At 60.6% G+C, this 56693-nt stretch carries 53 protein-coding genes, 1 tRNA gene and 2 pseudogenes (1 of these 56 running past the window's edge); 18 read left to right on the forward strand and 38 right to left on the reverse strand.

Annotation, left to right across the window (positions count from 1 at the left end):
- Nucleotides 1-162: 162 nt before the first annotated feature.
- Complete coding sequence (gene queD / locus ABQX22_RS24715; protein WP_441005325.1) at nucleotides 163-519, reverse strand: 6-carboxytetrahydropterin synthase QueD; 357 nt, start codon at nucleotides 517-519, stop codon at nucleotides 163-165.
- 220 nt (nucleotides 520-739) lie between these two features.
- Between queD and ABQX22_RS24720 the strand changes: the two genes are divergently transcribed.
- From ABQX22_RS24720 to ABQX22_RS24740, 5 genes are all read left to right on the forward strand, one after another.
- Nucleotides 740-1048, forward strand: coding sequence for a PepSY domain-containing protein (locus ABQX22_RS24720; protein ID WP_349802512.1), 309 nt, complete (start codon nucleotides 740-742; stop codon nucleotides 1046-1048).
- Nucleotides 1048-1362 carry a PepSY domain-containing protein gene (locus ABQX22_RS24725; protein WP_349802513.1) on the forward strand — a complete coding sequence of 105 codons (315 nt, stop codon included), beginning with the start codon at nucleotides 1048-1050 and terminating at the stop codon, nucleotides 1360-1362. Before ABQX22_RS24720 ends, ABQX22_RS24725 begins: the two co-directional genes overlap by 1 nt.
- Nucleotides 1362-2030, forward strand: a complete 669-nt coding sequence (locus ABQX22_RS24730) for a response regulator transcription factor (RefSeq protein ID WP_349802514.1) — start codon at nucleotides 1362-1364, stop codon at nucleotides 2028-2030. Before ABQX22_RS24725 ends, ABQX22_RS24730 begins: the two co-directional genes overlap by 1 nt.
- A complete protein-coding gene (locus ABQX22_RS24735; protein ID WP_349802515.1) occupies nucleotides 2027-3355 on the forward strand; it encodes a sensor histidine kinase in 1329 nt (442 codons plus the stop codon). Before ABQX22_RS24730 ends, ABQX22_RS24735 begins: the two co-directional genes overlap by 4 nt.
- Before the next feature lie 121 nt (nucleotides 3356-3476).
- Nucleotides 3477-4541, forward strand: coding sequence for an AI-2E family transporter (locus ABQX22_RS24740; protein WP_349802516.1), 1065 nt, complete (start codon nucleotides 3477-3479; stop codon nucleotides 4539-4541).
- A 72-nt stretch (nucleotides 4542-4613) separates the two neighbouring features.
- Here the strand turns inward: ABQX22_RS24740 and nuoN are convergent, their stop codons facing one another.
- From nuoN to cspD, 23 genes are all read right to left on the reverse strand, one after another.
- Nucleotides 4614-6071: an NADH-quinone oxidoreductase subunit NuoN gene (gene nuoN, locus ABQX22_RS24745; RefSeq protein ID WP_349802517.1), complete on the reverse strand. Its 1458-nt coding sequence runs from the start codon at nucleotides 6069-6071 to the stop codon at nucleotides 4614-4616.
- 7 nt (nucleotides 6072-6078) lie between these two features.
- Entirely contained in the window at nucleotides 6079-7611 is a 1533-nt protein-coding gene (nuoM, locus tag ABQX22_RS24750) for an NADH-quinone oxidoreductase subunit M (RefSeq protein WP_349802518.1), read from the reverse strand.
- 51 nt (nucleotides 7612-7662) lie between these two features.
- Nucleotides 7663-9510, reverse strand: coding sequence for an NADH-quinone oxidoreductase subunit L (gene nuoL / locus ABQX22_RS24755; protein ID WP_349802519.1), 1848 nt, complete (start codon nucleotides 9508-9510; stop codon nucleotides 7663-7665).
- A complete protein-coding gene (nuoK, locus tag ABQX22_RS24760; RefSeq protein WP_268796994.1) occupies nucleotides 9507-9815 on the reverse strand; it encodes an NADH-quinone oxidoreductase subunit NuoK in 309 nt (102 codons plus the stop codon). The genes nuoL and nuoK overlap by 4 nt, the downstream gene beginning before the upstream one ends.
- A 3-nt stretch (nucleotides 9816-9818) precedes the next feature.
- A complete protein-coding gene (gene nuoJ / locus ABQX22_RS24765) occupies nucleotides 9819-10316 on the reverse strand; it encodes an NADH-quinone oxidoreductase subunit J (protein WP_349802520.1) in 498 nt (165 codons plus the stop codon).
- A gap of 9 nt (nucleotides 10317-10325) precedes the next feature.
- A complete protein-coding gene (gene nuoI, locus ABQX22_RS24770; protein WP_349802521.1) occupies nucleotides 10326-10874 on the reverse strand; it encodes an NADH-quinone oxidoreductase subunit NuoI in 549 nt (182 codons plus the stop codon).
- Nucleotides 10875-10885: 11 nt separating this feature from the next.
- The gene (gene nuoH / locus ABQX22_RS24775; RefSeq protein WP_349802522.1) at nucleotides 10886-11893 is read right to left on the reverse strand and encodes an NADH-quinone oxidoreductase subunit NuoH; all 1008 of its coding nucleotides are present in this window, start codon (nucleotides 11891-11893) and stop codon (nucleotides 10886-10888) included.
- Nucleotides 11890-14607 (reverse strand): NADH-quinone oxidoreductase subunit NuoG, encoded by a 2718-nt coding sequence (gene nuoG, locus ABQX22_RS24780; protein WP_349802523.1) that lies wholly within the window; start codon nucleotides 14605-14607, stop codon nucleotides 11890-11892. The genes nuoH and nuoG overlap by 4 nt, the downstream gene beginning before the upstream one ends.
- Before the next feature lie 138 nt (nucleotides 14608-14745).
- Entirely contained in the window at nucleotides 14746-16104 is a 1359-nt protein-coding gene (gene nuoF, locus ABQX22_RS24785; protein ID WP_349802524.1) for an NADH-quinone oxidoreductase subunit NuoF, read from the reverse strand.
- Nucleotides 16101-16601, reverse strand: coding sequence for an NADH-quinone oxidoreductase subunit NuoE (gene nuoE / locus ABQX22_RS24790; RefSeq protein ID WP_441005326.1), 501 nt, complete (start codon nucleotides 16599-16601; stop codon nucleotides 16101-16103). The genes nuoF and nuoE overlap by 4 nt, the downstream gene beginning before the upstream one ends.
- A gap of 2 nt (nucleotides 16602-16603) precedes the next feature.
- Nucleotides 16604-18385: an NADH-quinone oxidoreductase subunit C/D gene (gene nuoC / locus ABQX22_RS24795; protein ID WP_349802525.1), complete on the reverse strand. Its 1782-nt coding sequence runs from the start codon at nucleotides 18383-18385 to the stop codon at nucleotides 16604-16606.
- Between the two features lie 73 nt (nucleotides 18386-18458).
- On the reverse strand, nucleotides 18459-19133 hold the full coding sequence (locus tag ABQX22_RS24800; protein ID WP_003174719.1) for a NuoB/complex I 20 kDa subunit family protein: 675 nt from the start codon (nucleotides 19131-19133) through the stop codon (nucleotides 18459-18461).
- A 10-nt stretch (nucleotides 19134-19143) separates the two neighbouring features.
- Entirely contained in the window at nucleotides 19144-19557 is a 414-nt protein-coding gene (locus ABQX22_RS24805) for an NADH-quinone oxidoreductase subunit A (protein WP_349802526.1), read from the reverse strand.
- A 550-nt stretch (nucleotides 19558-20107) separates the two neighbouring features.
- Complete coding sequence (aceA, locus tag ABQX22_RS24810; protein WP_349802527.1) at nucleotides 20108-21433, reverse strand: isocitrate lyase; 1326 nt, start codon at nucleotides 21431-21433, stop codon at nucleotides 20108-20110.
- Nucleotides 21434-21977: 544 nt separating this feature from the next.
- Nucleotides 21978-22766: a secretin N-terminal domain-containing protein gene (locus ABQX22_RS24815; protein ID WP_349802528.1), complete on the reverse strand. Its 789-nt coding sequence runs from the start codon at nucleotides 22764-22766 to the stop codon at nucleotides 21978-21980.
- Nucleotides 22767-22925: 159 nt separating this feature from the next.
- Entirely contained in the window at nucleotides 22926-23351 is a 426-nt protein-coding gene (locus tag ABQX22_RS24820; protein WP_349802529.1) for a GNAT family N-acetyltransferase, read from the reverse strand.
- Entirely contained in the window at nucleotides 23344-24510 is a 1167-nt protein-coding gene (locus tag ABQX22_RS24825) for a ribosomal protein uL16 3-hydroxylase (protein WP_349802530.1), read from the reverse strand. Before ABQX22_RS24825 ends, ABQX22_RS24820 begins: the two co-directional genes overlap by 8 nt.
- An 84-nt stretch (nucleotides 24511-24594) precedes the next feature.
- On the reverse strand, nucleotides 24595-25965 hold the full coding sequence (gene purB / locus ABQX22_RS24830; RefSeq protein ID WP_349802531.1) for an adenylosuccinate lyase: 1371 nt from the start codon (nucleotides 25963-25965) through the stop codon (nucleotides 24595-24597).
- Between the two features lie 131 nt (nucleotides 25966-26096).
- Entirely contained in the window at nucleotides 26097-26717 is a 621-nt protein-coding gene (gene hflD / locus ABQX22_RS24835; protein ID WP_349802532.1) for a high frequency lysogenization protein HflD, read from the reverse strand.
- Nucleotides 26717-27847 (reverse strand): tRNA 2-thiouridine(34) synthase MnmA, encoded by a 1131-nt coding sequence (gene mnmA, locus ABQX22_RS24840; RefSeq protein WP_349802533.1) that lies wholly within the window; start codon nucleotides 27845-27847, stop codon nucleotides 26717-26719. Before mnmA ends, hflD begins: the two co-directional genes overlap by 1 nt.
- 71 nt (nucleotides 27848-27918) lie before the next feature.
- On the reverse strand, nucleotides 27919-28359 hold the full coding sequence (locus tag ABQX22_RS24845; RefSeq protein ID WP_349802534.1) for an NUDIX hydrolase: 441 nt from the start codon (nucleotides 28357-28359) through the stop codon (nucleotides 27919-27921).
- A gap of 174 nt (nucleotides 28360-28533) precedes the next feature.
- Nucleotides 28534-30759 (reverse strand): NADP-dependent isocitrate dehydrogenase, encoded by a 2226-nt coding sequence (locus ABQX22_RS24850; RefSeq protein WP_349802535.1) that lies wholly within the window; start codon nucleotides 30757-30759, stop codon nucleotides 28534-28536.
- A gap of 546 nt (nucleotides 30760-31305) precedes the next feature.
- Nucleotides 31306-31578, reverse strand: coding sequence for a cold shock domain-containing protein CspD (cspD, locus tag ABQX22_RS24855; RefSeq protein ID WP_441005327.1), 273 nt, complete (start codon nucleotides 31576-31578; stop codon nucleotides 31306-31308).
- Between the two features lie 219 nt (nucleotides 31579-31797).
- Here cspD and clpS point away from each other — a divergent pair, with 219 nt between their 5' ends.
- Both clpS and clpA read left to right on the forward strand, forming a co-directional pair.
- On the forward strand, nucleotides 31798-32160 hold the full coding sequence (gene clpS / locus ABQX22_RS24860) for an ATP-dependent Clp protease adapter ClpS (protein ID WP_349802536.1): 363 nt from the start codon (nucleotides 31798-31800) through the stop codon (nucleotides 32158-32160).
- A 29-nt stretch (nucleotides 32161-32189) separates the two neighbouring features.
- Nucleotides 32190-34460 carry an ATP-dependent Clp protease ATP-binding subunit ClpA gene (gene clpA / locus ABQX22_RS24865; protein WP_349802537.1) on the forward strand — a complete coding sequence of 757 codons (2271 nt, stop codon included), beginning with the start codon at nucleotides 32190-32192 and terminating at the stop codon, nucleotides 34458-34460.
- Nucleotides 34461-34722: 262 nt separating this feature from the next.
- On the opposite strand, the gene infA is transcribed toward clpA, so the two are convergent.
- The 3 genes from infA to aat all read right to left on the reverse strand — a co-directional run bounded on the left by infA (nucleotide 34723) and on the right by aat (nucleotide 36486).
- The gene (gene infA, locus ABQX22_RS24870; RefSeq protein WP_002553999.1) at nucleotides 34723-34941 is read right to left on the reverse strand and encodes a translation initiation factor IF-1; all 219 of its coding nucleotides are present in this window, start codon (nucleotides 34939-34941) and stop codon (nucleotides 34723-34725) included.
- A gap of 101 nt (nucleotides 34942-35042) precedes the next feature.
- Nucleotides 35043-35750: an arginyltransferase gene (locus ABQX22_RS24875; protein ID WP_349802538.1), complete on the reverse strand. Its 708-nt coding sequence runs from the start codon at nucleotides 35748-35750 to the stop codon at nucleotides 35043-35045.
- A 46-nt stretch (nucleotides 35751-35796) separates the two neighbouring features.
- On the reverse strand, nucleotides 35797-36486 hold the full coding sequence (gene aat, locus ABQX22_RS24880) for a leucyl/phenylalanyl-tRNA--protein transferase (RefSeq protein ID WP_349802539.1): 690 nt from the start codon (nucleotides 36484-36486) through the stop codon (nucleotides 35797-35799).
- Nucleotides 36487-36996: 510 nt separating this feature from the next.
- Here aat and ABQX22_RS27005 point away from each other — a divergent pair.
- From ABQX22_RS27005 to cysG, 7 genes and pseudogenes are all read left to right on the forward strand, one after another.
- Nucleotides 36997-37512: pseudogene (locus tag ABQX22_RS27005) on the forward strand (DNA translocase FtsK 4TM domain-containing protein); the annotation flags it as partial.
- A 192-nt stretch (nucleotides 37513-37704) separates the two neighbouring features.
- Nucleotides 37705-39351: pseudogene (locus ABQX22_RS24885) on the forward strand (DNA translocase FtsK); the annotation flags it as partial.
- A 76-nt stretch (nucleotides 39352-39427) separates the two neighbouring features.
- Complete coding sequence (gene lolA, locus ABQX22_RS24890) at nucleotides 39428-40051, forward strand: outer membrane lipoprotein chaperone LolA (RefSeq protein ID WP_349802542.1); 624 nt, start codon at nucleotides 39428-39430, stop codon at nucleotides 40049-40051.
- Nucleotides 40052-40069: 18 nt separating this feature from the next.
- Nucleotides 40070-41392 carry a replication-associated recombination protein A gene (locus ABQX22_RS24895; protein WP_349802543.1) on the forward strand — a complete coding sequence of 441 codons (1323 nt, stop codon included), beginning with the start codon at nucleotides 40070-40072 and terminating at the stop codon, nucleotides 41390-41392.
- Nucleotides 41392-41769 (forward strand): fluoride efflux transporter CrcB, encoded by a 378-nt coding sequence (gene crcB, locus ABQX22_RS24900; RefSeq protein WP_349802544.1) that lies wholly within the window; start codon nucleotides 41392-41394, stop codon nucleotides 41767-41769. The genes ABQX22_RS24895 and crcB overlap by 1 nt, the downstream gene beginning before the upstream one ends.
- Nucleotides 41770-41783: 14 nt before the next feature.
- A complete protein-coding gene (serS, locus tag ABQX22_RS24905; RefSeq protein ID WP_349802545.1) occupies nucleotides 41784-43064 on the forward strand; it encodes a serine--tRNA ligase in 1281 nt (426 codons plus the stop codon).
- The gene (cysG, locus tag ABQX22_RS24910; RefSeq protein WP_349802546.1) at nucleotides 43065-44459 is read left to right on the forward strand and encodes a siroheme synthase CysG; all 1395 of its coding nucleotides are present in this window, start codon (nucleotides 43065-43067) and stop codon (nucleotides 44457-44459) included.
- 142 nt (nucleotides 44460-44601) lie between these two features.
- Here the strand turns inward: cysG and ABQX22_RS24915 are convergent, their stop codons facing one another.
- From ABQX22_RS24915 to ABQX22_RS24945, 7 genes are all read right to left on the reverse strand, one after another.
- Nucleotides 44602-45606: a glutathione S-transferase family protein gene (locus ABQX22_RS24915; RefSeq protein WP_349802547.1), complete on the reverse strand. Its 1005-nt coding sequence runs from the start codon at nucleotides 45604-45606 to the stop codon at nucleotides 44602-44604.
- Between the two features lie 96 nt (nucleotides 45607-45702).
- Entirely contained in the window at nucleotides 45703-46704 is a 1002-nt protein-coding gene (locus ABQX22_RS24920; RefSeq protein WP_349802548.1) for a glycosyl transferase family protein, read from the reverse strand.
- Nucleotides 46701-47036: a TusE/DsrC/DsvC family sulfur relay protein gene (locus ABQX22_RS24925; RefSeq protein WP_349802549.1), complete on the reverse strand. Its 336-nt coding sequence runs from the start codon at nucleotides 47034-47036 to the stop codon at nucleotides 46701-46703. The genes ABQX22_RS24920 and ABQX22_RS24925 overlap by 4 nt, the downstream gene beginning before the upstream one ends.
- A complete protein-coding gene (tusB, locus tag ABQX22_RS24930; RefSeq protein WP_349802550.1) occupies nucleotides 47033-47332 on the reverse strand; it encodes a sulfurtransferase complex subunit TusB in 300 nt (99 codons plus the stop codon). The genes ABQX22_RS24925 and tusB overlap by 4 nt, the downstream gene beginning before the upstream one ends.
- Nucleotides 47332-47694 (reverse strand): sulfurtransferase complex subunit TusC, encoded by a 363-nt coding sequence (tusC, locus tag ABQX22_RS24935; protein WP_349802551.1) that lies wholly within the window; start codon nucleotides 47692-47694, stop codon nucleotides 47332-47334. The genes tusB and tusC overlap by 1 nt, the downstream gene beginning before the upstream one ends.
- Nucleotide 47695: 1 nt before the next feature.
- Complete coding sequence (gene tusD, locus ABQX22_RS24940; RefSeq protein WP_349802552.1) at nucleotides 47696-48088, reverse strand: sulfurtransferase complex subunit TusD; 393 nt, start codon at nucleotides 48086-48088, stop codon at nucleotides 47696-47698.
- 115 nt (nucleotides 48089-48203) lie between these two features.
- Nucleotides 48204-48875, reverse strand: coding sequence for a Bax inhibitor-1/YccA family protein (locus tag ABQX22_RS24945; RefSeq protein ID WP_349802553.1), 672 nt, complete (start codon nucleotides 48873-48875; stop codon nucleotides 48204-48206).
- A 163-nt stretch (nucleotides 48876-49038) separates the two neighbouring features.
- Between ABQX22_RS24945 and ABQX22_RS24950 the strand changes: the two genes are divergently transcribed.
- A tRNA-Ser gene (locus ABQX22_RS24950) sits at nucleotides 49039-49129 on the forward strand.
- A gap of 86 nt (nucleotides 49130-49215) precedes the next feature.
- On the opposite strand, the gene ABQX22_RS24955 is transcribed toward ABQX22_RS24950, so the two are convergent.
- The 4 genes from ABQX22_RS24955 to ABQX22_RS24970 form a co-directional block, all read right to left on the reverse strand.
- Complete coding sequence (locus ABQX22_RS24955) at nucleotides 49216-50697, reverse strand: MmgE/PrpD family protein (protein WP_349802554.1); 1482 nt, start codon at nucleotides 50695-50697, stop codon at nucleotides 49216-49218.
- Between the two features lie 55 nt (nucleotides 50698-50752).
- Nucleotides 50753-51613 (reverse strand): amidohydrolase family protein, encoded by an 861-nt coding sequence (locus tag ABQX22_RS24960; RefSeq protein ID WP_349802555.1) that lies wholly within the window; start codon nucleotides 51611-51613, stop codon nucleotides 50753-50755.
- Between the two features lie 15 nt (nucleotides 51614-51628).
- Entirely contained in the window at nucleotides 51629-52975 is a 1347-nt protein-coding gene (locus ABQX22_RS24965) for a 2-hydroxycarboxylate transporter family protein (protein WP_349802556.1), read from the reverse strand.
- Between the two features lie 81 nt (nucleotides 52976-53056).
- Complete coding sequence (locus tag ABQX22_RS24970; protein WP_349802557.1) at nucleotides 53057-53917, reverse strand: HpcH/HpaI aldolase/citrate lyase family protein; 861 nt, start codon at nucleotides 53915-53917, stop codon at nucleotides 53057-53059.
- 123 nt (nucleotides 53918-54040) lie between these two features.
- On the opposite strand from ABQX22_RS24970, the gene ABQX22_RS24975 reads away from it, so the two are divergent.
- The 3 genes from ABQX22_RS24975 to ABQX22_RS24985 form a co-directional block, all read left to right on the forward strand.
- Nucleotides 54041-54919, forward strand: coding sequence for a LysR family transcriptional regulator (locus ABQX22_RS24975; protein ID WP_349802558.1), 879 nt, complete (start codon nucleotides 54041-54043; stop codon nucleotides 54917-54919).
- 164 nt (nucleotides 54920-55083) lie between these two features.
- Nucleotides 55084-56298 carry a CaiB/BaiF CoA transferase family protein gene (locus ABQX22_RS24980; protein WP_349802559.1) on the forward strand — a complete coding sequence of 405 codons (1215 nt, stop codon included), beginning with the start codon at nucleotides 55084-55086 and terminating at the stop codon, nucleotides 56296-56298.
- 136 nt (nucleotides 56299-56434) lie between these two features.
- Nucleotides 56435-56693: the 5' portion of a short-chain fatty acid transporter gene (locus ABQX22_RS24985; protein ID WP_349802560.1), read on the forward strand. 1106 nt of this gene lie beyond the right edge of the window; only the first 259 of its 1365 coding nucleotides appear in the window; it begins with the start codon at nucleotides 56435-56437; the stop codon falls past the right edge of the window.

The raw sequence follows: 56693 nt of genomic DNA on the forward strand, positions 1-56693 counted from the left end.
TGAGAGTAGGTCATCGTCAAGATTAAATTCCGAAACCCCTCATCGCTTGCGCGGTGAGGGGTTTTGTTTTGGGCGATTGAAAAAACCGCCTACCTATCGGTCATCGAAAATCGGTCGCCAATAAAAAACCACCCGAAGGTGGTTTATAAACTGAAACCCGCCTCAGTCCCCGCGGTAGACGCAACCACTGGTGCACGTTTCATGAATGCGTATAGCGGAGAGCTCAGGCAACAGCGGCTTCAGCTCGCCCCAGATCCACTTCACCAGCACTTCGCTGGTGGGGTTTTCCAAACCGGGGATGTCGTTGAGGTAGTTGTGGTCAAGACGTTCATAAAGCGGTTTGAAGATGGTCTTGATTTCAGAGAAGTCGCGAATCCAGCCAGTATGTGGATCAGGCTCGCCTTCAAGATATATAGCGATGCGAAACGAATGTCCGTGTAGCCGGCCGCACTTGTGACCCTCGGGTACATGAGGGAGGCGGTGGGCGGATTCAAACGTAAACTCTTTGAAAATTTCCAAGGGAATTCTGGGTCCTGAAATTTGTTTATCGCCAGGCGACTGATGTATGACGCGAGTCTACCAGCATTGGTTTGCTCATTGGGCACTCAGCGCCTGCAGACAACGCCACGCGTTCTTCACCAAGCGTGATGATGGCATGTAGCCAGAGAATTCAGGTTAAATTAAGTTGAGATCGTTATCGTGGCTCCCGTACACACCAATACCAAAACGGAGATCCACCATGAAAACTTTGACTGCTCTGCTTACTGCTTCTGCCATCGCTCTTTCCGCCGGGATGGCTCAAGCCAAAGATTTAGGGCCTGATGAAGCCCTCAGATTGCGCGATGCAGGTACTATCCAGTCTTTCGAAAAACTCAATGCCGCTGCGCTGGCAAAACATGCGAATGCAACGATCACCGACACCGAACTCGAAGAGCAATATGGCAAGCACATCTACCAAGTGGAACTGCGTGACGCCAAAGGTGTTGAGTGGGACGTCGAAGTTGACGCGGCTACCGGCCAGGTACTCAAGGACCATCAGGACACGTAATGACGGCAACTAAGCGCCCCTTTGCCAGCCTCGGACTGAGCGTGTTGCTGTTGTCTGCAGTGAGTCACGCGAAAGATCTGAACCAGGACGAGGTGCTTGCATTGCGACAGCAGGGCATCATCTTGCCGCTTGAGCAATTCATCGAACAGGCGTTGGGACGCTACCCGGGATCAAAGCTGCTTGAAGCCGAGCTTGAAAAAAAACACGGCGTGCTGATCTATGAGATCGAATTGCTGACAGCCGACGGTGTGGTCAGGGAACTCAAGTTCGATGCCCGGGACACACGCCTGCTCGACGACAAGGAAGATGACTGATGCGCCTTTTGCTGGTTGAAGACCATGTGCCCCTCGCGGACGAATTGCTCAATGCGCTAGGGCGTCAAGGCTACGCCGTGGACTGGCTGGCCGACGGACGCGATGCGGTGTATCAGGGCGCGACTGAGCCCTATGACCTGATCATCCTCGACCTGGGCCTGCCAGGAATGCCTGGGCTCGAGGTGCTGCAACAATGGCGTAAGGGGGGCATGTCCACCCCCGTGCTCATCCTCACCGCCCGGGGGTCCTGGGCAGAGCGCATCGAAGGCCTGAAAGTTGGCGCCGACGATTACCTCACCAAGCCGTTCCACCCGGAAGAGCTGCAATTGAGGATTCAGGCCCTTCTGCGTCGCTCCCACGGCCTGGCTAACCAACCTACGCTCCAAGCCGCAGGCCTGCACCTGGACGAAGGTCGCCAGACTGTCAGCCGCGACGGCGTGGAGATACAGCTGACGTCCGCTGAGTTTCGTTTGCTGCGGTACTTCATGCTGCACCCGGAACAGATCCTCTCGAAAAGCCACCTCGGCGAACATTTATACGACGGCGAAAATGAACGTGACTCGAATGTGATCGAGGTGCACGTCAATCATTTGCGTCGCAAGCTGGGCAAGACTGTCATCGAAACCCGCCGCGGCCAGGGCTACCGTTTTGGTGGGCGACTGGAGTGAAGTCCATTCAGGGGCGACTCAGTCTGGGCCTGATCAGCGTGTTGCTGATCGTCGGCCTGGTATTGGCTCAGACCAGTCTGTGGCTGTTCGAGGTCGGTCTTCAACGCTATCTCGAATCCGGGCTGCGCAATGACAGCGAATTGCTGCTGGTCGCGCTGGTAAAAGGGCCAGACGGGCTGCAACTCGACGAGCATCGTTTGTCGCCCGGCTATCAGCGTCCCTATTCAGGTCATTATTTCCGGATTGATTTTGACGGCGGCCACTGGCGTTCTCGGTCGCTGTGGGACCTTGAACTGCCGAAGCCTGATCAAGCCGGGCTCCACGCCGACGTCAAACTTGAAAAAAGTGATCAGTCGCTGCTGCTTGTCCATCAGGAATACCGCAAGTACGGCCAGCAGATTTCCATCACCGTCGCGCGGGACTACAGTCCGGTCAAAGCCAGTTTTCAGCGCGTCCAGCAAATCGGTCTTGCGCTGGGACTGGCTGCACTCGTCCTGATTCTGGTCCTGCAACGGGTGACAGTGCGGCGCGCTTTGCGTCCGCTGGACAAGACCCGCGAACAAATCCTGCAACTGCAACAGGGGCAGCGCTCGCAGCTGGATGATCAAGTCCCGCTCGAGCTTGAACCGCTCGTAGCGCAGATCAACCATCTGCTGGCCCACACCGAAGACAGCCTCAAGCGATCGCGCAATGCGCTGGGCAATCTCGGCCATGCGTTGAAGACGCCACTGGCCGTGTTGATCAGCATCGCAGAGGGCAAACGCTACGATGTACCTGCGCCCGTGCGGGAAACCCTGCGTGATCAGTTGCAGCAGATTCAGCACCGGCTGGAGCGTGAACTGAACCGAGCGCGATTATCAGGTGACGCCTTGCCCGGTAGCCATTTCAATTGTGATAGCGAGTTGCCCGGGCTGTTTTCAACGCTGGGCATGATCCACGGTGATCACCTGGCGCTGACGAATGAGGTCGCGCCCGGGCTCACGCTGCCATGGGATCGGGAGGACATGCTCGAACTGCTCGGCAACCTGCTCGACAACGCCTGTAAGTGGGCCGACAGCACGGTCAGTCTCGACATTCAGCACCAGGGTCACAGCTATGTGCTGCTGATCAATGATGACGGCCCCGGCATTCCCGAGGTGCGCCGTGCCGAGGTGCTGGGCCGTGGCAACCGGCTCGATGAGCAGGTCGATGGCCACGGCCTCGGCCTTGGCATTGTGAAAGACATCGTCGAATCCTGGGGCGGCGCCTTGGCACTGTCGGACAGCCCGTCAGGCGGTCTGCAGATCCGCATCGAGCTCCCGGACCGCAACACCCCCGTCCACTGATCAAGCCACCGCCAACCGGTTCGCGTTTAGCCATCAACACCTGCAGTGGCACTCCTGTTGCGTTTGGCGGACTAACCATCAGGACGCGCGCAAAGTGCGGCTCGATGGACACGGACGAAACATGAACGAAACCACGCTTCAATACAAAACCCTGATGGTGCTCCTGGTGCTGGTCACCCTTGCCTTCATCTGGATCATGCTGCCGTTTTACGGCGCAGTCTTCTGGGCAGTGATCCTGGGCATCATCTTCGCACCGCTGCAACGCCGACTGCTGGCAAAGTTCGGCTGGAAACGAAACGTCACGTCGCTGTGTACCCTGACGATCTGTCTGATCATCGCGATTTTGCCAGTTATCATTATTGGCGCCTTGATGGTGCAAGAGGGTGCGGCTCTTTATAAAAGCGTTGAAAGCGGCCAATTAGACGTCGCCAAATATCTAGCCGAGTTCAAAGTCCTGCTGCCGGCCCCGATCCAGCATTTGCTCGACCGAATGGGAATGGGCGACTTCGAAGGCTTGCGGGACAAGATTTCCAAAGGCGCCATGCAGGGCAGTCAGTACCTGGCGACCCAGGCCTTCAGTTTCGGGCAGGGCACCTTTGACTTCGTCGTGAGCTTTTTCATCATGCTGTATCTGTTGTTCTTCTTTCTGCGCGACGGTCAGGACCTTGTGCGCAAGATTCGAATCGCCTTCCCGCTGGCTGAACCGCAAAAACGTCGGCTCCAATTGAAATTCACCCGCGTTGTGCGCGCGACGGTCAAAGGCAACGTGGTTGTCGCGATCACGCAAGGCGCGCTGGGCGGTTTCATCTTCTGGGTATTGGACATTCCAAGTTCGTTGCTTTGGGCGGTAATGATGGCCTTTCTGTCGCTGTTGCCGGCGGTCGGGGCCGGGATCGTCTGGGCACCAGTGGCCGCGTATTTCCTGCTGAGCGGCATGGTGTGGCAGGGCGTTGTCCTCGGCTTGTTCGGCGTCTTCGTCATCGGTCTGGTGGACAACGTGTTGCGGCCGATTCTGGTGGGTAAAGACACCCGCATGCCGGATTATCTGATCCTGATTTCGACCCTCGGCGGGATGGCTGTCTTCGGTTTGAACGGCTTTGTGATTGGTCCGATGATTGCTGCCTTGTTCATGTCGACGTGGGGCTTGTTCACCAGCGCCAAGAAGACCGTGCGGCTGCCAGGGTAGTGCGAACCCAATAACCGCCCATAAAAAAACCCTGCTCATCGGCAGGGTTTTTTTTGGCGCTTCAGACGAGTATCAAAGCCCCGCGTGCTGCACCAATGTCAGCAACGGTTGCGGATAGATACCGAGGAAGAACGCCAGCAGCGAAATCCCCAGCAGCATCACGCCCCCTGCACGGTAGCCCCAGTTGAACGGAGCATCGTGGCGCTGGATCTTCGAGTCCTGCAAGTACAGCGTCACCATCACGCGCAGGTAGTAAAAGACGCCGATGGCGCTACCCACGACCAGTGAACCGGTCAGCCACCACAGGTGCGACTCAACGCCCGTGGCAATGATGTAGAACTTGCCGATGAAGCCGGCCGTCAGCGGAATACCTGCCAGCGACAGCATCATCACGGTCAGTACGGCGGTCAGGTACGGACGACGCCAGAACAGACCGCGGTATTCGAACATCGCGTCGGCATCGCGGCCGCTGTATGGCGAGGACATGAGTGTGATCACGCCGAATGCGCCAAGGCTGGTCAGCACGTAGGTCACCAGGTACACGTTGATGGCTTCCACGGCCATGCCTTTGCTGGCGACCATGGCAATCATCAGGTAACCGAAGTGGGCAATGGACGAGTAACCCAACAGACGCTTGAGGTTGGTCTGGGTCAGCGCCAACAGGTTACCCACCAGGATCGACGCGACCGCGATCACCGACATCACGTCCGTCAGCACGCCACTGCTGGCAGCAGGCGAGATCTGGAACAGGCGCACCATCACCGCAAACACCGCCACTTTACTGGCCGTTGCGAGGAACGCGGCGACAGGCGCAGGGGCGCCTTCGTACACGTCCGGTGTCCACAAGTGGAACGGCACCAGCGACAACTTGAAGCCCAGGCCCACCAGCATCATCCCCAGGCCCAGCGAGGCCAGGGTGCTCGGCATGCCGGTGGCTTCAATGGCCTTACCGATACCGGTGAAGCTCAGGGTGCCTGCATCGGCGTACAGCAACGCCATGCCGAACAGCAGGAAGGCCGAACCGGCGGCCGACAGCACCATGTACTTGATGCCGCCTTCCAGCGAACGCTTGTTGAAGAACGCATACGCCACCAGCCCATAGACCGGCACCGACAGCAGCTCCAGACCGATGAACAGCCCGGCCAGGTGTTGCGCCGCGACCAGCACCAGCCCGCCGGCGGCGGCCATGAGGATCAGCAGGTAAAGTTCTTCGCGGTTACCCGGGTAGCCGGCTTTGCCTTCACCCAGATAGGCGTGAGCCAGGGTGACGCAGGCCAGCGTCGAAACCAGGATGATCGCCATGTACAGACAGGCGAACGCGTCGATCTGCAGCAAGGGCGTGACCACCAGCGGCGCGACCTTGAGGGCCGGGTAAATCGACAGCAGCGCGAGGTTGAGTCCTGCCACGGTCAGCAGGAACGATTGCGAGTGATTGCGACGCCATGCGATCCCGAGCATCACCACAACAATGGTGATGCTGGTGATCAGCAGCGGCGCCAGCGCAATAAAGTGTTGAATCGTCAGGTCCATAGCGCTCTTACCGGGCCGAAGCGAGTTGAGTGAAGGCGGTGCTGAGCCATTGCTGCACACCGTGCATGGTCGCGGCGGACGTGTCGAGGACCGGCTGCGGGTAAATCCCCAGCAGCACCAGCAACACGGCCAGGCCGAGCACCATCGTCAGTTCCCGTCCATCCATGCCCTTGAGCACTTCGTCCGTGCTGGACGGGCCGAAGTAGGCGCGGTGAATCATGATCAGCGAGTAGACCGAACCGAAGACCAGGCCCGTAGTGGCAATGGAGGAGATCCATGGCGTCGCGACGAACGAACCCATCAGAATCAGGAATTCGCCGACGAAGTTACCGGTACCCGGTATCCCCAGCGAGGCCGCGGCGAAGAACAGACTGATGGCGGGCAGGTAAGCGATCTTGCTCCACAGGCCGCCCATCTGACGCATGTCCCGGGTGTGCAGGCGCTCGTACAACTGACCGCTGAGGATAAACAGCGCAGCCGCCGACAGACCGTGGGCCAGCATCTGAATCACCACGCCTTGCAGTGCCTGTTGGCTGCCGGAGTAGATACCGATCAGCACGAAGCCCATGTGCGAAACGCTGGAAAACGCGATCAGGCGCTTGATGTCGGTCTGCGCGAACGCCAGGAAGGCGCCGTAGAAGATACCGATCAGGCCGAGGGTCATCGCGATCGGCGCGAACTCGGCCGAGGCGTTGGGGAACAGCGGCAGGGCAAAGCGCAGCAGACCATAGGCCGCCGTTTTCAGCAGGATACCGGCCAGGTCCACGGAGCCTGCGGTAGGTGCCTGGGCGTGAGCGTCCGGCAGCCAGGAGTGCAGCGGCACGATGGGCAGCTTCACCGCGAATGCGATGAAGAAGCCCAGCATCAGGATGTACTCGGTGCTGGTCGACAGCTTGGCTTTCAGCAGCTCGGCGTAGCTGAAGGTGATCACACCGGTCTGGTTGAAGTTGACCAGCACCAGACCCAGGATCGCCACCAGCATGATCAGGCCGCTGGCCTGAGTGAAGATGAAGAACTTGGTCGCCGCGTAGATCCGGGTTTTCTTGCCGTCCGCCGAGCTGTGACCCCAGAGCGCGATGAGGAAGTACATCGGCACCAGCATCATTTCCCAGAAGAAGAAGAACATGAACAGGTCGATGGCCAGGAACACGCCGACGACACCGCCCAGGATCCACATCAGGTTGAGGTGGAAGAAGCCGACGTTACGCTGGATCTCTTTCCACGAGCACAACACCGACAGCACGCCGAGCAGGCCGGTCAGCAGGATCATCAGCAGCGACAGGCCATCGAGCGCCAAGTGAACGCTGATGCCGAAGCGCTCGATCCACATATGCTTGAATTCAAGGGCCCAGGTCGGATCGGCACCGGGCATGGGAGCGTAGCTGAACGTGCCAGTGCTCCACACCCAGAGGCCCAACGCCGTTTCGAGGGACATGGTCAACAGCGCAATCCAGCGCGGCAGGGTAGGGCCGAAGCGCTCACCTTGCCAGCACAGCAGGCCGCCGATAAAGGGGATCAGGATTAGCCAAGGCAGAATCATGACGGGCTCAATTCCTTTCGCAAATTCGCAAGGTTCATGTCAGATAACTCATCAGACCAGCACAATCGCGCCGAGTACCAGAACGGCACCTGCGGCGATCGAAGCGGCGTACCAACGCAGTTGTCCAGTCTCGGTGCGGCTCATCAGGACGTGTCCGCCTTTGACCAGCCGCGGGATCACACCGATGGTGTGGTCGAGCGGATCGCTGCGCAGGATATGGCTGAGCGCCAGGTAAGGCTTGACGAACAGCTTGTCGTAGAGCCAGTCGAAACCCCATGCCGCGAACCACCAGGCGGACAGGAATCGACCCGGACCACTGTTGGCGATGGCCGTGGCCAGACGCCGTTTACCGAGGAACAGCAAGGCCGCCAGCAGAATCCCGGCCAGGGCGATGGCGCCCGAGGCAATTTCCAGACTGTGCTTGTCGTCGCCGCCAGCGTGGCCTGCGCTCTGTGGCAACACGCCCGCCAGCGGTGGATGAATCCAGGCGCCGATGAACGTCGACAGCACGATCAGCACACCCAACGGCAACCAGTGAGCTACGCCATGGCCCGCATGGGCTTCGGTTTTCGCTTCGCCATGGAAGGCGATGAAGATCAGGCGGAAGGTATAAAGCGACGTCATGAACGCACCCAGCAGACCGGCGTAGAGCAAGTACTGATGGCCGCTGGCGAAGGCTTCCCAGAGAATTTCGTCCTTGGAGTAGAAACCTGCGGTCAGCAGCGGCAGGGCAGACAGCGCTGCGCCACCAACGATGAAGCTGGCGTAGGCCAAAGGCAGTTTCTTCCACAGCCCGCCCATCTTGAAGATGTTCTGCTCGTGGTGGCAGGCGACGATGACCGCGCCGGACGCCAGGAACAACAGCGCCTTGAAGAACGCGTGGGTCATCAGGTGGAAAATCGCGCCTTCCCAGGCACCAACGCCCAGTGCCAGGAACATGTAGCCGATCTGGCTCATGGTCGAGTAGGCGAGGATACGTTTAATGTCGGTCTGCACCAGCGCCGCAAAACCAGCGAGCACCAGCGTCACGCCGCCAACGATGCCCACCAGATGCAGGATGTCCGGCGCCAGCGCAAACAGGCCGTGGGTCCGGGCGATCAGGTAGACACCGGCGGTGACCATGGTTGCCGCGTGGATCAAGGCAGAGACCGGGGTCGGGCCCGCCATCGCATCCGCCAGCCAGGTTTGCAGCGGCAGTTGCGCCGATTTACCCACCGCGCCGCCCAGCAGCATCAGGGTCGCCAGCACAATCCAGAAGTCGCCGATCTTGAAGTGCTCCGGCGCCCGTACCAACAGCTCCTGCACGTTAAGCGTGCCCAGTTGCTGGAACAGGATGAACAGGCCGATGGCCATGAACACGTCGCCGATCCGGGTGACGATGAAGGCTTTCAACGCCGCGTTGCCGTTGTTGCGGTTGCTGTAGTAGAAACCGATCAACAGGTACGAGCACAGGCCCACGCCTTCCCAGCCGAAGTACAGGAACAACAGGTTATCGCCCAGCACCAGGAACAGCATGCTGGCGATAAACAGGTTGGTGTACGCAAAGAAGCGCGAATAGCCTTCTTCACCGCGCATGTACCAGGAGGCGAACAGGTGGATCAGGAAGCCGACGCCGACGACCACGCCCAGCATCGTGACGGACAGGCCGTCCAGATACAGCGCGAAGTTCGGTTCGAAGCCGTCTACCGACATCCAGCGCCACAGCACCTGGGTGTAGTGACCACCCTCGGGCGGTGCGACGTTGAATTGCCAGATGATGTAGGCCGCGACGATGGCCGAAAGACCAATGGAGCCAACGCCAATCAGAGCGGCAAGGTTTTCCGATATCTTGCCGCGTGAGAACGACAGCAACAAAAACCCGATCAGGGGGAACAGGAAGGTTAGAAAGAGTAGGTTCATCCGCGCATCTCGCTGGCAGCGTCGATATCGAGCGTGTGGAAGCGGCGATACAGCTGCAGCAGGATCGCCAGGCCAATACTGGCCTCGGCGGCGGCAAGGCTGATCACCAGAATGAACATGATTTGACCGTCCGGCTGCGCCCAGCGGCTACCCGCCACGACGAAGGCCAGAGCGGCAGAGTTCATCATTATTTCCAGGCTCATCAACACGAAAAGAATGTTGCGGCGTACCAACAGGCCCGCCAGACCGAGGCAGAACAGGATGCCGGCGACGGCCAGCCCGTGTTCAAGAGGGATTGCATTCATGGCTTACTCCTTCGCCTCACGGCCGAGGTGGAACGCCGTCACAGCGGCGGCGAGCAGCAGCATCGAGGCCAGCTCGACCACCAGCAGGTACGGGCCGAACAGGCTGATGCCGACCGCTTTCGCGTCCACGGTGGTGTGGCCGATGCCGGAACCGGTGGAGTTGGCGAACAGCACATACAGCAGTTCAGCCAGCAGCAGACCACAGAGCAGGACCGGGCCGAGCCAGATGCCGGGCTTGAGCCAGGCACGTTCTTGCTGAACCGAGGCCGGGCCCAGGTTCAGCATCATCACCACGAACACGAACAGCACCATGATGGCACCGGCGTACGCGATCACTTCCAGCACACCGGCAAACGGCGCGCCGAGGGCGAAAAAGGTCATGGCCACGGCGATCAGCGAGATGATCAGGTAGAGCAGGGCGTGCACCGGGTTCGTGTTGGTGATCACCCTAAGGGTGGCCACCACAGCGATGCCGGATGCGAAATAGAAAGCGAATTCCATCTTTCTTCCTTAAGGCAGCAAGCTCTTGACGTTGATCGGCTGGGCTTCGTTCTGTGCAGCGCCTTTTGGCTTGCCAGCGATCGCCATCCCCGCAACGCGGTAGAAGTTGTAATCAGGGTTCTTGCCGGGGCCGGAGATCAGCAGATCTTCCTTCTCGTACACTAGGTCCTGACGTTTGAACTCGGCCATCTCGAAATCCGGTGTCAGCTGGATCGCGGTGGTCGGGCAAGCTTCCTCGCAGAGCCCGCAAAAGATGCAGCGCGAGAAGTTGATGCGGAAGAAGTCCGGGTACCAGCGACCGTCTTCGGTTTCAGCCTTCTGCAGCGAGATGCAACCCACCGGGCACGCCACGGCGCACAGGTTGCAGGCCACGCACCGCTCTTCGCCATCGGGGTCGCGGGTGAGGACGATGCGGCCACGGTAACGCGGTGGCAGATAGACCGCTTCTTCCGGGTATTGCAGGGTGTCGCGCTTGCGAAAGCCATGGCCGAAAACCATGACCATGCTGCGCAACTGGGTACCGGTACCCTTAATGATGTCGCCAATATATTTGAACATGGGTCAAATCCTCACTGAACCGAGCCCGCTGGCGTGTTTAACAACACAACCGCAGCGGTCACCAGCAGATTGATCAGGGTCAGCGGCAGGCAGAACTTCCAGCTGAAATCCATCACTTGGTCATAGCGCGGACGGGGAATCGAAGCCCGCAGCAGAATGAAGATCATGATGAAGAACATGGTTTTCAGGACGAACCACATAAACGAGAGCTGCGGCAGGATATCGAACGGGCCGTGCCAGCCCCCGAAGAACAGCGTCACCAGCAGCGCCGAAATCAGAATGATGCCGATGTATTCACCGACGAAGAACATGCCCCATTTCATGCCGGCGTATTCGATGTGGTAACCGTCAGCCAATTCCTGTTCCGCTTCCGGCTGGTCGAAGGGGTGACGGTGCGTCACGGCCACGCCGGCGATGAAGAAGGTACAGAAGCCGAAGAACTGCGGAATGATGAACCACAGGTTGGCGGCCTGATACGCCACGATGTCGCCCATGTTGAACGAACCGGCCTGGACCACGATGCCCATCAGCGACAGGCCCATGAACACCTCGTAGGACACGGTTTGCGCCGAGGCCCGCAAGCTGCCCAGCAGGGCGTATTTGTTGTTGCTCGACCAACCGGCGAACAGCACCGCATACACCGACAGACCTGCCATGGCGAAGAAGAACAGCAGGCCGATGTTCAGGTCTGCCACCACCCAGGTCTGGGTGACCGGGATGATCGAGAACGAGATCAGCAGCGCGCTCATGGCCACCACCGGCGCCAGGGTGAAGATCACCTTGTCGACGAAGGGCGGGTTCCAGTCTTCCTTGAAAAACATCTTCAGCATGTCGGCGGCAATCTGGAACAGACCGAACGGGCCGACCCGGTTAGGACCATAACGGTCCTGCCACCAGCCCAGCAGACGACGTTCGACAAAGCTTAAGAACGCGCCGCAGACCACCACGGCCAGCAGGATCACGATGGCCTTGAGGACCGCGATGATCGAGTCGATCACTTCAGGGGTGAACCACGTCATTGCGCTGCCTCCTGCAGACCGTCCACGGTTTTGCCGAACAGTGCCGGAGGAATGCCCGCCAGTCCGACCGGCAAGGCCACCAGACCGGCACCCAGTTCTTCATTGATGCGCAGCGGCAGACGTAAGGTCTGACCGGCAACGTTCAAGCTGAGCAGGGCACCGTCGTTGACGCCCAGGCGGTCGGCTTCGGACTTGGCCAGCGCAACGTAGGCGTGGGGGATGCGTTCCTGAACCGGTGCGGCTTTCGACGAGTTTTCCTCGCTGCCGAACAGGTGATAGAACGGCACCACCTGCCAGGTCCCCTGGGCCGGCGCAAACGCGCGCGGTGCGCTGGGGAACCAGCTCAAGTGGTCGCCGCTGCTTTCGATCAGGCGCACGCCCGGATCGCCTGCACGCAAGTGACCGCCGACTTCGTCCTGGAACTTGTTCCACGCTTGTGGCGAGTTCCAGCCAGGAGACCAGGCGAAGGGTACTTGCTGGCGCGGTTCGGCAGAGCCCGAATAGCCTTCCATCGAGAACGAGAACGCCGAGTCAACGTCCTGCGTGGTGCGCGGTTCGTGCACGCTGATGTTTGCGCGCATGGCCGTCCGGCCGCTGTAACGCAGCGGTTCGCGAGCCAGTTTCAGGCCCTTGATGCGGAACGCGGCGGATGGTGCGGCACCGACAATGCCCGCCAGTTGCGTGTTGCTCTGGGCAACGGCAGCGGTCACGTGGTCCAGTTGCGTCCAGTCCACCGGCTGATTCAGCAGGGTGGCGCGCAGGGCATGCAGCCAGCGCCAGCCTTCGTGAATCTGGATGCTGGCGTCCAGGTACGTCGGGTCATACACCTGGAAGAAGCGCTGGGCGCGGCCTTCCTGGCTGACCAGTGTCCCGTCGCCTTCGGCAAAACTGGCGGCTGGCAAAACCAGGTCCGCGCGATCGGAAGTCGCCGTTTTCTGATGGTCCGCCACGATCACCACTTTCGCCGCATTCAATGCAGCATCCACGGTGGCCGCATCGACGCGGGTGAACAGGTCGTTTTCCAGCACCACGAGGGCGTCGGCCTTGCCGGAGATCACCGCTTGCAGCGCGTCGTCCAGTGAATCACCACCGAACAGGGCCAGGCCCATGCTGTTGGCTTCCGGCACGATCAGGCTGAGCGAGCCTTGCTTGCCGCGCAGGCTCAAGGCCTTGGCGATGTTCGCCGCCGCTTCGATCACGGCGGTCGAACCCAGGGAGCCACCGGACACGATCAACGGACGCTTGGCGTCGAGCAGGGCCGTCGCAATACGCTGCGCCAGTTCCAGGGCTTCGCTGTCCAGACCGATCACCGCCGGCGCGCTCGGGTCGATGGCGTGGGCCACGGCGAAACCGATGCGTGCCAGATCATCCGGTGCGGCGTGCACGCATTCTTCGGCGATGTCGTCGAGACGGGTTTCAGCCAGGCTTGCGATGAACAACGGGTTCATCTCGTGCTGACCGATGTTCTTCACGGCAGCGTCGAGCCACGGCTGGACTTTCATCGCAGCGGCCATGTCTTCGGCTTTGTTCTTCACCGACTGACGCAGGCCCAGGGCCATCCGCGCAGCGGTTTGCGTGACGTCTTCACCGAGCACGAAGATCGCGTCGTGCTCTTCGACCTCACGCAGGGTCGGGATCGGCAGCGGGCTGTCTTTCAGGACCTGGGCGATCAGACGGATACGCGCCAGCTCACCGGCTTCGATCCCTGAATAGAAGTGCTCGGCGCCTACCAGTTCGCGCAGGGCGTAGTTGCTTTCCAGGCTGGCGCGGGGCGAACCGATGCCGACGATATTACGACCGCGCAGCAGTTCGGCAGCCTTGTCCAGCGCAGCGTCCAGGCTCAGTTTGAGATTGCCGTGGGCCAGCAGCGGTTGGCGAGGGCGGTCTTCGCGGTTGACGTAGCCATAACCGAAACGGCCGCGGTCACACAGGAAGTACTGGTTCACCGAGCCGTTGTATCGGTTCTCGATCCGGCGGATTTCGCCATAGCGCTCGCCGGGGCTGATGTTGCACCCGCTGGAGCAGCCGTGGCAGATGCTCGGCGAAAACTGCATGTCCCATTTGCGGTTGTAGCGCTCGGAGTGGGTCTTGTCAGTGAACACACCCGTCGGGCAGACCTCGGTGAGGTTGCCGGAAAATTCGCTTTCCAGTACGCCGTCTTCAACGCGACCGAAGTACACGTTGTCGTGGGCGCCGAACACGCCCAGGTCGGTGCCGCCGGCGTAGTCTTTATAAAAGCGCACGCAGCGATAGCAGGCGATGCAGCGGTTCATCTCGTGGGAAATGAACGGGCCGAGGTCCTGGTTCTGGTGCGTGCGCTTGCTGAAGCGATAACGTCGCTCGTTGTGGCCGGTCATCACCGTCATGTCCTGCAGGTGACAGTGACCGCCTTCCTCGCAGACCGGGCAGTCGTGCGGGTGGTTGGTCATCAGCCATTCGACGACGCTGGCGCGAAACACTTTCGCTTCTTCGTCTTCGATGGAGATCCAGCTGCCGTCAGTGGCAGGGGTCATGCAGGACATGACGATGCGACCACGGGTGTCGTTCTCGTCGGTGTACTGCTTGACCGCGCATTGGCGACACGCGCCAACGCTGCCAAGTGCCGGGTGCCAGCAGAAATAAGGGATGTCGAGGCCCAGCGACAGACACGCCTGTAAGAGGTTGTCTGCGCCATCGACTTCGAGCACTTTGCCGTCTACGTGGATAGTGGCCATGGTTCAAAGGTCTTCGTTGGCCCGGTGTCAGCGGGCGTGGCTAATGGAATCTCGGTGCTACCCGACTCGAACAGCCTTGACGGCGCAGTCGGGTATATAAGGAAGGCAGCCTTGTGAGCCGCCGACCGTTCTGTCTTGTTATGCGCCCACGACCGTCGGCGTCACGACCTGATTGAGGTCGCCGGCGCGTACCGGTGCGATGCCTGCTTCAAATTCCGGCCGGAAATACTTGATCGCGCTGCCCAGCGGTTCTACGGCGCCCGGTGCGTGGGCGCAGAAGGTTTTGCCGGGGCCGAGGAAGTTGACCAACCCCAGCAACGTCTCGATATCGCCCGGTTGTCCCTGGCCATTCTCGAGGGCGCGCAGCATTTTCACGCTCCAGGGCAAACCGTCGCGGCAAGGGGTGCAGAAACCGCACGACTCTTGCGAGAAGAACTCTTCCATGTTGCGCAGCAGCGACACCATGTTGACCTTGTCATCCACCGCCATTGCCAGCCCGGTGCCCATACGGGTGCCGACCTTGGCCACGCCACCGGCGTAGAACAGGCAGTCCAGATGCTCGGGGAGCAGGAAACCGGTACCGGCGCCGCCTGGCTGCCAGCACTTGAGCGTGTAACCGTCGCGCATGCCACCGGCGTAGTCTTCGAACAGCTCGCGCGCAGGCAGGCCGAACGGCAATTCCCACAGGCCGGGGTTCTTGACCTTGCCGGAGAAGCCCATCAGCTTGGTGCCGTGGTCTTCGCTGCCTTCACGGGCCAGCGACTTGTACCAGTCGTTGCCGTTATTGACGATGGCCGGGACGTTGCACAGGGTTTCGACGTTGTTGACGCAGGTCGGCTTGCCCCACACGCCCACGGCAGCGGGGAAGGGCGGCTTGGAACGCGGGTTGGCGCGGCGGCCTTCCAGGGAGTTGATCAGCGCGGTTTCTTCACCGCAGATGTAACGCCCGGCGCCGGTGTGCACGATCAGCTCGAAATCAAAACCGGTGCCGAGGATGTTCTTGCCCAGCAGGCCGGCCGCTTCGGCTTCCTTCACTGCGCGACGCAGGTGTACCGCTGCCGTGGTGTATTCACCGCGCAGGAAGATGTAGCCGCGATAGGCTTTCAGTGCGCGGGCACTGATCAACATGCCTTCAATCAGCAGATGGGGCAGTTGCTCCATCAGCATCCGGTCTTTCCAGGTGTTGGGCTCCATTTCATCGGCGTTACACAGCAGGTAACGGATGTTCATGGATTCGTCTTTGGGCATCAGCCCCCACTTCACACCGGTGGGGAAGCCGGCGCCGCCACGGCCTTTGAGCCCGGAGTCCTTGACCGCCTGAACGATCTCGTCAGGGGACTGGGTGGCGAACGCTTTGCGCGCGGCGGCGTAGCCGTCTTTGGTCTGGTATTCGTCGAACCACACGGGCTCGCCGTCATCGCGCAGACGCCAGGTCAGCGGATGGGTTTCCGGAGCGCGTGCAATCAGATTGGCCGGGCCGAAGGAGGTAAGCGTCATGGGTAGCCCTCCAGCAAGGTGGCAACGCCAGCTGGCTGTAGATTGCCGAAAGTATCGTCGTCGATCATGACCGCAGGCGCCTTGTCGCAGTTGCCCAGGCAGCAGGCGGGCAACAGGGTGAAGCGGCCGTCGGCGGTGGTTTGCCCCAGGCCGATGCCCAGCTTGCTCTGGATTTCACCGACGATGTCTTCGTGACCGGCGATAAAGCAGACCATGCTGTTGCACACGCGAATGATGTGGCGGCCCACCGGCTGGCGGAAGATCTGGCTGTAGAACGTGGCCACGCCTTCAACGTCGCTGGCAGGGATGCCCAGCACGTCGCCGATGGCGTAGATCGCGCCGTCCGGGACCCAGCCGCGTTCCTTCTGGACGATCTTCAGGGCTTCGATCGACGCCGCGCGCGGGTCTTCGTAGTGATGCATCTCGTGCTCGATGGCCGAGCGTTCGGTTTCGCTCAGGGCGAAACGGTCTGTCTGGATAAGCGTGCTAGTCATCATGCTTAGCGGTCCACGTCGGCCATAACGAAGTCGATACTACCCAGGTACGCAATCAAGTCCGCGACCATGCTGCCTCTGATCACCGAAGGGATCTGTTGCAGATGCGGGAAGCTTGGGGTGCGGATCCGGGTACGGTAGCTCATGGTGCCGCCGTCGCTCGTCAGGTAATAACTGTTGATGCCCTTGGTCGCTTCGATCATCTGGAAGGATTCCTGGGCCGGCATCACCGGGCCCCACGAAACCTGCAGGAAGTGGGTGATCAGGGTCTCGATGTGCTGCAAGGTGCGCTCTTTGGGCGGCGGCGTGGTCAGCGGGTGATCCGCCTTATACGGGCCTTCGGGCATGTTGCGCATGCACTGGTCGATGATCTTGATGCTCTGGCGCATCTCTTCAACGCGCACGATGCAACGGTCGTAGGCATCGCCATTGACCGCCAGCGGCACTTCGAACTCGAAGTTCTGGTAGCCCGAATACGGACGCGCCTTGCGCAGGTCGAAATCGCAACCGGTGGAACGCAGGCCGGCGCCGGTGACGCCCCATTCCAGCGCTTCCTTGGTGTTATAGGCCGCAACACCAATGGTCCGCCCCTTGAGAATGCTGTTGTCCAGCGCCGCCTTCTGGTATTCGTCCAGGCGTTTGGGCAGCCATTCAACGAAGTCCTTGACCAGTTTTTCCCAACCGCGGGGCAAGTCGTGTGCGACGCCACCGATGCGGTACCAGGCCGGGTGCAGACGGAAGCCGGTGATGGCTTCGATCACGGTGTAGGCTTTTTGCCGGTCGGTGAAGGTGAAGAACACCGGGGTCATGGCGCCGACGTCCTGGATGTACGTCCCCAGGAACAGCAGGTGGCTGGTGATGCGGAAGAACTCGGCCATCATGATGCGGATGGTGTCGACCTTGTCCGGCACCTTGATCCCGGCCAGTTTCTCGACCGCCAGCACGTACGGCAGGTTGTTCATCACCCCGCCCAGGTAATCGATGCGGTCGGTGTACGGAATGAAGCTGTGCCAGGACTGACGCTCGGCCATTTTCTCGGCACCACGGTGGTGGTAACCGACGTCCGGCACGCAGTCGACGATTTCTTCACCGTCCAGCTGCAGCACGATCCGGAATGCACCGTGAGCGGAAGGGTGGTTCGGGCCCAGGTTGAGGAACATGTAGTCCTCGTTGGTGCCGGAACGCTTCATGCCCCAGTCTTCGGGACGGAAGCGCGCGGCTTCTTCTTCCAGCTGCTGTTTGGCCAGGGTCAGGCTATACGGATCAAACTCCGTGGCGCGGGCAGGGTAGTCCTTGCGCAGCGGGTGACCTTCCCAGGTCGGCGGCATCATGATCCGGCTCAAGTGCGGGTGACCGGCAAAGTCGATGCCGAACATGTCCCACACTTCACGCTCGTACCAGTTGGCGTTGGGCCAGATGCTGGTGATAGTCGGCACGCTTAGGTCGGCTTCGGACAGCGCCACCTTGATCATCACGTCGCTGTTCCGCTCCACCGACAGCAGGTGGTAGAACACGGTGAAGTCGGCGCCCGGCAAGCCGCGGCGCTTGGTGCGCAGGCGTTCGTCGATGCCGTGCAGGTCGTACAGCATCGAGTACGGCTTGGGCACGTTGCGCAGGAACGTCATGATTTCAAACAGCTTGGCGCGCTCGACCCACAGCACCGGCATGCCGGTACGGGTGTCCTGAGCAGTGAACGCTTCAGCGCCAAAACGGGTATTGAGTTCTACGACGACGTCTTGGTCGTCAGCCTTGTAAGGCGGGATGTACAGAGCACTGCCTGTAGTCATGGTTTTTTATCGCTTTGGGTCAACGTAAAGAATGAAGCCAGGGACTCGTTTCTTTGTAAGGAACAGATCTGGATCAGACTTCGTCGGGGCTGCGCAGGTTGGTGACTGCGATTCGCTGTTCGCGGCGCTGTTCCTTTTGCGACGGCATTTCGGCGCGGTATACGCCTTGGTCACCGACGACCCAGGAAAGCGGACGACGCTCCTTGCCGATGGATTCCTGCAACAGCATCAAGCCTTGCAGAAACGCTTCGGGGCGGGGCGGGCAGCCAGGCACGTAGACATCCACGGGAAGAAACTTGTCCACGCCCTGCACCACGGAATAGATGTCGTACATGCCACCGGAGTTGGCGCATGAACCCATGGAGATGACCCATTTAGGCTCAAGCATCTGCTCATAGAGACGCTGAATGATCGGCGCCATCTTGATGAAGCACGTACCGGCGATAACCATGAAATCCGCCTGACGCGGCGAGGCCCGGATCACTTCGGCGCCAAAACGCGCGATGTCGTGGGGGGCAGTGAAGGCAGTGGTCATTTCCACGTAGCAGCACGAAAGGCCGAAGTTGTAGGGCCACAGGGAGTTCTTACGTCCCCAGTTGACCGCACCGCTCAGCACGTCTTCGAGTTTGCCCATGTAAATGTTTTTGTGGACTTGGTCTTCTAACGGATCGGAAACGGTTTCCCGTTCGCCGATGGGGTACTGCTCGTTAGGAGCATCCGGGTCGATCCTGGTGAGATTGTATTGCATTGCCAAAGCCTCATTGTTTTAGCTTCGCTTGCCGGTTACGACGCCCTTCAGGTGCCCAGTCAAGAGCCCCCACACGCCATAGGTAGACAAGACCTGCCAACAGAATTGCTATGAAAACGAGCGCTTCGGCAAATCCGGTCCAGCCGCTTTCGCGGACGGACACAGACCAGGCAAAGAGAAAAAGGGCTTCGATGTCGAAGATCACGAAGAGCATCGCGACCAGATAGAATTTTGCGGAGAGACGTAGACGGGCGCCGCCTGTCGGCAGCATGCCGGATTCGAACGGTTCGTTTTTGCTGCGGCCCCAGGCTTTGGAACCCAGCAGGCTGGACAGGCCGAGCATGAAGGCGCAGAGGCCGATGACACCCAAGAGGAAAACGGCGAATCCCCAGTTGTGGGCAATCAAACCTGTCGAATCGGGCATGCTGGCAGTCCTTATCAGAGAGCAAAGGTCTCTGTGCTTGAAATAGATTAAGGCAGTGACGATTTGTCGCAGTGAACCAATTCGAGGGATTTTATGTGCAAACCGTAGGCAAGTAAATTTTCTGCATCAAATTTATTCGTAGGATTAATGAGATAGGTCATGGTTTTAGTGTGCAGAGCCATGCGCTGCGGGCATCAGGGCGTTTTTTGTTAATTATGTTTCACACAATCAACAATCAAAAACAGCGCACTTAAATGATAATTAATATCATTTAAGTGCAAATAACCTGTTTATGAAGCCCGTCTTCGGAAACAGCTCGTGGTGGTGCGCTAACCATAGCTTGGATAATGATGCCTGCCAGACATTTGCCGCCAATTGACGCTGGAAACCCGAAGGAGCTGCCGAGCCCGAGCGAGGCTGTGATCGCGGTCTGTCTGTGGCACCCTCATCGCAGCCTCGCTCGGGCTCGTCAGCTCCTACAGAGGCAGGAACAAGGCGCCCACAAAAAAGCCGCCAAGAAGGCGGCCTTTCATTGAGCGTTGCCTGACGCTTAGTGAAACTGCTCCTCTTCGGTAGAACCGGTGAGCGCGGTGACCGAGGACTTGCCGCCTTGGATCACGGTGGTCATGTCGTCGAAGTAGCCGGTGCCGACTTCCTGCTGGTGCGCCACGAAGGTGTAGCCCTTTGCGGCGTCAGCGAACTCCTGCTCCTGCAGCTTCACATAGGCGGTCATGTCGTTGCGGGCGTAGTCGTGCGCCAGGTTGAACATGCTGTGCCACATGTTGTGAATACCGGCCAGGGTAATGAACTGATGCTTGTAGCCCATGGCCGACAGTTCGCGCTGGAATTTGGCGATGGTCGCGTCGTCCAGGTTCTTTTTCCAGTTGAAAGAGGGCGAGCAGTTGTAGGACAGCAACTGGTCCGGGTATTCCTTCTTGATCGCTTCGGCAAAGCGCCGCGCTTCGTCCAGGTCCGGCTTGGCGGTTTCGCACCAGATCAGATCGGCATAGGGCGCGTAGGCCAGGCCGCGGGCGATGGCTTGATCAAGCCCGGCACGCACTTTGTAAAAGCCTTCCGGGGTGCGGGTGCCTGTCACAAACGGTTGGTCGTACGGGTCGCAATCGGAGGTCAGCAAGTCCGCAGCGTTAGCGTCGGTACGGGCCAGGATGATCGTGGGAACGCCAGCCACGTCTGCCGCCAGACGCGCAGCCACCAGTTTTTGCACGGCTTCCTGCGTAGGCACCAAGACCTTGCCACCCATGTGACCGCATTTCTTGACGGAGGCCAGTTGATCTTCGAAGTGCACGCCCGCTGCACCTGCTTCGATCATGCTTTTCATCAGTTCGTAGGCGTTCAACACACCGCCAAACCCGGCTTCAGCGTCGGCCACGATCGGCGCGAAATAATCAATGTAGCCTTCATCGCCCGGGTTCTTGCCGGCTTTCCACTGAATCTGGTCCGCCCGGCGGAACGCGTTATTGATGCGCTTGACCACGGTCGGCACCGAGTCCACCGGGTACAGCGACTGATCGGGGTACATCGACTCTGCCGAGTTGTTGTCCGCCGCCACCTGCCAGCCAGACAGGTAAATTGCCTGAATGCCCGCTTTTACTTGCTGCACCGCCTGGCCGCCGGTGAGGGCGCCCATGCAATTGACGAAATCCTTGTCCGGACGGAACGACGGTTTGGCGCCCTGGGTGACCAGCTTCCAGAGCTTTTCAGCGCCCAGTTTTGCAAAGGTGTGTTCAGGCTGAACCGAACCACGCAGGCGGACGACGTCAGCAGCCGAATACGTGCGAGTCACGCCTTTCCAGCGTGGATTCTCGGCCCAGTCTTTCTCGATGGCTGCAATGTGTTGTTCGCGTGTCTGTGCCATGGGGTAAACCTCGTCGCATAGGTCTTGTTGTCGGGAAAGCTCCTTGCTCCACCGGGTGACAGCGCCCGTGTTCGGGACGGCGCATCACCGGGCTGCTCGCTGACCAAAGGGCGATCAAGCCTGCACTCAACGAAACACGACAGGTGAACGAAGAGGTGAAGGGCAAGCACACACGAGGAGCCGGGCTATTGCGAGGCGTGCATCCATGGCGTGTGGTGGCCGTGTAGTGCACGCCGCAAACAGTTTCACAAACGGGTTCCGAGCGCTGTGTCCCTCGGGACAACTTCGTTCCAGTCGCGATCTCGTCAAACGGCCTTTTGGGCGATACAGACACGAACCGGCTCAAGTTGGGTGGGTTTGAGCAGCGATCCGGAGGCTTTTACCAAGCCTCTGATAAGCGGGAGCGAGCCAATCATGCCTCGCGATCTGGCCATCGTCAAACATTATGTAGTGCTTTTTTAGGAGCACTACATATTTCTGGAAACGACTCGTTGGTCAGTTTTCGGGCCTATGGGTGTTGGGGGGGCGTGCGGGTACGGGGGTTTCAGTCGAGACTGTCGACCTTGACCCGCAAGGTCATGTCGTCCCGTCCCTGGGTGGAGTAGCGGCGCACGATCCCTTGTTCATCCGCCCGGGACTGGTCGCTGGTGCCGGCGAGGGTGATCCATTCGCCCAGCCGGCCGCTGACCTGAGTGTCGGTGCTTTGCACCTTGATGGCGTCCGGGCGTTCCTGGCTCATCCGGTCTCGGTTGGTGCTGATGCTCAGGTGCACGATGTCGCCGGTGACGCTGGCCGTGACGTAAAACCCCTGGGTCACGTTGCGATATTCAGTGTTGCTCTGGGGGTAGCCGTAACCGTCCGACTGCGTGGTGGTGATCGGCACGCTTTGCCCGACCTGAATCAGCGCGGGCGTGCCCTCGTTGGCTTGCACTTGCTGGACGCCGCCCTCGCGGCTGGTGGAGCCGTAGTTGATGATGCGCGTCTGGCTGCGACCACTGACCTGCCCGTTCTGCGCGATCACTGTGCCATTGGTCGAATAGCCCGAGTTGCTCTGGTTGCTGCTGTCGCTGGTGTCGACACTGATCAGCAAGCGCTTGGGCGCGGTATCCAGCTGGCCGAGCAGGTCGCGGATTTCACTGATCTTGTCGGGTTCGGCGTTGATGATCAGCTTGTTGCCGTAGGCATTGACGCTGCCTTCGGCGCCCAGCATGGATTTGACCGTGGGCAGCAACTCATCGCTGGTGCGGTAATTGAGCGGAATGATCTCGGTCGCGGCGCTGGCAGCAAGGCTGCACGCCAACAGCAAGGAAGCGAGCAGGGCACGTAACACCATTTCTGTAATCTCCGCGTGGCGCAACAAAGCGCTGAGTTTGACAGTATGTCGGCGCCAAAACAGCCAAGTTGAATCGCAGACGGCAGAACGCCCCGACAGTCCCAGCATAGTCAGCTGGAACGCGGGGCGTCACGTCTAGGGCTTGGCGGGCCGCTCGATTTACTTCGAGTGGCGCAGCATGTCCACGTGGGCCAGACCGGCTTCAAGGAATTCAGCGCTCACCACGGTGAAGCCAAAGCGCTCGTAAAACGCGGTGGCCTGCACTTGCGCGCTGAGTTTCTGCGGGCTCAGGGCGCGATGCTCGGCCTCGGCAATGACCGCGTTGAGCAGCGCATCACCCACATTAAGGCCGCGCCAGTCCTTGAGCACCGACAGCCGACCGATTTCCCCGTCGGGCAAAAGCCGCGCGGTGCCAATGGGGAAGTCGCCTTCCGTGGCCAGAAAATGCTGGGCGCTGGCGTCTTCTGCGTCCCACTCCAGCTCAGGCGGAATCGACTGTTCGGCCACGAACACGGCTTCGCGGATGCGCCGGATGTCGGCGTTGTCCTTGTGCCAGTCGGCCTTGCGTACACGGATGCTATTCATCGGCAAATCCCAGACTTCCTTGTTTGACCAGTTCGCAAATCAGATTGCGACCGTTTTCATCCGACAACCACGGGCCGAGGTTATCGCTGTGCAATGCATCGGCGGCGCAGATCAGCTTGAGCAACTCACGCAGGCTGCCGGGCAGCAGACGGCTCTGGCCGCTGGCGAACAACAGCAGGTCGTCGTCCACTTCCGACCACGCCAGACGTGCGCTCGGGTTGCGTATCAGCACCGCGCCCTGTTCCAGGCTGTCGAGCAGCTCGGCTTCTTCAAGTTCAGGCCCGACCACCAGTTCCGGGTAGCGCGGCTCGGTCATGAACTGGCCGAACCAGGTCAGCAGCAGGCGCTCGTCACCCATGTGCTCGGCGAGCAGGGCTTTGAGGCGATCCAGGGCGTCGTGCTGAATCTGATGCGGGTCGCTGACCGGTTGCGCGTCGGCGTCGGTGTAACGCTCTTCCTCCGGAATGAACTGGCTGAGAAAGTCGGTGAAGTGGGTCAGCACTTCAGCGGCGCTCGGGGCACGGAAGCCCACCGAGTAGGTCATGCAGTCGTCAACCGCAACGCCGCAATGGGCCAGGCGCGGCGGCAGGTACAGCATGTCACCCGGTTCCAGGGTCCATTCTTCGGTGGCCTGGAAATCAGACAGAATGCGCAGGTCGGCATGCTCGAGCAGCGGGGTCTCGCCGTCGCACATCTGACCGATCTGCCAGTGACGCTTGCCCTGGCCCTGCAGCAGGAACACGTCGTAGTTATCGAAGTGCGGGCCCACGCTGCCGCCCGGCGTGGCGAAGCTGATCATCACGTCGTCGATGCGCCAGCTTGGCAGGAAGCGGAAATGCTCCAGCAGTTCGCTGACTTCCGGGACGAACTGGTCGACCGCCTGCACCAGCAAGGTCCACTCGCGCTCCGGCAGCTTGCTGAATTCGTCTTCGGCGAAGGGGCCGCGACGCAGCTCCCATGGCCGCTCGCCGTTTTCGATCACCAGACGCGACTCGACTTCTTCTTCCAGCGCCAGGCCTGCCAGCTCGTCGGCGTCCAGAGGGTTCTGGAAATCCGGAATCGCCTGTCGGATCAGCAAGGGTTTTTTCTGCCAGTAATCACGCAGGAAAACACGCGCGCTGATGCCGCCAAGGAGCTGAAGAGGAATGTCAGGATTCATGTGTAACCTATTGAAAAAGTGCGATGTGTCGAACGAAATAAAAACGCCCGGCTCAGCCGGGCGTTCAGAGCGTCGGCGGTGCGGTCAGATGCGCTTGGCCTGTGCCACGGCGCTGCCGATGTAATTGGCCGGGGTCAGCTTCTTCAGCTCGGCCTTGGCGGCAGCCGGCATGTCCAGGCCGTCAATGAAGGTCTGCAGCGCCTCAGGGCCGATGCCCTTGCCGCGCGTCAGTTCTTTGAGTTTTTCGTACGGGTTCTCGATGTCGTAGCGGCGCATCACGGTCTGGATCGGTTCCGCCAGGACTTCCCAACAGGCGTCCAGGTCAGCGGCGATCTTCTGCTCGTTGAGTTCCAGCTTGCTGATGCCCTTGAGGCTGGCTTCGTAGGCAATCACGCTGTGTGCGAAACCCACGCCCAGGTTGCGCAGCACGGTGGAGTCGGTCAGGTCGCGCTGCCAGCGGGAAATCGGCAGCTTGCTCGCCAGATGCTGGAAGAGTGCGTTGGCGATGCCCAGGTTGCCTTCGGAGTTCTCGAAGTCGATCGGGTTGACCTTGTGCGGCATGGTCGAGGAACCGATTTCGCCGGCAATGGTGCGCTGCTTGAAGTAACCCAGGGAGATGTAGCCCCAGATGTCACGGTCGAAGTCGATCAGGATCGTGTTGTAGCGCGCGATGGCGTCGAACAGCTCGGCGATGTAGTCGTGGGGTTCGATCTGCGTGGTGTACGGGTTGAAACCCAGGCCTAGCTCGTCTTCGATGAAGGCGCGGGCGTTGGCTTCCCAGTCGATATCCGGGTACGCCGAAAGGTGCGCGTTGTAGTTGCCGACGGCGCCGTTGATCTTGCCCAGCAGCGGCACGGCAGCGACCTGGGCGATCTGGCGCTCCAGACGGTACACGACGTTCGCCAGTTCCTTGCCCAGGGTGGTGGGGGAGGCTGGCTGGCCGTGGGTGCGCGACAGCATCGGGACTTCGGCAAACCGGATCGCCAGTTCGCGGATGGATTCGGCGATCTGACGCATCAGCGGCAGCAGAACGGTGTCGCGGCCTTCGCGCAGCATCAGGGCGTGGGACAGGTTGTTGATGTCCTCGCTGGTGCAGGCGAAGTGGATGAACTCGCTGACCTTGGCCAGCTCCGGCAGTTTCGCCGCCTGCTCCTTGAGCAGGTATTCGATCGCCTTCACGTCGTGGTTGGTGGTGCGCTCGATTTCTTTCACGCGTTCGGCGTGTTCGAGGGCGAAGTCAGTGGCCAGCGCATCGAGGATCGCATTGGCTTCGGCGGAGAACGCCGGGACTTCAGGGATTTGCGGGTGAGCCGACAGGCGTTGAAGCCAGCGGACTTCCACCAGGGCGCGGAAACGGATCAAACCGTATTCGCTGAAAATGGGGCGCAGGGCCTGGGTTTTGCCGGCGTAGCGGCCGTCTACAGGGGAAACCGCAGTGAGCGAAGAAAGCTGCATGGGGTGTTCTCGGACAGTCGGGCACGAAATGGGGCGCGTATCATACATGAAAAATCCGCCGAGCCGACCTGGACTCGTCGGCGCAGCACGCGCGGTGCTTGGTAATGCGCTCGTTGAAGGCGTGAAAAAAATCAGCCGTGCATCAACGGGTACAGTTCTTTCAATAACTTGCGACGACTCACGACCAGCTGCCAGCGATGCCCGCCCACTTGTCGCCAAAGACGAGCGGAGCGGATGCCGGCCAGCAACAGGGCGCGGATTTTCGATGCGTTGTTCGGTTGTTGCAGGTTGCGCATGTCGCCGTGCACCTGAATGCGCTGGCGCAGGGTGCTCAGGGTGTCCTGATAGAGCGCGCCGCTGGCGGCGATCACGTTTTCGTGAACGATGCCGAAGTGTTCGACCTGGGATTTGATCTGCGGCAGGCGTTTGCCGATGACCTCCAGCATGTCGTCTCGCTTGGACAGCTGACGCTCCAGGCCCAGCATCGACAGGGCGTAGCGCAGCGGCTCGCGTTGCAGGGTGCCAGGGTCGCGTTCGAGGGCGCTGGCCAGCGCGCGGTAGCCTTCGCGCAGGTTCAGGTCGTCACCCCCGTAGACGTCGAGGGTGTCCTTGGGGTCCAGCACCAACAGGCTGCCGAGCATACAGCCGACGGCGGCTTCGGCGGCCTGGCCGGTCTTGGCAATGCGGTCCACTAACACGGCGGCTTGAAACACGCCGCCCAATGCCACCAGTTGCTCCTGAAGCGGACTCATCAATGCCCATCCTTGCTGTGCCAGGGTTCGGCGGTTTCAATGACGCCGCCGCCCAGGCAGATTTCGCCGTCGTAGAAGACGACCGACTGGCCCGGGGTCACGGCGCGTTGCGGCTCTTCGAACGTGGCGCGGTAGCCGGTGGCGGTGCGCTCCAGCGTGCAGTGCTGATCGCCCTGGCGGTAACGGACCTTGGCGGTCAGCTGGCGCGGGGTGGTCAGGTCGACCTCGTTGACCCAGTAGATCTCCGAGGCAAGCAGGGCACGGGAAAACAGCCAGGGATGTTCATTGCCCTGGCCGACGATCAGCTCGTTCTTCTCCAGGTCCTTGACCAGCACGTACCACGGCTCCTCGCTCGCATCCTTCTTGCCGCCGATCCCCAGGCCCTGACGCTGGCCGATCGTGTGGTACATCAGCCCCGCGTGGCGGCCGATGACTTCGCCCTCGGTGGTCTTGATCTCACCGGGTTGCGCGGGCAGGTATTGCTTGAGGAAGTCAGTGAAGCGCCGTTCGCCGATGAAGCAGATGCCCGTGGAGTCTTTTTTCTTGGCGGTGGCCAGCTCGTACTTCTCGGCAATGGCGCGCACCTGCGGCTTTTCCAGCTCGCCCACCGGAAACAGCGTCTTGGCGATCTGCTCGCCACCGACCGCGTGCAGGAAGTAGCTCTGGTCCTTGTTCGGGTCCAGGCCCTTGAGCAGTTCGGTGCGGCCGTCGATGTCCCGGCGACGCACGTAATGCCCGGTAGCGATCAGGTCGGCGCCGAGCATGAACGCGTAATCGAGGAAGGCTTTGAACTTGATTTCCCGGTTGCAGAGGATGTCCGGGTTGGGCGTGCGGCCGGCCTTGTACTCTTCGAGGAAGTGCTCGAAGACGTTGTCCCAGTACTCGGAGGCAAAGTTGACCGTGTGCAGCTTGATGCCGATGCGGTCACACACGGCCTGGGCGTCGGCCAGGTCGTCCATGGCGGTGCAGTAGTCGGTTCCGTCGTCTTCTTCCCAGTTCTTCATGAACAGGCCTTCCACCTCATAACCCTGCTCCATGAGCAGGAGGGCGGAAACCGAAGAATCCACGCCGCCGGACATGCCGACAATGACGCGCTTCTTTTCTGTAGTGGAAAAGGCTGGATCAGACATAGGGGTTCATTGGGTGGCTTGGAAAAGGACGCGATTCTAGCAGGGAGTCGGCGCCAAGGCGAAAAAGCTCTTCAGTCACGTATCACCGACAGGGGATGGATGGGGCCTGCGAGGTATTCGTCGATGCAGCGCAGTACCAGCTCGCTGCGCCAGCGCTCGGGTTGGCTGGCCAGTTCATCGCGGGTCATCCACGGCGCGCCGACAATCCCGGTGTCCAGTGCCCGTTCCGGGTGGTGACGCAATGCGTTGGCGACAAAGCAGACCCGCTGGTACGTCACGCCATTGCTGGGTGCGGTGTACAGGTAAATGCCGACGACACCGGTCAGTTCGACGTCCCAGCCGGTTTCTTCCAGGGTTTCGCGGATCGCCGCTTCCCCGAGGGTTTCATCGGGGTCCAGGTGACCGGCGGGCTGATTAAGCACCAGCTTGCCGTTTTTCTGTTCTTCGACGAACAGGAACCGACCGTTGTCTTCGACGATGGTCGCGACGGTGATGTGGGGTTTGAAATCCATGGGCGATCTCCAGAATAGTGAGCGAGCAATGAGTTGGAGCGAGGCTTGCCCGCGAAGCTGACAACGCGGTCGATTAGGCTCGCCATCTCATCGCGGCCTTCGCGAGCAAGCCTCGCTACAACATAAAAAACCCCGGCACTGGGCCGGGGTTTTTCGTTGCGTTCCAGGCAGACCTTACTTGAGCGCGTCGATCGCCTCGTTCAGGGTTTTGCTTGGGCGCATGGCCTTGCTCGCCAGTTCCGGAGTGGCGAAGTAGTAACCGCCGATATCCAGTGGCTTGCCCTGTACGGCGTTCAATTCGGCGACGATGGTCGCTTCGTTGTCGGCCAGGGTTTTTGCCAGCTCAGTGAACTGTGCTTGCAGCGCGGTATCTTCAGTCTGCTCAGCCAGCGCCTGTGCCCAGTAAGTGGCCAGGTAAAAGTGGCTGCCACGGTTGTCGATGCCGCCGACTTTGCGCGATGGCGACTTGTTATTATCCAGGAACTGGCCGGTGGCCTTGTCCAGGGCAGTCGCGAGCACCAGCGCTTTCGGGTTGTTGTAGGTCGTGCCCAGGTGTTCCAGGGACGCCGCCAGTGCCAGGAACTCACCGAGCGAATCCCAGCGCAGGAAGTTTTCTTCAACCAGCTGCTGAACGTGCTTGGGTGCCGAACCGCCAGCGCCGGTTTCAAACAGACCGCCGCCATTCATCAGCGGAACGATCGACAGCATCTTGGCGCTGGTGCCCAGTTCCATGATGGGGAACAGGTCAGTCAGGTAGTCGCGCAGCACGTTACCGGTCACTGAGATGGTGTCCTTGCCCGCACGAATGCGCTCCAGGGACACTTTCATCGCGTCAACCGGCGACTGGATGGTGATGTCCAGGCCCGTGGTGTCGTGATCCTTCAGGTATTTTTCGACCTTGCTGATCATCACTGCGTCATGGGCACGCACCGGGTCCAGCCAGAAAATGGCCGGGGTGTTGCTGGCGCGCGCACGGTTGACCGCGAGTTTGACCCAATCCTGGATCGGCGCGTCCTTGGTCTGGCACATGCGCCAGATGTCACCGGCTTCCACCGGCTGTTCCATCACCACAACGCCTTTGTCGTCCGTGACGCGGACAACACCGTCGGTGTCGATCTGGAACGTTTTGTTGTGCGAGCCGTACTCTTCGGCTTTCTGCGCCATCAGGCCGACGTTCGGCACGCTGCCCATGGTGGTCGGGTCGAAGGCGCCATGCTTTTTGCAGTCTTCGATGACCGCCTGATAGATGGTCGCGTAGCAACGATCCGGAATCACGGCCTTGGTGTCCTGCAGGACGCCTTCGGTGTTCCACATCTTGCCGGAGTCACGAATCATTGCCGGCATCGAGGCGTCGACGATCACGTCGCTCGGTACGTGCAGGTTAGTGATGCCCTTGTCCGAGTTGACCATCGCCAGAGGCGGGCGGGTGGCGTAGACGGCTTTGATGTCCGCTTCGATCTCGGCCTGCTTGTCGGCGGGCAACGACTTGATACGCGAGTACAGGTCGCCGATGCCGTTGTTCAGGTTGAAGCCGATGTCTTTCAGTGCATCAGCGTGCTTGTTCAGCGCGTCCTGATAGTACTCGGCGACGATCTCGCCAAACATGATCGGGTCGGACACCTTCATCATGGTGGCTTTCAAGTGCACGGAGAACAGCACGCCCAGCTTCTTGGCGTCTTCGATTTCTTCGGCGATGAACGCGCGCAGGGCTTTTTTGCTGAGGGTGGCGCAGTCGATCACTTCACCGGCCAGGACCGAGGTCTTGTCCTTGAGGACGGTGGTGGTGCCGTTGCTGCCGACCAGTTCGATCTTCACGGCGCCATCGGCTGCGATCAGCGAGGATTTTTCGCTGCCGTAGAAGTCGCCGTTGTCCATGTGCGAAACGTGGGATTTGGAATCTGCACTCCAGGCGCCCATTTTGTGCGGGTGCTTGCGCGCGTAGTTCTTGACCGAAAGCGGCGCGCGACGATCAGAGTTACCTTCGCGCAGTACCGGGTTCACGGCACTGCCTTTCACTTTGTCGTAGCCAGCCCGGGCCGCCTTGTCGGCGTCGGTGATCTCTTCGTCCGGGTAATCGGGGACGTCGTAGCCCTTGTCCTGCAGCTCCTTTATAGCCGCCTTCAATTGCGGAACCGAGGCACTGATGTTCGGCAATTTGATGATGTTGGCTTCCGGCGTGGTCGCCAGCGCGCCAAGCTCTGCCAGGTCGTCGGACACTTTCTTGTCACCCAGGCGCTCCGGGAAGCTGGCCAGAATACGGGCAGCCAGGGAGATGTCGCGGGTTTCGACGGAGATATCAGCAGAGGAGGTGAAGGCTTCGATGATAGGAAGGAGTGAGTAGGTGGCGAGGGCAGGCGCTTCGTCGGTGAAGGTATAGATGATCTTCGAACGGTTGGGCATTTCGGGATAACTCTCTTCTTTGCTGAGCGTACACAAAATTTCGAGATGCGCAGGGTAGGCACTTTCGCCCAAGATATCGATGAGCCGAAAGTCGAGAATTTCGTCGCGCGATAGGGTTACACAGTCGAGCGTCCAGCGGTTCCGATCGAGGGCTGGAGGTGCCGTTTCAGACAGCTAAGCCCTCAATGACCCAATGGTCACCGGCGGCAGTATACCACCGGTCCGAAGCATTGTTACGAGGCCCGTGTGACTGCCATGCAGTCGTGCCGGTCGATTTTGAACCGCGGGCATGGTCTGAAAAAAGTCGCCGAAATCCCTCAAGCCGCGTGCTACGTGCCCTGCGGCAAGGTGTCGCAGTAGCGTTGCAGTACTGTTGGCCGGATCAACGCCATTCAGTTTTCGACTAAAGGAGCACGGCGCCCGGTCAAAATTCAAAACCGCCTGCGTGCCGCTGCACCGGTGAGGCGTTTCACAGGCCAAAAAAAGCCGGTCAGTCCGAGGTGTGAACTGGCCGGCCTCTCAGGTCTCGCGCTTGAACGGTCCGGCTCAGGCGTGAACGTTGTGTTGCTCGTGGTGCACGTGTGGCTCTTGGTTCACTGCTGGGGTGACCGTTTCGGTTGCGGACGCGATTTCCACCGCATGCAACCCCTTGGGTCCCTGGATTATTTCAAACTTGACCGGCTGGCCGGCCTTCAGTGTCTTGTAACCGTCCATCTTGATGGCCGAGTAGTGAGCAAACAGATCCTCTGTCTTTCCATCCTCGACGATGAACCCATAACCCTTGGCATTGTTGAACCATTTGACTTTACCGCTTGCCATAGTCACATCCCTCTGCAAAGGACTCCGTTGGGAGTATCATCCACCTATCCGCCGGACCTAAAAAATTTTGGTTGACTGCGCGGACCCTTTTTACCCACTGTGGGTTCTATTGTTTGTAACACCCTTTAGCCGATAGTCAAGGTCACGCGGCGGTCCATTTGAAAACCGGTCGGACTGCGACGCGTTATTTCAATTCGCCACTAACGAACCCTTCTTTCCATGCATGCTATCCGCAAGATTCGACTAACATTCAATCAGGATGATCCGCAATCCCACGAGGACGAAGCGGCAGGCATCGCGCTCCAGGATGCCAAGCCGATATTGCAGGTGCCACCGATGTACAAGGTGGTTTTGTTCAACGACGATTACACGCCGATGGATTTCGTTGTTGAAGTCCTCGAGGTCTTTTTCAACCTGAATCGTGAGCTGGCGACCAAGGTCATGCTGGCCGTCCATACAGAGGGACGGGCAGTATGTGGATTGTTTACCCGCGACATCGCCGAGACCAAGGCAACGCAGGTAAACCAATACGCCAGGGAAAGCCAGCATCCGCTACTCTGTGAGATCGAGAAGGACGGTTAACGCCGGACACTTGGGTATGAGGTGAAGCTATGTTAAACCGTGAGCTCGAAGTCACCCTCAATTTGGCTTTCAAGGAGGCTCGTTCCAAACGTCATGAATTCATGACCGTGGAACACCTCCTGCTGGCTCTATTGGACAACGAAGCTGCAGCCACCGTACTGCGTGCCTGCGGCGCAAACCTCGACAAACTCAAGCATGATCTGCAGGAGTTCATCGACTCCACCACACCGCTGATCCCCGTGCATGACGAGGATCGTGAAACCCAGCCAACCCTCGGGTTCCAGCGCGTCCTGCAGCGCGCCGTCTTCCATGTCCAAAGCTCCGGTAAGCGTGAAGTCACCGGCGCCAATGTGCTTGTCGCAATTTTCAGTGAACAGGAAAGCCAGGCCGTGTTTCTGCTCAAACAGCAGAGCGTTGCCCGGATCGATGTCGTCAACTACATCGCTCATGGCATCTCCAAAGTGCCGGGCCACGGCGATCATTCTGAAGGTGAGCAAGATATGCAGGACGACGAGGGCGGTGAGTCTTCTTCTTCAGGCAATCCTCTGGATGCCTATGCAAGCAACCTGAATGAACTGGCCCGTCAAGGCCGCATCGACCCGTTGGTGGGCCGCGAGCTTGAAGTCGAGCGTGTCGCTCAGATCCTCGCGCGTCGCCGCAAGAACAACCCGCTGCTGGTGGGCGAAGCCGGTGTCGGGAAGACCGCCATCGCCGAAGGCCTGGCCAAGCGCATCGTCGACAACCAGGTGCCTGACCTGCTGATGAACAGCGTGGTGTACTCGCTTGACCTCGGCGCGTTGCTGGCAGGCACCAAATACCGCGGCGATTTCGAGAAGCGCTTCAAGGCGCTGCTCGGTGAGCTGAAAAAACGTCCCCACGCCATTTTGTTCATCGATGAAATTCACACCATCATCGGTGCGGGCGCGGCGTCGGGGGGTGTCATGGATGCCTCCAATTTGCTCAAGCCGTTGTTGTCTTCCGGCGACATCCGTTGCATTGGCTCGACCACGTATCAGGAATTTCGCGGGATCTTCGAAAAAGACCGTGCTCTGGCCCGTCGCTTCCAGAAAGTGGATGTGACCGAGCCGTCCGTCGAAGACACCATTGGTATCCTGCGCGGCCTGAAAGGGCGTTTCGAGCAGCACCACAACATCGAGTACAGCGACGAAGCGTTGCGTGCGGCGGCTGAACTGGCCTCGCGCTACATCAACGACCGGCACATGCCGGACAAGGCCATCGACGTGATCGATGAAGCCGGCGCCTATCAACGTCTGCAGCCCCTGGAGAAGCGCGTCAAGCGCATCGAAGTGCCGCAGGTTGAAGACATCGTCGCCAAGATCGCGCGTATTCCGCCAAAGCACGTCAACAGTTCCGACAAGGAGCTGCTGCGTAACCTGGAGCGTGACCTCAAGCTCACGGTGTTCGGTCAGGACGCCGCGATCGACTCACTGTCGACCGCGATCAAGCTGTCTCGCGCCGGCCTCAAATCGCCGGACAAGCCGGTCGGTTCGTTCCTGTTCGCCGGGCCTACCGGTGTCGGCAAGACCGAAGCGGCTCGCCAGTTGGCGAAGGCGTTGGGCATCGAGCTGCTGCGTTTCGACATGTCCGAGTACATGGAACGCCACACCGTATCGCGTCTGATCGGTGCGCCACCGGGCTACGTCGGGTTCGATCAGGGCGGTCTGTTGACCGAAGCCATCACCAAGCAACCGCACTGCGTGCTGTTGCTCGATGAGATCGAAAAAGCGCACCCCGAGGTCTTCAACCTGCTGCTGCAGGTCATGGACCACGGCACCTTGACCGACAACAACGGGCGCAAGGCGGATTTCCGCAATGTCATCGTGATCATGACCACCAACGCCGGTGCTGAAACCGCTGCGCGAGCCTCTATCGGCTTCACGCATCAGGATCACTCCTCCGACGCGATGGAAGTGATCAAGAAGGCCTTCACGCCGGAATTCCGTAACCGTCTGGACACCATTATCCAGTTTGGTCGCCTCAGCCATGAGGTCATCAAAAGCGTGGTGGACAAGTTCCTCACCGAGCTTCAGGCGCAACTGGAAGACAAGCGTGTGCTGCTTGAGGTGACTGATGCCGCGCGGGGTTGGCTGGCTGAAGGTGGCTACGATGCGCAAATGGGTGCTCGTCCAATGGCACGTTTGATCCAGGACAAGATCAAGCGTCCGTTGGCCGAAGAGATCCTGTTTGGCGAGTTGGCCGAACATGGCGGTGTCGTGCACATCGATCTGAAGGACGGGGAAATCACGTTCGACTTCGAGACCACGGCCGAGCTGGCCTGACGCTTTACCGCAACACAGCAAAAAGGCGCCGATTGGCGCCTTTTTGCTTACCTACTCCTGCAGGGGATTTCCTGTCGTCGAGCAGTCGTGCAGCAAACGCTGATCCTGTTGGAGCGAGGCTTGCCCGCGAAGTTGACACCTCGGTTTATCTGAAGCGCTGTGCCGTTAGCTTCGCGGGCAAGCCTCGCTCCAACAGATGGCCTACAAATCACACGCACACAAAAACGCCCGGCAGATGCCGGGCGTTTTTGTTAAGACCTGCTTATCGGGCGCGGTATGTGATGCGCCCTTTGCTCAAGTCGTAGGGCGTCAGCTCAACACGCACCTTGTCACCGGTAAGAATACGAATGTAGTTCTTGCGCATCTTGCCGGATATATGCGCGGTTACGACGTGCCCATTTTCCAACTCCACACGAAACATGGTGTTGGGCAGGGTGTCGACGACAGTGCCTTCCATTTCGAAGCTGTCTTCTTTCGACATGCAGTAAAGCCCTCGGTATCCAATGAATGGCCCGGTGCAACTGGCAGCCAGGCAAAAGCGGGCTGCATTGTGCCCGAAAACTGAGGTTTAAGCCAAGGGCTTCAGTAAAGAGTGACCCATCTTTGGTTAGTTAGCAGCTCAATGGGCCGATATTGCGTCTTGTAATTCATCTTTTTGCAGTTTTTTATCCAGTAGCCCAGGTACACCGCATGCAGCTCAAGTCGTGTGGCTTCGGCGATCTGCCACAGAATCGCGTAGCGCCCCAGACTGCGGCGCTCTTCGGCCGGTTCATAGAAGGTATAAACCGCCGAAAGACCGTTGGGTAACAGGTCAGTTACCGCGACCGCGAGCAGCCTTCCATCGGCTCGAAATTCGTAAAAGCGGGAGAAGGGCAAGTCACGCACCAGAAAGGTCGAAAATTGATCCCGACTGGGGGGAAACATGTCGCCATCAGCATGGCGTTGTTCGATGTAGCGCTTGTACAGGTCGAAGTATTCTTCGCTGAAGTGCGGTTTGGTCCCGGTCACCGTGAGGTCCGCATTGCGCTTGAAAATGCGTTTTTGCTGACGATCGGGCTCGAACAGGCCGACAGGAATGCGAGCCGGCACGCAGGCACTGCAATTTTGGCAGTGCGGGCGATACAAGTGGTCGCCACTGCGTCGAAAACCCATGTCCGACAGGTCGGCATACACCTGCACATCCATTGGCTGGCTGGGGTCGAGAAACAGCGTCGTCGCTTGCTCCTCAGGCAAATAGCTGCAGGAATGGGGTTGAGTGGCATAGAACTTAAGCCGCGCCAGCTCTGTCATGGTCAACCCTCGAGAAAAACTTTAGTAAGAGTGTATGTCAGGGGAGTCAAACTCGCCTAGGTAGCCAGTCGGCGCCGTTGGTCTGGTCAAGGTGCCGTTGCAGGTAATCGGCGAACAGTGATCGCGTAATCGAGCGCGCGCCCAGGCTGTGCAAATGCTGGGTCGGCATCTGGCAGTCGATAAGCACAAAGCCCCAGGCCTTGAGGTGCTCGACCAGGGTCACGAAACCCACCTTCGACGCATTATCGGCACGGCTGAACATCGATTCACCGAAAAACAGCTGCCCCATGGCCAGCCCATACAGCCCGCCGACCAATTTATCGCCGTCCCACACTTCAACGCTGTGGGCCAGGCCGCGTTGATGCAACTGCACATAGGCGGCTTGCATCGAGTCGGTGATCCAGGTGCCCTCGGCGTAGCTGCGCGGGGCAGCGCAGGCCTCGATCACGGTGGCGAAATCCTGATCGAAGGTCACTCGGTAGCGCTGTTGGCGAAGGAGTTTGCCCAGGCTTTTGGAAAGGTGCAGCTCATCGGGCAGCAGGACGGTGCGCGGATCCGGCGACCACCAGAGGATCGGCTGGCCTTCCTGAAACCACGGAAAGCAGCCATGGCGGTAGGCCTGAATCAGCCGATCCGCCGACAGGTCGCCCCCGGCAGCCAGCAGTCCGTTCGGCTCGCGCATGGCCTTGTGCAGCGGTGGGAAATCAAGCGTGTTGCGTTGTAACCAGGTCAGCATGGCATCCAGACTTCGCGAGAGGGGAGGGCGGTGTGGGCGGTTTGCAACTCCGTGTCTTAAACGCGGTCACACGCGATTGTTCGTTACGCAAAACAGTGGCACTTTGGTTTTTTCGAGGCTTGCGGCCTGTGTCAGGGTGCGCGGGCGCCGGGCAGTTGTACCGCTGCGGCAGGTACGCGTCATAAGCCTTTGTCAGCAAAGAGAATGCATGCTCAAATTGGACGCGCTCGTCTACGCTTGAACATCGGCAGAGTGCAAGCGAGACTAACGTGGCATGCGGCGTGCAAATCCGTACAATGTGCGACGTTGTTTAACCTCATTTCAAGTCAACTGTCGAGCGTGGGTACAACATTGTTGTGCTTTCGCAGCTGGCCCTGATCGGTCAGCGTTATTTCGTCAATGTAGCCGTTCATAGTCAATCATCAGATGTTCGCGCTTGCGCGCAGGAATTGAAGCGTTTTGAAGAAATCCATCGCAGCACCCAGTCCCGTTCCGCTTTGGCGGCAGCATTTGCACTACCGGCTCAAGGAAGGTGCGCTGATCGCTTTCGGCGCCCTGTGCCTGTACCTGATGATGGCCCTGGTGACCTACGACCAGGCCGATCCGGGTTGGAGCCATACCAGCAGTTCCCTTCAAGTACAAAACGCAGCCGGTCGCGCCGGCGCGTTTTCGGCTGACATCCTGTTCATGGTGCTCGGCTACTTCGCTTACATCTTCCCGCTGTTGCTGGCCGTCAAGGCGTATCAGGTGTTCCGTCAGCGGCATGAGCCGTGGCAGTGGAGCGGGTGGCTGTTTTCCTGGCGCACCATCGGCCTGGTGTTCCTGATTCTGTCGGGCGCGGCCCTGGCCCATATCCATTTTCATTCGGCCTCGGGCCTGCCGGGTTCCGCGGGTGGGGTACTGGGCGAAGTGCTGGGCGATCTGGCCAAGCGCGCGCTGAATATCCAGGGCAGCACGCTGCTGTTCATCGCCTTGTTCCTGTTTGGTCTGACCGTGTTCACCGACCTGTCGTGGTTCAAGGTCATGGACACCACCGGCAAGATCACTCTCGATTTGTTCGAACTGTTCCAGGGCGCGATGAACCGTTGGTGGAGCGCGCGCACCGAGCGCAGGCAGATGGTGGCGCAGCTGCGTGAAGTCGACGCGCGGGTCGATGAAGTGGTGGCCCCGATTGCGCCGGATCGGCGCGAGCAAGCCAAAGCCAAGGAACGTCTGATCGAGCGTGAGCAGGCCTTGACCCAACACATGACCGAGCGTGCAAAGCACGTTCCCGCCGTCATCGCCCCGGCACCGGCCAAAGCCCCGGAGCCAAGCAAGCGCGTGCAGAAGGAAAAACAGGCGCCGCTGTTCGTCGACAGCGCCGTGGAAGGCACCTTGCCGCCGATCTCGATCCTTGACCCCGCTGAAAAGAAACAGCTCAACTACTCGCCTGAATCCCTGGCGGCAGTGGGCCATTTGCTCGAGATCAAGCTCAAGGAGTTCGGTGTCGAGGTCTCTGTGGACTCGATCCACCCGGGCCCGGTGATCACCCGTTACGAAATTCAGCCGGCGGCCGGGGTGAAGGTCAGTCGTATTTCCAACCTGGCCAAGGATCTGGCGCGTTCCCTCGCCGTGACCAGCGTGCGGGTGGTGGAAGTTATTCCGGGCAAGACCACGGTCGGTATCGAGATCCCGAACGAAGACCGGCAGATCGTGCGCTTCTCTGAAGTGCTGTCGACGTCAGAGTATGACGACGCCAAATCCCCCGTCACCCTGGCGCTGGGCCACGACATCGGCGGCAAGCCGGTCATCACCGACCTGGCGAAGATGCCGCACTTGTTGGTGGCCGGTACCACCGGTTCCGGTAAGTCGGTGGGCGTGAACGCGATGATTCTGTCGATCCTGTTCAAGTCCGGCCCTGAAGACGCCAAGCTGATCATGATCGACCCGAAAATGCTCGAGCTGTCGATCTACGAAGGCATTCCGCACTTGCTGTGTCCGGTGGTCACCGACATGAAGGACGCCGCCAACGCCCTGCGCTGGTCCGTGGCCGAGATGGAGCGTCGTTACAAGCTCATGGCGAAGATGGGCGTGCGCAACCTGTCGGGCTTCAACCAGAAGGTCAAGGACGCTCAGGACGCCGGCGAGCCGCTGGTGGATCCACTGTACAAGCGCGAAAGCATCCACGACGAAGCGCCACTGCTGGTCAAGCTGCCGACTATCGTGGTGGTGGTCGACGAGTTCGCCGACATGATGATGATCGTCGGCAAGAAGGTCGAAGAGCTGATCGCCCGTATCGCCCAGAAGGCCCGGGCGGCCGGTATTCACCTGATCCTCGCGACCCAGCGTCCGTCGGTCGACGTGATCACCGGCCTGATCAAGGCCAACATTCCGACCCGCATGGCGTTCCAGGTGTCGAGCAAAATCGATTCCCGGACCATCATCGATCAGGGTGGCGCCGAGCAACTGCTGGGTCACGGTGACATGCTGTACATGCCCCCCGGTACCAGCCTGCCGATCCGTGTGCACGGTGCGTTCGTTTCCGACGAAGAAGTTCACCGTGTGGTGGAAGCCTGGAAACTGCGCGGTACGCCCGATTACAACGAAGACATTCTGGCCGGCGTCGAAGAGCCGGGCAGTGGCTTCGAGGGCGGCGGTGGCAGTGGCGACGGCGAGGACAGCGAGAGCGATGCGCTGTATGACGAAGCGGTCAAATTCGTCCTCGAAAGCCGCCGCGCCTCGATTTCCGCCGTACAGCGCAAACTCAAGATTGGCTACAACCGCGCCGCCCGCATGATTGAAACCATGGAAATGGCGGGCGTGGTGACATCGATGAACACCAATGGCTCGCGCGAAGTGATTGCGCCGGCCCCGATGCGTGACTGATGTCCAGCCCGCGTCACGCTTGACCTGACGGCGCCCGACGCGCCGTCAGCCATAACCGCATTCAAAGAGGACTCCCATGCGCCTGATCCGCATGTTGTTGGTATCTGCACTGGCTTTTTCCGCTGTTTCGGCCCACGCCGACAGCAAGGACGTGGCGCGCCTGACCCAGTTGCTCGAGACGTCCAAGACCCTGACCGGGCGCTTTTCCCAGCTGACCCTGGACGGCGGCGGCACGCAGTTGCAGGAGACCTCGGGCGAAATGACCTTGCAGCGCCCCGGCCTGTTCAACTGGCACACCGATGCGCCCCAGGAACAACTGATGGTGTCCGACGGCAAGAAAGTCTCGCTGTGGGACCCTGACCTGGAACAGGTCACCATCAAGACCCTGGACCAGCGCCTGACCCAGACCCCTGCGCTGCTGTTGTCCGGTGACGTGTCGAAGATCAACGAAAGCTTCGACATCACCGCCAAGGAAGCCGGTGGCGTGATCGATTTCGTGCTTAAGCCCAAGTCCAAGGACACGCTGTTCGACAGCCTGCGCCTGTCGTTCCGCAACGGCCTGATCAACGACATGCAGTTGATTGACAGCGTCGGCCAGCGCACCAATATTCTGTTCACCGGCGTCAAGGCCAACGAGCCTGTCCCGGCCAGCAAATTCCAGTTCCAGATCCCGAAGGGCGCTGACGTCATTCAGGAATAAGAGGCGCGACGTTCATCAATGGACCTGTTCAGCAGTGAACCGATCGCTCAACCCTTGGCCGCACGCCTGCGTGCGACCAATCTGGATGAGTACGTCGGTCAGCAGCACTTGCTCGCCCACGGCAAACCTCTGCGCGAGGCGCTGGAGCAGGGTGTGCTGCATTCGATGATTTTCTGGGGGCCGCCGGGCGTGGGCAAGACCACCCTGGCGCGCCTGCTGGCCAAGGTCTCGGATGCTCACTTCGAAACCGTGTCCGCCGTGCTGGCGGGGGTCAAGGAAATCCGCCAGGCCGTCGAAACTGCCAAGCAGCAGGCGGGGCAATATGGACGCCGCACCATCCTGTTCGTCGATGAAGTGCACCGCTTCAACAAGTCGCAGCAGGATGCGTTCCTGCCGTATGTGGAAGACGGCACGCTGATCTTCATCGGCGCCACCACCGAAAACCCCTCGTTCGAACTCAATAACGCGCTGCTGTCCCGTGCCCGTGTCTATGTGCTCAAGAGCCTGGACGAAGTGGCCCTGCGCAAGCTGGTGGATCGAGCGCTGACCGAGGAACGCGGCCTGGGCAATCGTCACCTGAGCCTGGGCGATGAAGGCTTCAAGATTTTGCTGGCGGCCGCCGACGGTGACGGGCGACGCTTGCTCAACCTCCTGGAAAACGCCTCTGATCTGGCCGAAGACAACAGCGAAATCGATGTTGAGTTACTGCAGAGCCTGCTGGGTGACAGCCGTCGTCGCTTCGATAAGGGCGGCGAGGCGTTCTACGATCAGATTTCCGCGCTGCACAAATCGATACGTGGCTCCAATCCCGATGCCGCGCTGTACTGGTTCGCGCGGATGATCGATGGCGGCTGCGACCCGCTGTACCTGGCCCGTCGCGTCGTGCGCATGGCCAGCGAAGACATCGGCAATGCCGACCCGCGCGCGCTGCCGCTGTGCATGTCGGCGTGGGATGTCCAGGAGCGGCTCGGCAGTCCGGAAGGGGAGCTGGCAGTGGCCCAGGCGATTGTCTATCTGGCCTGTGCGCCGAAAAGTAACGCGGTGTACATGGGTTTCAAGATGGCCATGCGCGAAGCCACCGAGCACGGCTCGCTGGAAGTCCCGCTGCACTTGCGCAACGCGCCGACCAAACTCATGAAACAGCTGGGTTATGGCGAAGAATACCGCTATGCCCATGACGAACCTGACGCTTACGCCGCCGGCGAAGACTATTTCCCGGACGAGCTGGAACCGCGTCAGTACTACCAGCCGGTGCCCCGTGGCCTGGAATTGAAAATCGGCGAAAAGCTCAAGCATCTGGCCGCGCTCGACAGCGCAAGCCCTCGCAAGCGGAGAAAGTAGTGATCCCATTGATTGTTGCTGTGTCCGTCGGGGGCGTGGCTGGTACATTATTGCGCTTCGCCACCGGTAATCTGGTGGCCGCCAACTGGCCGCGCTACTTCTACACGGCGACGCTGGCCGTTAATATCGTCGGCTGCCTGCTGATTGGCGTGCTGTACGGGTTGTTTCTGATCCGCCCGGAAGTGCCGATCGAGATACGCGCCGGCTTGATGGTGGGCTTTCTCGGCGGCCTGACGACCTTTTCGTCCTTTTCACTGGACACCATTCGTCTGCTGGAAAGCGGTCAGGCGCCGTTGGCCATTGGCTACGCCCTGATCAGCGTACTCGGCGGGCTGCTCGCGACATGGGCTGGCCTGTCTTTGACCCGAATTCTTTAATACGAGAGAACGATATGCTCGATTCCAAACTGTTACGTACCCAGCTTCAGGACGTAGCGGATCGCCTGGCTTCCCGGGGTTTCACACTGGACGTGGCCCGCATCGAAGCGCTGGAAACCCAGCGCAAGACGGTGCAGACCCGCACTGAGCAGCTTCAGGCCGAGCGTAACGCGCGTTCCAAATCCATCGGTCAGGCCAAGCAGCGCGGCGAAGACATCGCACCGCTGATGGCCGACATCGACCGCATGGCCGAAGAGCTGGGCACCGGCAAGAAAGAGCTGGACGCCATTCAGTCCGAACTCGACGCCATGCTGCTGAGCATGCCGAACCTGCCCCACGAATCGGTGCCCGTTGGCGCTGACGAAGAGGAAAACGTCGAAGTCCGCACTTGGGGCACGCCTGCAACCTTCGACTTCGCGGTCAAGGACCATGTCGCGCTGGGCGAAAAATACGGCTGGCTGGATTTTGAAACCGCCGCCAAGCTGTCCGGCGCCCGGTTCGCCTTGCTGCGCGGCCCAATTGCCCGTCTGCACCGCGCGCTGGCGCAGTTCATGATCACGCTGCACATCAACGAGCACGGCTACGAGGAGGCTTACACCCCGTATCTGGTGCAGGCGCCAGCGTTGCAAGGCACCGGCCAGTTGCCGAAATTCGAGGAGGACCTGTTCAAGATCTCCCGCGAAGGTGAGGCGGATCTGTACCTGATCCCCACCGCCGAAGTGTCGTTGACCAACATCGTTGCCGGGGAAATCCTCGACGCCAAGCTGCTGCCGATGAAGTTCGTTGCGCACACCCCGTGTTTCCGCAGCGAGGCGGGGGCGTCGGGCCGTGACACCCGCGGCATGATCCGTCAGCACCAGTTCGACAAGGTCGAGATGGTGCAGATCGTCGCACCGGACACGTCCATGCAAGCGCTGGAAGGGCTCACCGGCAATGCCGAGCGCGTCCTGCAGCTGCTGGAATTGCCGTATCGCGTGCTGGCGCTGTGCACCGGCGACATGGGTTTCAGTGCCGTGAAAACCTATGACCTGGAAGTCTGGATTCCGAGCCAGGACAAGTACCGCGAGATTTCGTCGTGCTCCAACTGCGGTGATTTCCAGGCGCGCCGCATGCAGGCCCGCTGGCGCAACCCCGAAACCGGCAAGCCTGAGCTGGTGCACACCTTGAACGGCTCCGGTCTGGCGGTGGGCCGCACGTTGGTCGCGGTGCTGGAAAACTACCAGCAGGCTGACGGTTCGATCCGCGTGCCCGAGGTGCTCAAGCCCTGGATGGGCGGTATCGAGGTCATCGGCTAAATGGAATTTCTGCCGCTGTTCCATAACCTGCGGGGCCGGCATGTGCTGGTCGTGGGCGGCGGCGAGATTGCCTTGCGCAAATCTCGCCTGATCGCAGATGCCGGTGCGGTGCTGAGGGTCGTTGCACCCGAGATTGGTGCGGAGCTGGGCGAGCTGATTGCCAGCAGCGCCGGCGAGCAGCGGTTGCGCGGTTACCTTGAACCGGATCTTGACGGTTGCGTGCTGGTCATCGCGGCGACCGACAACGAAACCCTCAACGCTCAGGTCTCCCATGACGCTCGCCTGCGGGGCATGCCGGTCAATGTGGTGGATGCGCCGGCGTTATGCAGCGTCATCTTTCCCGCCATCGTTGACCGTTCGCCGCTGGTGATTGCGGTCTCCAGCGGCGGCGACGCCCCGGTGCTGGCGCGATTGATTCGCGCCAAGATCGAAACCTGGATTCCCCCGACCTACGGCCATCTGGCCGGCTTGGCTGCGCGCTTTCGGCACCAGGTCAAGAACCTGTTCCCCAATGTCCAGCAGCGCCGGGCGTTCTGGGAAGAGGTGTTTCAGGGACCGATTGCGGATCGGCAACTGGCCGGGCAGGGCGCCGAAGCTCAGCGTCTGTTGCAGGCCAAGATCGACGGCGATGCACCCAGTGCTGCCGGCGAAGTCTACTTGGTGGGCGCGGGGCCGGGCGATCCTGACCTGTTGACGTTCAAGGCGCTGCGCCTGATGCAGCAGGCCGACGTGGTGCTGTACGACCGACTGGTGGCGCCGGCGATTCTGGAACTGTGCCGCCGCGATGCGGACCGTGTGTACGTCGGCAAGCAGCGCGCCGACCACGCCTTGCCTCAAGACCAGATCAACCAGCAATTGGTGACGCTGGCCAAGCAGGGCAAGCGCGTACTGCGCCTGAAGGGCGGTGATCCGTTCATTTTCGGGCGCGGCGGCGAAGAGATCGAAGAACTGGCGGCCCACGGCATCCCGTTTCAAGTGGTGCCGGGCATCACCGCCGCCAGCGGTTGTGCGGCGTATGCGGGCATCCCGCTGACCCACCGCGACCACGCGCAATCCGTGCGCTTTGTCACCGGTCATTTGAAAAACAACACCACTGACTTGCCATGGAATGACCTGGTCTCGCCCGGCCAGACGCTGGTGTTCTACATGGGCTTGATTGGCTTGCCGATCATCTGTGACGAACTGATCAAGCATGGCCGCTCGGCGGACACGCCGGCGGCGTTGATCCAGCAGGGCACCACGGTGAATCAGCGGGTATTCACTGGCACGCTGGCCAACCTCCCGCAGCTGGTGGCGGAGCATGAAGTGCACGCGCCGACGCTGGTGATCGTCGGGGAAGTGGTGCAACTGCGCGACAAACTGGCGTGGTTCGAAGGGGCTCAGGCGAGCGTTTGACTGCCCAATCACCGCTCTGACTGATGGCGCACGTTTTTGTAGGAGCTGACGAGCCCGAGCGAGGCTGCGATCGCGGTGTGTCAAAAAAACCGTCATCGCAGCCTCGCACGGGCTCGTCAGCTCCTACAGGGGACTGCGTCAATCAGGTCTCGCGTGTCCAAACGCCCCGACCACTCAACCGCTCACGATCATGACCCGCGTTCAGATCCTGCTCCGGCCCCTTCGGCACGATACCGGTGGGGTTGATAGTGCTGTGGCTGGCGTAGTAGTGATGCTTGATGTGGTAGAAATCCACGGTCTGCGCCACACCCGGCCACTGGTACAGCTCACGCAGCCAGTTGCTCAGGTTCGGGTAATCCACGATCCGGCGCAGGTTGCATTTGAAGTGACCGTGATAAACCGCATCGAACCGCACGATGGTGGTGAATAGCCGAATGTCGGCTTCGGTCAGGTGCTCACCGGTCAGGTAGCGCTTTTCGCCCAGCAGCGTTTCAAGCGCATCCAGTTCGGCAAACACCTCATCGTACGCTTGCTCGTAAGCCCCTTGGGACGTGGCGAAGCCTGCGCGATAAACGCCGTTGTTCACCGCCGGGTAGATGCGGTCGTTCAGCTCATTGATGGACGACTGCAAGGCGTCCGGGTACAGGTCCAGACGATTGCCGGTCAGGTCGTCGAACGCCGAGTTGAACATGCGGATGATTTCGGCGGACTCATTGCTGACGATGCGCTGCAGCTTTTTGTCCCAGAGCAACGGCACGGTGACGCGCCCGGTGTAATCCGGGGTGTCGGCCAGATAGCGCTGATAGAAAAACTCATGACCGTCGAGGGCATCGCCGCTGGAGCCTTTTTCGGTGTCGAAGGTCCAGCCGTTTTCGCGCATCAGCCAGCTGACCACCGAGACGTCGATCAAGCCTTCCAGGCCCTTGAGCTTGCGATAGATGAGCGTGCGGTGGGCCCACGGACAGGCCAGCGAGACGTACAGGTGGTAGCGGCCGGCTTCGGCCTTGAAGCCGCCTTCGCCTGACGGTCCGGGTGTGCCATCGGCCGTGACCCAGTTTCGGCGTTGCGCCTGTTCACGCTGAAACGCCCCATCTTTGCTGCTTTCGTACCACTGGTCTTGCCAGCGCCCTTCGACGAGCAGGCCCATCTCAGTCTCCAAATGTTATGTACGTGCGTACCTTGGAGAACAGTCTAAGCAGATTCGTTCGAGGAAATAGCGCAAAGGGTGGGGTGCAATGATCGGCTAGATCGATCTATCCCGGTTGGCCCAGAACACGTCGGCTTGGGCGAACGCCTGCTCCCGGGTCAACCCCAGGCCGCGCAACGCCAGTGCCATGGTCGCAATCAGCGCCAATTGCGGATAACTGTCCTGCACTTCGCCTTTCCATAACGCCACGAGCTGCGCAGGGTCCAGCATTGCCGGTTTCACGTGGCGTCGATCCGACAGCGCCGGCCATTCCTCATCCCACGGTTGCCCCGCTGTGGTTCCGTAGAGATGGCTGATCGTGTCCGGATTGATTTCGACTTCGCCGCCATCGCCCTTGACCACAATCGCGTGGTCGCCCAACAGCGAACTGGCGTCTCGGTGCACGGCTTGATAACCCGGGTGAAAAATACTCTGCAAGCCACAGCGCGCGCCCAACGGATTGAGAATCCGCGCCAGCGAATGGATCGGCGAGCGCAGCCCCAGGGTGTTGCGCAGGTCAATCATGCGTTGCAACTGCGGCGCCCAATCGATCAGCGGGATGAACGCCAGGTTGCGTTGCTCCAGCGCTTCGCCCACCGCCTGCCAGTTGCGGCACAGCGGGATGCCCAGCAGGTCAAGCAGTTGTTCGCTGTACAGCCGCCCGGCGGTATGCGCGCCGCCGCCATGCATCAACACGCGCACACCGTTTTGCGACAGACACTTGGCCGCCAGCAAGTACCAGGGCAGGTGGCGTTTCTTGCCGGCGTAGGTCGGCCAGTCGATGTCCACGGCCAGCGGCGGGGCGTCCAGGCGCTCGCGCACCGCTTCGGTGAAGCCGGCCAACTCTTCGGCGCTTTCCTCTTTATGACGCAACAGCATCAAAAACGCACCCAGTTGCGTGTCTTCGACTTTTTCATCGAGGACCATGCCCATGGCTTCCCGGGCTTCTTCGCGGGTCATGTTGCGGGCGCCGCGCTTGCCCTTGCCGAGGATGCGCACGAATGGGGCAAATGGATGTTCGGTAGGCGTCTGGATGACGAGTGCAGTCGGGATGTTCATAGGCAATTGGTCGGCTTGGGCAGGCCCGCCAGCTTGGCGGCAAGTTTGGCGGGAGTGCCGTTGAACAGGCGATTGAGGTGCAGGCTGTTGCCTTTCTCGGTGCCGAGCTTGAGTGCGGTGTACTTGACCAGTGGGCGAGTGGCCGGGGACAGCTGGAATTCCTGGTAAAACTCACGTAGCAGCGTGAGGATTTCCCAGTGGTCAGGGGTCAGGACGATGTCTTCTTCCAGGGCCAGCGACTCGGCGACCTCGGGAGACCAGGCGTTCAGGTCCTCAAGGTAGCCGTCCTTGTCCAGCGAGAGCGTGCGGCCTTCGACGATGAGCTGTTTCATAGCCAGGTGTTGACCCGGTCGTACTGGATTGAAAGCTCGACGAAAGCACGGTAGTCGACGCACTTCGCCCAGCGAGGGACGAAGACACTGCGTGCCTTGATGTCTTCATCCAGCACGAACAGGTTCAGGTCGGGGACCCGTGATTCGAGTGCTTTGCGTGGAATGCTGGATTCCGCAAGGGCATAGGTCGCATCGCCGCACAGCAGGACGGCGTCGTTCGGTCCGAGCAGGCGCAGGCAGCTGGTCAGGCGAGTATCGGCAAAGGGCGAGTGCGACAGCACGTGTAAGGTCGACATCAGAGTGTGATCACCTGGTCATAGCGGTCAATGAGTGCGCCCATTTTCTGGTCATCCACCAACGTCAGCGATTCGATATTCAGTTTGTCCGGGAAGATGCCCCGGTCCCACAGGCTGGTGCCGCAGGCGTAAATATCCTCAACGCCGAACATCGCCAAGGCCTTGAGGTTGGCAACCAGGTCTTTCTGCTGCAACTGACTGGCGTCGTGACCAGATGAGAGCTGAAACACGCCGTCATCGAGAAACAACATCCCGACCGGCAAATCATAGGCGCCGCCCGCCAGCGCGATGTCCAGCGCCTCGCGAGCGCTCAGGCCGGACCAGGGCGCCTGCCGGCTAATGATCAGCAGTGATTTCGCCATGTCAGGGCCCTCCGAAGCAGATCAGTCGATCGGCCGATTGCACCGCATCGTGCAGCTGGCCAAGCCCGGACAACTCCCACGGCGCGGACAGATTGGCGGCCGGGCGGGCGTAACGATCGGCCTCCTCCTCATTGAGAACGCCTCGGCGCAAAGCGGCGGCGATGCACACCACGCCATCCAGCGCATGTTCAGTCACGAAGCTGCGCCACTGAGCGGCAATATCCTGTTCGTCCTGTGGTGCAACGACGTTGGCCGACGCGCTGTAGACGCCATCCTGATAGAAGAACAAGCGCACGATCTCATGTCCGCCCGCCAGCACAGCCTGGGCGAACAGCAGCGCGCGGCGCGAGGAGGGCGCGTGGGCGGCGGAATAAAGGGCGATGGCGAACTTCATGGGCGGCTCGGTCAGCGGGCTGGAGAGGAGAATGCACGCAATGATAAAGAATTCATGAACCCGAGACAGCAAAAAGCCCGCCGAAGCGGGCTTTTTGTTGATACGCGGTCGGTGATCAGTCGTCGCGGCTCATGATGCCGAAGATCTGCAACAGGCTGATGAACAGGTTGTAGATCGACACATACAGGCTGATCGTCGCCATGATGTAGTTACGTTCGCCGCCCTGGATGATCGCGCTGGTCTGGAACAGGATCGCTGCCGACGAGAACAGGACAAAACCTGCGCTGATCGCCAGTTGCAGGCCGCTGATCTGGAAGAACAGGCTGACCAGCACTGCGCCCATCAACACGAAGAAACCTGCGGTGATGAAACCGCCAAGGAAGCTCATGTCCTTGCGGGTGATAAGCACGTAAGCCGACAGGCCGCCGAACACCAGCGCGGTCATGGCGAACGCCGAACTGACCACTTCAGCACCGCCCTGCATACCCAGGTAGCGGTTCAGGATCGGGCCGAGGATGAAGCCCATGAAACCGGTCAGGGCGAAGGTCGACACGATGCCCCAGGCCGAATCACGAAGTTTGTTGGTAAGGAAGAACAGACCGTAGAAGCCGATCAGCACCACGAAGACGTTTGGGTAGCGGACATTCATCTGCTGAGCGACGAAGGCCATGACACCGCTGAAGACCAGGGTGAGGGCCAGAAGGCCGTAAGTGTTGCGCAGGACGCGGCTAACCTCTAGCTGCTCGACCTGCACGCGGTTGTTGACTGCGTAATCCTGTTCGCGCATGGCGCTACTCCTGATGGTTGAAATGTGAAGTTGCAAAGATCATAACAGAGCGATTGACGTGGGGTAGCCGGAGAGTTTGACAGCGTGTTTCATTCGGGTATTATGGCGCCCGCAACGAAAGGGGGGATATGGCTAGGCCATACTTCCACCGTTCGAAAGCATCGGGGAATTGGCAGAGTGGTTGAATGCACCGGTCTTGAAAACCGGCGAACGTTAATAGCGTTTCTAGGGTTCGAATCCCTAGTTCCCCGCCAAATCAGTGAATCAAGGGCTCAGAGCAATCTGGGCCCTTTTTTTGTGCCTGCCGGTAGGGGATGTCTGAATTCCCGGCTCATCGAGCTCACCCCACCGTCACCATATGCTTGAACAGCGCCTTCAAGTCCCGCTGCTGGTCAAGGTCCCACGCCAGTTGAAAGAACGCCCGGGACTGTTTCTCGGACCAGATTCCCTTGACCGAGCGCAGGAATTTTTCTTCTGTGCCCTGACGTTCCAGTGGCTTGCCGCCGAAGCCTGGGAGGTCATCGACCTGCTCGGTGATGACGCGACCGTCGTCCAGCGTCACGGTGACCCGGGTCGGCAGCCGTTGCGGGGACATCTTGGTCAGGGTCTCGTCTTCTTCCACCGTCAGCTTCTTCAATAATGCCACCAGGCGCGGGTCGTTCAGGGCGTCATCCGAATAACTGGAATCCTTGATCTCATGGTCGAGCATCGCCCGCACGACGATGTACGGCAGGCTGTGGTCGGCGGTTTCCCGGGTCTTGGGGGCGAATTTTTCCGGCGATTCGGCGGAGTACTGGTGACCGACATGGGAGGTGGCGATGACGATGGACGTGACCTTGTCCATGTCCGGGATGGCCTGGCCGACCTTCGTCGCGGCGGCAATCGCCGTTTGCAACAGCGCCTGGGCGGGGTAGGGTTTGATCTGGCAGTCGGCGATCCTGAACGTGCCGGACCGGCCGCCGAATTGCTCGGTGTCCAGGGTGAACGGCCCGGACACCTGCTTGAAGAACCCGGCGTTACCCTCGAACGCGGGCGCAGGCCCCGTCAGGCCGGCGCGGGCCAGTTGCGCGGCAAAGATGGCATTGCGTCCGGCTTCGGCGTCCGCCAGGCCTTTCCAGTTCGACAGCACCTGCAGGCGGGTCTGATTCATCGCCAGGTGCCCGGCCAATGACAGGTTGATGGCTTCAGTCAGCTGTTGGCTGGACAGCTTCATCAGCTTGCCGCTGGCCAGTGCGGCGGACGGCAGGCTGAAGTTGGGATGATCCCAGCCACGGGCGCTGATCTGTACCGTGTCCAGCAAGCGGCAGTCGATTTCATAGGCCAGCGCAATGGCCAGGATCAACGCCTGACCGGAGCTATTCTGCGCTTCGGCCACGGCCAGGCACGGCGTGATGTTGTCGCTGGGGTGCCCGACCTCTTTCCCCGCGTAGGAATCGTTCAGGTCGAAATAGCGCACCGCCGCGCCATTGGCAAAGGACGCCAGGTCCATGCTGGTTTTGCGCGTGCTGCCGATCAGCGTCGACACGCCGTCCGGTGTGGCCAGCGCGACCTCGCGGACTTTCTGCACCTGTGGCTGATTCAACGCCGCAATGGCGCACCCTATCGCATCGATGAAGTGCGCTTTCACACGCTCGACGATATCGGCGGGCAGATTGTTGTACTGCATCGCCGCCACGTAATCCGCCAGCTGTTGGGCGATGGTCGGGGCACCAGGCGCAGCGTCTTGCGAAGCGGTTTTATCCGCCGCGAAGGAAACAACCGGCATCAGCGCCAGGCAGGTCATTGCACCGAGCAGGCGGCGTCTATCGATCAGGTAGGGCATGAGCACTCCAACGGTTTTTATTGTTTTCAGGAACGAATCTGTCGGCCAGCCAGGGTCAGTCGGTGAAGCCGTAGAACAGGGCAGGGTTGTCCACCAGAAGGGTCTGCCGGTGCTCAACGGCCCAGTCACCCAGCAGATTGGCCAGTTGCGCATCGTCAGGCTTGTGTTGCTCGGTGATGTGCGGCCAGTCGCTGCCCCAGAACAGGCGGGTCGGCGCCCATTGCACCAGCTGTCGCGCGGTTTCCAGGGTCGGTGCGTAGGCGGGCGCGCCGCTGTCGCTGTTCAGGTACGCGCCGGACAGTTTGATCCAGGTGTTGCCGCCGTCCAGCCAGCGCTGCATCAACTGCGTAGCAGGATGGGCCAGACCTGCCTGCGGCGGCAGACGGCCCATGTGATCGATCACCAGCGGCGTCGGCAGGCTGGCGATCAGCCGTTCATGCGCCACCAGTTGATCGGCCGCCGCGTGCAGCTGGACATGCCAGCCCAGCTCCGCGATCCGTGCAGCCAATGGCGCCAGGGTGTCCCAGCTCGCCACGGCATTGCCGCTGTTCCACAGGCTGAAGCGCAGCCCGCGAACGCCGCCCTGATCCAGGCGCGCCAATTCAGCGTCGCTGATGTCGGGCGCGACCACGGCAATCCCCCGCGCCTGGCCTTGGCTGCGCGCGATGGCGTCCAGCAGGCAGGCATTGTCGAAGCCATAGTGCTTGGCCTGCACGATGACCGCGCGGCGGCAGCCCAGACGTTGTTGCAGCAGTCCGTAATCAGCCCAGGTCATTCCGGCCGGTGTTGGCGTACCGGCAATGGCGGGTGGGAAACGCGGATCGAGGATGTGCAGGTGGGCATCGCAGGCGTTGGTCGGCAACACGGGCTGCGGACGCTCGACACCGGTTGAATGAGGCACGGGTGAAGCATTCATGGGCAGGCTCCTGAATCAGGCGGGCGGCAGTTGCGAAAACAGCAGCAAGGCCAGCATCACGGTGATCGCGCCACCGATGCGGGTGGAAATCTGCGCGAAGGGCAGCAGTTGCATGCGATTGGCCGCTGTCAGGATCGCGATGTCGCCGGTGCCGCCCAGACCGCTGTGGCAACTGTTAACGATGCCGACTTCAATCGGGTACATGCCCAGCTTGCGCGCCATCACGCAGCCGGTCAGGACCAGTACGCTGATGGTGGTGACAATGGTCAGCAAATTACCCACGTGGAATGCCGAGCTCAACTCGCTCCAGTGGGTTACGGCGATGGAGTTGGCGAACAGCAGCGGGTAGGTGACGCAGGTGGTGAAAAACTTGAACAGCGTGCGGGCGCCGCTTTCCAGGCGTGCCGGTATCGCTTTGAGCAGCTTGAGCAACACCGCGAGAAACAGCATGCACACCGGGCCCGGCAAGCCGAACAGGGCGTGCATCATCACCCCGGCCAGGTACAGCGCAATGGCGCACATGCCGGCGGCGATGACATCGTTGACCAGCTCGCCGCTGTCCTGGCCGGTCGGGGCGATGACCGGCAATGCCTCGGCAGGTGTTTCCCCAAGCTGCAGGCGACCGTTGCCCGTCAGGTGGGGATAACGTTTGCCGATCAGGTCGAGCACTCCGCACATCATGATGGCGCACAGGTTGCCCAGCAGAATCACCGGCAGCAGCTGCGCCAGGATGCGTCCGGAGTCGACCCCCATGACTTCCCCGTAGCCGACGGACAGCGGAATGGCGCCTTCGCCAAGCCCCCCGCCCATTACCGGAATGATCACGAAAAACAGCACCTGGCGCAGCGGCATGCCACAGGCCACGCCCACCGCCGTACCGGCTGCCAGGGCCAGCACCGAGCCCACCACCAGCGGCAGGAAAATCTTGGCGAAGCCTTTGATGATCAGCTCGCGGTCCATGGTGAAGATACTCCCGACCACCACGGCCGAGACGAACAGGTAAATGAAGTTGCTGGCTTTGGTGAAGTCAGTCACCGGCTTGATCAGGTCGGCGTGGACCCAGCCGAGGCTGACCAGGTAGGACGGCAGGAAGGCGGAGACAATCGCCGCGCCGCCCATCTTGCCGAGCAGCGGGATGCGTTTGCCGATCTCGGCACAGGTCGCACCGCCCATGCCGATCACCGCAATCATGATCGGCAGGTCGGATTTAAGCTCGCCGGTGAGGATCAGACCCATGATCAACAGGGACAGCGGGATGTAAATGATCAGGGGAATGAACCCGACCCGCACCTGCATCCAGAACGCCGCAGTGCTGGCCGGCGAACGGGGGGAGGGCGTGGCGAGTGGTTCGGCGTTGTGCATAGCCACCTCTTTATTGTTGTTGTCGACGCGGCATCGAATGGCCACGTTCGGGTCTTGCTTGGATCTGCCTGAGGGGTGGGGCTAGCTCACCAGCCCGGCATCGCGTGCCTGGGTCAGGAGGGTTTGAGCACTGCGCACGAACGGTCCGTCCACCATCTGGCCATCGACCATATAAGCGCCGATGCCCGCCGCTTCGGCCTTGGCGGCTGCCTCCACGACCCGCAGGGCATGAGCGATCTGATCGGCGTCGGGGACAAACGCCTGATTGGCCAGCTCGATCTGCGAAGGATGAATACAGGACTTGCCGACGTACCCCAGCTGCCTGGCCGTCTTGGCTTCAGCGGCGAAACCGTCGGGATCGTTGACCCGGGCGAAGGCCGAGTCGTAAGTCGCTACACCGGCTTCGCCCGCCGCCAGGCGCAGGGTCAGGCGGATCTGATGCAGCGTCCACGGGTCCTTGCGGTCAATGCCCAACGGTTCGAGCAAGTCGGCCAGACCCAATTGCAAGCCGCAGACCCTGGGACTGGCCGCTGCAATGGCGGCCGCATGGCGCAGGCCTTTGGGGGATTCGATGGTGGCCAGAATCGCAATCGGCACGCTGATGCCGCGTTCGGCTTCCAGTTCGTCCAGACGGCGGGCGAGGGCGTTGATCTGCGCGGCGGATTCCACTTTCGGCAGGTTGATCACCTGCACGGACGCGCTCACCAGGGTGGTGAGGTCATTTTCATAGTAGGGCGAGAACTGATCATTGACCCGAACCACCACGGTTTTGCCGGTGGGCTCAAGGGTGCGAAGAAAGTCGGACAGTTGCTGGCGCGCGCTGTCTTTGGCGCTGGGGTCGACGGCGTCTTCCAGGTCGAAGCTGACCGCGTCTGCCTGGGAGGCCAAGGCCTTGGCGAAAAGTTCGGGGCGCGACCCGGGCACGAAGAGTTTGCTGCGCATTGACGGTCCTCGGTGTTGTTCTTATAGGCCGCGCCTGGGCAGGCGGGGCGGTCTTATATTGCAAAGCGCAGGAAGATAACTAAAGTGAGTATTACTTGAATTAGAGTCCAAAAAATATTCACTATGGATACCCGATACCTCGAAAGTTTTCTTCAGGTCGCCCGTCTGGGGTCCACGGCCGCCGCAGCGCGCGCGCTCAATCTCACCCCGACCGCCGTGGCGCAGCGGATCAAGGCGCTGGAGCACGAAATCGGCGCGACGCTGCTGACCCGGGCCGGGCGCAACATGCAGGCCACCGCCGCAGGTCTGGCGCTGATCGAGCCCGCCGGTGAGCTGGTTCGTCGAACCCGGGACCTGAGCGCCATCGCGGCGCTGGACGTCATTGCCGGCGATCTGCGCATCGGCTGCATTTCCACGGCGCTGGCGTATCTGGTGCCCCGGGTGCTGGCCACACTCATCGAACGCCACAAGCATCTGCACACCCACCTTGAGCCTGCGGTCTCCACCGAGCTGTATCGCAAGGTCGTGGCCGGTGACATCGACGTCGGCCTGATGGTGCGGCCTGCGTTCGAGCTGCCCAAGGAATTCACCTGGCGACCGCTGCGCGATGAGCCTTTCATCGTGCTGGCACCGGCGGCGCTGGCCGGCCGCGAGGCGCACCACGTGCTGGGCGCCGAGCCCTTTATCCGCTATCACCGCCGCTCTTGGGGCGGACTGCTGGCCGACCGTTACCTACTGGAATCAGGCATTTCGCCCAAAGAGCGTTTCGAGATCGACGCGCTGGACGCCATCGCTGCCATGGTCGGTGGCGGGCTGGGGGTATCGCTGGTGCCGCGCTGGCAGCCGTTGCACGCCAACCTCGACGCGCTGGCGCAACTGCCGCTCCCCGGTGCCGGTCTGCAACGACCGATTGGCCTGCTCTGGAAGCGCAACTCGGCCAAGGTCAAGCTGATCAGCGCGTTTTGCGACGTGCTGTACGAGGAGAGTCATACCCAGGAATAATCCAGTTTTATTTCACTCTGAAGCCACTGAAAACTATTTTTAATCTTGTGTCCCAGCGCTCAGACTTTGTTTCATCGCTGTGTCCCTGCCGTTGTCGAGGCCTGAGGTTCAAGGTCGCGAGTGCGGGGGCGCCGTACGAATAAAAAGCACTGCGGAGACTGATCATGAGCGAGCGCCTCACCCCCTCTTCACGCCTTGAACGCCCGGGACCGATAGGTCCGTTGAGCGGCGTCAAGGTGCTGGACCTGAGCGCCTACATCGCGGGCCCCTATGGCTGTTCACTGCTGGCCGACCAGGGCGCCGACGTGATCAAGATCGAACCGCCCACCGGCGACAATCTGCGCAAATACCCCTCGACCCTGGCCAGCGAGAGCCGCGCATTTCTCGGCGTCAACCGCAGCAAACTGGGGGTGGTGCTCGACCTCAAGCGGCCTGAAGGGCTGCAGACCCTCCATGCGCTGGTGCGCGACGCCGATGTGCTGGTGCATAACTTTCGCCCCAGCGTGCCGGATCGGCTGGGCATCGGCTACGAGCAGCTCAAGGCGCTCAATCCGCGTCTGATCTACTGCGCGGTGACCGGGTACGGCGAAAGCGGTCCGTTGAAAGACAAGGCCGGTTACGACCAGGTGCTGCAAACCATGACCGGGATGTGCGCGGCGCAGAGCAAACCCGATGGGCCGCCGGAAGTGCTGTACGGTTCGGTGGTGGACTATTACGCGGCCGCCCTGGTGGCGGGCGGTGTGTCCTCGGCGCTGTTCGAGCGTGAAAAGACCGGCGAAGGCCAGTACGTCGGCGTGTCGTTGTTGCGCAGCGCCTTGACCATGCAATCGGCCAGGCTGATCTGGGCCGAAGGCGAGCCCGCGCAGATGGACCGTGACATGCGCTCCGGCGGGATCACCGGGATTCATCCGACCCGGGAAGGGCATTTGTATCTGTCGGCCAACACCCCGCATTTCTGGCAGGCGCTGTGCGAGAAGACCGGGCTGCTGAACCTGCTCGACGCGCGCTACGACAGCGTGCGCAGGCGCGCCGAACACCACGCGGTCATCGTGCCGCAGCTGCATGCGGCGTTGCAGGCGCGGACCGCGCTGGAGTGGGAAGTCGAATTCGGCGACGCCGTGCCGTGTGCGGCGGCGCGGCGAATCGAAGACATGTTCGATCATCCGCAAAGCCAGGCCGAAGACTTGATCGCCGACTATCAGCATCCGGTGGTGGGCCATTACCGTGGTTTCACCCGGCCGATTCGCTATGGCCGCACGCCAGGCCCTCAGCCGTTCGCCGCACCGGCGTTCGGCCAGGATTCCGATCAGGTCCTGCGCGCACACGGTTTCACCGACGAGCAAATCAGCGGTCTGCGCGACTGTGGAGCGCTGCTGTAAGCCGATCATGGTTGTACACCCGGCGCCTGGGGCGCCCCTGCATAGTTGTCCATAACAATCACAATAGGATTCATCTCATGCCAATCGACCTGGAGCAAAACCCGGGCTTGCCCCGCCTTGCGCGGAGATCCCGCCCATGACCCTTCCCCTGAGCAGACCCCGCAGCCTGCGCACGCGGCTTACGGACAACACGATCCGGGTGTTTGAACGCACCATCCCCGATCCCTTCGTGCTGGCGGTGTTCCTGACCTTTGTGATTGCCCTCGGCGCGCTGATCTGGGGGCCGCAGGCGTCGGCCACCACCATCCTGTCCGGCTGGTACAAAGGCTTTTTCAACATTTTCACGTTTGCCCTGCAGATCACCCTGGTCTTGGTTTTGGGCCATGCGCTGGCCC

The sequence above is a fragment of the Xanthomonas sp. WHRI 1810A genome (assembly GCF_040202885.1).
In the GTDB taxonomy this organism is placed as follows: domain Bacteria; phylum Pseudomonadota; class Gammaproteobacteria; order Pseudomonadales; family Pseudomonadaceae; genus Aquipseudomonas.

Bases quoted from the DNA above. Each gene is read 5' to 3' on its own strand.
- ABQX22_RS24720 (WP_349802512.1), top strand. From the start codon at position 740: ATGAAAACTTTGACTGCTCTGCTTACTGCTTCTGCCATCGCTCTTTCC.
- ABQX22_RS24725 (WP_349802513.1), top strand. From the start codon at position 1,048: ATGACGGCAACTAAGCGCCCCTTTGCCAGCCTCGGACTGAGCGTGTTG.
- ABQX22_RS24730 (WP_349802514.1), top strand. From the start codon at position 1,362: ATGCGCCTTTTGCTGGTTGAAGACCATGTGCCCCTCGCGGACGAATTG.
- ABQX22_RS24740 (WP_349802516.1), top strand. From the start codon at position 3,477: ATGAACGAAACCACGCTTCAATACAAAACCCTGATGGTGCTCCTGGTG.
- nuoN (WP_349802517.1), bottom strand. From the start codon at position 6,071: ATGGACCTGACGATTCAACACTTTATTGCGCTGGCGCCGCTGCTGATC.
- nuoM (WP_349802518.1), bottom strand. From the start codon at position 7,611: ATGATTCTGCCTTGGCTAATCCTGATCCCCTTTATCGGCGGCCTGCTG.
- nuoL (WP_349802519.1), bottom strand. From the start codon at position 9,510: ATGAACCTACTCTTTCTAACCTTCCTGTTCCCCCTGATCGGGTTTTTG.
- nuoK (WP_268796994.1), bottom strand. From the start codon at position 9,815: ATGAATGCAATCCCTCTTGAACACGGGCTGGCCGTCGCCGGCATCCTG.
- nuoJ (WP_349802520.1), bottom strand. From the start codon at position 10,316: ATGGAATTCGCTTTCTATTTCGCATCCGGCATCGCTGTGGTGGCCACC.
- nuoI (WP_349802521.1), bottom strand. From the start codon at position 10,874: ATGTTCAAATATATTGGCGACATCATTAAGGGTACCGGTACCCAGTTG.
- nuoH (WP_349802522.1), bottom strand. From the start codon at position 11,893: ATGACGTGGTTCACCCCTGAAGTGATCGACTCGATCATCGCGGTCCTC.
- nuoG (WP_349802523.1), bottom strand. From the start codon at position 14,607: ATGGCCACTATCCACGTAGACGGCAAAGTGCTCGAAGTCGATGGCGCA.
- nuoF (WP_349802524.1), bottom strand. From the start codon at position 16,104: ATGACGCTTACCTCCTTCGGCCCGGCCAATCTGATTGCACGCGCTCCG.
- nuoE (WP_441005326.1), bottom strand. From the start codon at position 16,601: ATGATGACTAGCACGCTTATCCAGACAGACCGTTTCGCCCTGAGCGAA.
- nuoC (WP_349802525.1), bottom strand. From the start codon at position 18,385: ATGACTACAGGCAGTGCTCTGTACATCCCGCCTTACAAGGCTGACGAC.
- ABQX22_RS24800 (WP_003174719.1), bottom strand. From the start codon at position 19,133: ATGCAATACAATCTCACCAGGATCGACCCGGATGCTCCTAACGAGCAG.
- ABQX22_RS24805 (WP_349802526.1), bottom strand. From the start codon at position 19,557: ATGCCCGATTCGACAGGTTTGATTGCCCACAACTGGGGATTCGCCGTT.
- aceA (WP_349802527.1), bottom strand. From the start codon at position 21,433: ATGGCACAGACACGCGAACAACACATTGCAGCCATCGAGAAAGACTGG.
- ABQX22_RS24815 (WP_349802528.1), bottom strand. From the start codon at position 22,766: ATGGTGTTACGTGCCCTGCTCGCTTCCTTGCTGTTGGCGTGCAGCCTT.
- ABQX22_RS24820 (WP_349802529.1), bottom strand. From the start codon at position 23,351: ATGAATAGCATCCGTGTACGCAAGGCCGACTGGCACAAGGACAACGCC.
- ABQX22_RS24825 (WP_349802530.1), bottom strand. From the start codon at position 24,510: ATGAATCCTGACATTCCTCTTCAGCTCCTTGGCGGCATCAGCGCGCGT.
- purB (WP_349802531.1), bottom strand. From the start codon at position 25,965: ATGCAGCTTTCTTCGCTCACTGCGGTTTCCCCTGTAGACGGCCGCTAC.
- hflD (WP_349802532.1), bottom strand. From the start codon at position 26,717: ATGAGTCCGCTTCAGGAGCAACTGGTGGCATTGGGCGGCGTGTTTCAA.
- mnmA (WP_349802533.1), bottom strand. From the start codon at position 27,847: ATGTCTGATCCAGCCTTTTCCACTACAGAAAAGAAGCGCGTCATTGTC.
- ABQX22_RS24845 (WP_349802534.1), bottom strand. From the start codon at position 28,359: ATGGATTTCAAACCCCACATCACCGTCGCGACCATCGTCGAAGACAAC.
- ABQX22_RS24850 (WP_349802535.1), bottom strand. From the start codon at position 30,759: ATGCCCAACCGTTCGAAGATCATCTATACCTTCACCGACGAAGCGCCT.
- cspD (WP_441005327.1), bottom strand. From the start codon at position 31,578: ATGGCAAGCGGTAAAGTCAAATGGTTCAACAATGCCAAGGGTTATGGG.
- clpS (WP_349802536.1), top strand. From the start codon at position 31,798: ATGCATGCTATCCGCAAGATTCGACTAACATTCAATCAGGATGATCCG.
- clpA (WP_349802537.1), top strand. From the start codon at position 32,190: ATGTTAAACCGTGAGCTCGAAGTCACCCTCAATTTGGCTTTCAAGGAG.
- infA (WP_002553999.1), bottom strand. From the start codon at position 34,941: ATGTCGAAAGAAGACAGCTTCGAAATGGAAGGCACTGTCGTCGACACC.
- ABQX22_RS24875 (WP_349802538.1), bottom strand. From the start codon at position 35,750: ATGACAGAGCTGGCGCGGCTTAAGTTCTATGCCACTCAACCCCATTCC.
- aat (WP_349802539.1), bottom strand. From the start codon at position 36,486: ATGCTGACCTGGTTACAACGCAACACGCTTGATTTCCCACCGCTGCAC.
- lolA (WP_349802542.1), top strand. From the start codon at position 39,428: ATGCGCCTGATCCGCATGTTGTTGGTATCTGCACTGGCTTTTTCCGCT.
- ABQX22_RS24895 (WP_349802543.1), top strand. From the start codon at position 40,070: ATGGACCTGTTCAGCAGTGAACCGATCGCTCAACCCTTGGCCGCACGC.
- serS (WP_349802545.1), top strand. From the start codon at position 41,784: ATGCTCGATTCCAAACTGTTACGTACCCAGCTTCAGGACGTAGCGGAT.
- cysG (WP_349802546.1), top strand. From the start codon at position 43,065: ATGGAATTTCTGCCGCTGTTCCATAACCTGCGGGGCCGGCATGTGCTG.
- ABQX22_RS24915 (WP_349802547.1), bottom strand. From the start codon at position 45,606: ATGGGCCTGCTCGTCGAAGGGCGCTGGCAAGACCAGTGGTACGAAAGC.
- ABQX22_RS24920 (WP_349802548.1), bottom strand. From the start codon at position 46,704: ATGAACATCCCGACTGCACTCGTCATCCAGACGCCTACCGAACATCCA.
- ABQX22_RS24925 (WP_349802549.1), bottom strand. From the start codon at position 47,036: ATGAAACAGCTCATCGTCGAAGGCCGCACGCTCTCGCTGGACAAGGAC.
- tusB (WP_349802550.1), bottom strand. From the start codon at position 47,332: ATGTCGACCTTACACGTGCTGTCGCACTCGCCCTTTGCCGATACTCGC.
- tusC (WP_349802551.1), bottom strand. From the start codon at position 47,694: ATGGCGAAATCACTGCTGATCATTAGCCGGCAGGCGCCCTGGTCCGGC.
- tusD (WP_349802552.1), bottom strand. From the start codon at position 48,088: ATGAAGTTCGCCATCGCCCTTTATTCCGCCGCCCACGCGCCCTCCTCG.
- ABQX22_RS24945 (WP_349802553.1), bottom strand. From the start codon at position 48,875: ATGCGCGAACAGGATTACGCAGTCAACAACCGCGTGCAGGTCGAGCAG.
- ABQX22_RS24955 (WP_349802554.1), bottom strand. From the start codon at position 50,697: ATGCCCTACCTGATCGATAGACGCCGCCTGCTCGGTGCAATGACCTGC.
- ABQX22_RS24960 (WP_349802555.1), bottom strand. From the start codon at position 51,613: ATGAATGCTTCACCCGTGCCTCATTCAACCGGTGTCGAGCGTCCGCAG.
- ABQX22_RS24965 (WP_349802556.1), bottom strand. From the start codon at position 52,975: ATGCACAACGCCGAACCACTCGCCACGCCCTCCCCCCGTTCGCCGGCC.
- ABQX22_RS24970 (WP_349802557.1), bottom strand. From the start codon at position 53,917: ATGCGCAGCAAACTCTTCGTGCCCGGGTCGCGCCCCGAACTTTTCGCC.
- ABQX22_RS24975 (WP_349802558.1), top strand. From the start codon at position 54,041: ATGGATACCCGATACCTCGAAAGTTTTCTTCAGGTCGCCCGTCTGGGG.
- ABQX22_RS24980 (WP_349802559.1), top strand. From the start codon at position 55,084: ATGAGCGAGCGCCTCACCCCCTCTTCACGCCTTGAACGCCCGGGACCG.